The organism is Terriglobales bacterium, assembly GCA_035487355.1.
Taxonomy (GTDB): Bacteria; Acidobacteriota; Terriglobia; order Terriglobales; family Acidobacteriaceae; genus QIAW01.
Window position 1 is genome coordinate 57,672 of record DATHMF010000006.1, and the last position, 57,671, is coordinate 115,342.

Consider the following 57,671-nt stretch of genomic DNA (forward strand, 5'->3'; position numbering starts at 1 on the left):
TTTCGTGATGCATACGACAGCGAGCTCAAGGCCAGCGAACTTCCCGATGTGGTTTCCTTTGGATCGTGGATCGGCGGCGACCGCGACGGAAATCCGTACGTTACGCCCGACAGCACGCGCAGCAGTTTACAGATGTCCAGAAATCTCATTTTGGATCACTATATTCGCAAGTGTGAACAACTGTTCGAGCACTTGAGCCCTTCCACGCGCCAGGTGCCGGCATCGCGCGAGCTGCTGGAAAGGCTGGAAGTCTATGCGCAGCAGCTTCCGGAGATCCATTCGAATCTCTCTCGATTTTCCGGGAATGAAGCCTACCGGCAGATGCTGGCCTATATTGTGCAGCGTCTGCGCTGCAGCCGCGAGGAGCCTTGCCCCGCGAACGCTTACTCCGGGCCGGAAGAATTTGCGCTGGATTTGCGGCTCATGCGCGAGAGCCTGCAGGCGCATTCCGGCGAACGCCTGAATGAATTGGTGCTCGATCCGCTGTTGAGGCAGGTTTCCATCTTTGGCTTCCATCTGCAGAAGCTTGATATTCGCCAGCATGCGCGCGTGCATAGCAAAGCGGTTGAAGAGCTATCGGGAATGTTGCCCGGACAGGCGAAAACGACTCCCGATGTAGAAATTTCTCCGCCTACACAAAACGCTCTGGAAACTTTGCGCACGGTAGCTGAACTTAAGCACCATTCCCCAAAGGCGATTGAAGCCTATGTCATCAGCGGGGCCCGTAGTGAGGAAGATATATGGAACCTCATTCGGCTGGCGGGACTCTCCGGGCTTCATGTTGGGGCATCGGCCGGCGGAAAAAATCCGGGAGTAATGCCGGTGCCGTTGTTCGAATCCATCGAGGACCTGCGAAATTGTCCTCAGGTGTGCCGCAGGCTTTGGAACTCGGCAGAATATGCGCCGTTGCTGGAATCCTGGGGACATCGCCAGGAAATCATGCTGGGCTACTCCGATTCCAACAAAGATGGCGGCATGCTCACCAGTACATGGGAGCTCCATAAAACCCACCGCGAGCTGCACCAGGTTGCGGCTGAATGCGGCGTGAAGCTGCGCCTGTTCCACGGGCGCGGCGGCACCGTAGGACGCGGAGGCGGGCCTACTCACGCGGCCATCGTGGCGCAACCCCGGGGCGCATTCAGCGGTGAGATACGAATTACCGAACAGGGCGAGGTCATGAACTGGAAGTATTCTGACCCGGTGCTCTCGGAATGGAACCTTGAGCTGATGATCGCAGCCTCGCTTGAAGCCGTAGTTTCTTCTCACGATACCCAGCCCAATACGGAGAACGGCTGGGATTGGGCGATGGAAGCCATGTCGGAGCAGGCGTATACGTTCTATCGAAAAAATATCGCCGAGAACGCTGACATCATGCCCTATTTCGAGCAGGCCACCCCGGTGAATGAGCTGGAATTTGCCCGGATCGGATCGCGTCCCCCACGGCGCAGCCAAAGCCGGTCACTCGATGACCTGCGCGCTATCCCATGGGTCTTCGGATGGATGCAAAGCCGCCACGGCCTGCCGGCGTGGTTTGGTATCGGTCACGCTCTGGAGAATTTTGTGAGCGCAGACGCAAGCCGGGAAAAACTGCTGCAGGAGATGCTGCAAAAGTTTCCGCTTTTTTCGGTGCTCATACGCAACGTGGAAATTACCATGGCCAAAGCGGATTTGAGCATCGCCCGGCTCTACGCTGAGTTGGTGCCTGATGAGCAGCTTCGCCAGCGGGTCTTTGAGATGATCTCGAAAGAATTCGACCGCAGTCTGCAAATGGTGCTGCGCGTCACCGGGCAATCAGAGCTGCTGCAGGATAATCCGGTGCTGGCCCGCTCCATTCGCTTGCGCAACCCGTATGTCGATCCCATGAGCCTGATCCAAGTGGAATTGCTGCGCCGCAAACGCGCGGGCAACAACAGCACAGAGCTAAATTACGCTTTGGCCGCTACCATCAACGGAATTGCAGCCGGGCTGCACAATACTGGGTGAAACGAAAATCTTTACCACAAAGGACACAAAGGAAAAACCGCAAGGAACACAAAGAAAATACTTCAAATATCAGTTTTAGGTTCACTATTATTTAAACCTGACAATGAATACCAATCCTTCGTGCCCTTGCAGTTTCCTTTGTGTCCTTTGTGGTTAAAGATTTTGCTTTTGTCTGAATGCTAGACCAGCTTTACCGTAATCCCGGCCTCTCTTAAGGCTTGCAGGTCGGTCTTGCCGATCTGGTTGTCTGTAATGACGCGGCGAATAGCTGAGGTAGGCGCAATCAGGGACAAAGTGCGCTCTCCAAACTTGCTGGAATCACACACCACGATTGTTTCCCGCGCGATCTCCATCATGACGCGGTTCACTTTGGCTTCCAGCAAATCGGGAGTGGTAACTCCGAATTCAGGATCGAACCCATCCACAGCCAGAAAAAACAGATCGGCGCTTAACTTTCTGAGCGACTCTTCCGCCAAAGGGCCCACCAATGAAAAAGAATTTCTTCGCAGCGTGCCGCCGGTCAATATCACATCCGCGGGGCTGCCCGCCAGTTCGGCAGCAATATTGACGGCATTGGTAATGATCGTCAAGTCGCGCACGGTGTGTAAAGCCCGGGCAATTTCAGTCGAGGTCGGGCCGGCATCCAAAACCACTGATTGCCCCGCCTGCACCATCTGAGCGGCGGCACTGGCGATGCGCAGCTTTTCCTTGGAGTGGCGTTTCTCTTTTTCACCGCGGGCAGGATCAAACCATGCGCCCGTGCGCCGCAACAGCGCTCCACCGTGCGTACGATGCAAAAGTCCTTCGGTGTGCAGCTCTTCCAGGTCCTTGCGAATGGTGATAGGAGAAGTTTTCAGCTTTTCTGCCAGCTCTTTGACCAGCACCCGGCCCTCGTGCTGAATCATATTCAGGATTGCCCTACGCCGCTCTTCGCTCAGCAAAGCTCAACCTCGTGCGTCAGTTTGGTGTTGCAGCGTCTTTTTGCTTTTGTCTGCTACTCGAATGTTGCACAAGTCCGCCGTCTAGACAAGCCTTGATCGCACTTTGCTAATCCAGGATAATGGAATGAGCAACTTATTTGGATCACCGGGGTTAAAACTGCTGAGTGAATAATCCAGTACGATTACCCTTTATGCTCCGCACAAATCAGAAAAGAATCCTTTTTATTCTTGGCGCTATTCTTGCAGCCTGCCTGCTTTTGCCTTTGGCAAATAGCCAGAAATCCCCAACCCACTCAGACCGGGATTCCACTGCAGGCCCGCGCCCGGGCGATATTCGCACACTCAACCAAAAAGAACGCGAAGCAGTGCTGATACATGTCCGCACGGGAATTGAAGCAGGCTTCGAGCAGGTGGAGAGCGAAGCAAAAGACCCGAACAGCACCGTCGCACTCCGCGATGTCAGCTACGGTGCATTGGCTGCACTACAACTGGGCCGTGACCCCCATGAGACCGAAGACCTGTTGCACCGTGCCTTTGCCCGGCAAAATATGGACTCTTCCTCTGAGAAATATGGGACCCTGCCCTGGCAGTTGAACAACGACAACATCCATGATGCCAACTCCATCGAGTTTGGGACGCAATCCTGGGGGCCGATTTTGTTAGGACATGGCAAGCAGCTTTCTTCCGGCTTCAAGAAAGAGATGACGCTCCATATTCGCGCGGCCTTCGTGGCGCTGCAAAATCACAAGGTCTCCCTCAGCTATACCAACATTTATGTGATGAACACAGTCAACACGATTCTGCTGGCTGAAGCCGTCAACGACCACGATCAGCTTGAACGCGGCAACCACCAGTTAGACAACTGGATTGAATATACGAGCGCGAACGGAATCCACGAGTTTGACAGCCCAACATATTACTGCACGACGCTAAATTCCCTGGGATTAGGTTACAGATACGCTACGCAAGCCGAAACCAAAGCCAAATTCAAGGCTATCCTTGACTATTTTTGGAAAGATATCGCAGCAAATTATTTTGCTGGTGCACAACGGCTCTCGGGCGCGCACAGCCGTGACTACGACTTTCTTTATAGCACCGGGGCAATTGACCTCTATCTCGCGACGGAAGGACTGGTGGCTCCGCAGCCGTATAAGAAACTCGACATGGAAAAGGCGCTCGTCGTAGAAAACGAAACTGAAGACGGCTACCACCCGGCTGCTTCTGTTCTTGCCGCGGCAGCCGTGCCCGAGCGGGTTGTCGAGCAGACCTGGGATGAAGACCGTACACACGACCGCTACAACTACATCACACCGCAGTTTGCCATCGGCAGCGCCAATGGCGATTATGGCCCACAGGACAAGATGATTGAGGTTGAACTGGCCTCTGATAAAAATCTGCCCGGTATCAGCATCGTGCCGGATACGTATGACCAGCCCTACGGGTTACTCAAGACTAAAGACCGGAGCGGACACTCCAAACCCTACCATCCTCCTCTTCATCCTACGACCATTCAGCATAAGAACGTTCTCATGGCCCTGCTCGACCTGGATCCATCACGGGAGAAGGAGAGTGAAAGTTTTGCCACCAACATCCTGTTGCCAGTCCAGGCAGACCGGCTCATGTTGGATGATAAAAGTTTGCCTGCAGGTGAAATTTTCGAAAAGCCGGCACGGCTGAATTCTGTTATCGGTGTGCGGGAAGGGAATGCCTGCTTCGTGGCCCGCGCCTTTCATGCTGACGGCGCGGATGAACAAGAAGCGGCCTTCGTCGCCGAAGCTGACCAAGCAGGATTGCAGAAGGGCGTTGGACGCTACACAATTTACCATTATCGCGGCAAGTCGAGAGTCCTGACCGATAAACATGTCCGCGTTGGAGTGCTCTTGCTGGCTGATTCATGCACCAGCGATGACCGCCTGCGAGAACTTATGCAGGAGCTGCACGATGCGCGTGTGGAAGATAAAACTTCAGGCAAATCCGGATCACGGCTTTGGGATGTCAAAATCAAAATACGGGATGTGATTTTGGAGGCCAAGCGCGACTTGGACGCCCGCACCACGCTGCTTCGCAGCATCAACGGGCATGAGCCGCAAAATCCGAATCTTGCCGTCAACGGCAGGGTTGAAGACTTTTCCGGAGAACGCCAGCCTGTGTCGTCGGGGTTGAAGCAGCCTTAGCGCAGCGTATGCCGCACTGGCGGTATGGGCCGTGATTTCATGCGGTCTGCCCACAAAATCTTGTTGAGCAGCGCTGTATCCACAGCATCGGCATGAGAGAAATCCATCGCCATAGATTCCTTTGCGCCCGGAGCATTTGGTGGATTCACTTCAAACACGCGGCCATTTTTCAGGTTGCTCCTGTCCGCATCAAACGGCGGTTGGTTCCCTGCTCCCGAGAATAACGCAGCCATATTGGCGGCGTGCGCATCGTTATTGTTCATAGGAGGCGCTCCCAGCAGTGTCTCCATGGTGCGAACCATGTTCACCGTCGTATAGAAACTGTGATCAATAAAGGGCTGGCCTGCGTCGCTCGGCCGCGGCGAGTATTTGCTGATCACAAGAGCGATGCTGCGGTGGGCATCAACGTGGTCGGGGCCGTCTTGGGCGTCATCTTCCACGATAAAGATCGCGGTGTTATCCCAATATGGGCTGTGTGAGACCGCTTCCACCAACCGGCCAACCGCCAGATCATTATCTGCGATGGAAGCCGTCGGCTTCGGGTTATCGGGTTTTGTGCCTGCCGTGTGATCGTTGGGAAAACGCAAGAGAGTGAACTGTGGAAGCGCGTCTTTTCCTGTGCGTTTGCGTTGCTGAACAAAACGCTGAAATTCATTCAGGAATTCATCGGCCCGCAGTTGATCAGGGTATTTGATATTAAAGTCGGCAAAACGCGGATCGAAATGCCCACGAAGTTCAGGCTTGGTGGCAATGTCGCGGGAAAGAATGGGAATATCCCACGGCCACGGGCTGGGGCCGCCATGCGGCTCTCCCAGGTAGTTAGGCAGCGGTTCGCCTTTGTGAATCACGGGCTTGGGGCAGGTGTCGCCCTCTGCCAGCGGCGTGCCTTGCGTCGGAGACTGCACTGCAGCTTTGACATTGCACCACTTGGAAGCAACGAACTCGCCATAGTGCCGGTAACTGATGCCGTGCCGGGCAAAGTTGCCCCACAGATAACCGGTGCTGGGCTCATCCACATCAGAGATACCTTCTTCAAGAGGATACCCATTGGCCACAATCCCTTCGTAGTCATAGGTGCGCTCTAAGCTGCGGTAGCCGATCTCCCAGGTCTTTTCCGTGTATTCGGTGGTGATGGCAGCCGTGGACCAAACGTGTCCGTCGCCGGAGACTTCGCCGCTATCATAAAAATTATCCAGAACGCCGAATTGCCGTGCCAGCTTGTGCTCATTGGGGGTAATTTCCTGGCCGTACATGGTGAGTGAAGGATCGGCATCACCTGCACCAAGGTCGCCCAGGATCTGGTCGAATGTGCGGTTCTCCTTGATGATGTAAATAATGTGGCGGATGGGATTACCGCCGGCGGTGAACGCGATCTTATCTGCGTTGCCGCGCATCAGGTTACTCTCTATCACCTGGCCCGTAAGCTCAGCCAAATTAGATTGTGTCTCTGCGATGTTTACCCGCGCCAAAGAGCCATGCAACAAGGTGCCGATGTATGTACGGCGCGGATCTTTCGGACGCAAGCGTGAAGACATATTGTTCGGCCCCGTGCCTGTGCCCTTGCCGGTGGTGATGAACAATTCGCCATTGTGCACCGTCAAAGCGGTGGGATACCACTCGGTGGGAATGAAGCCGTCGGGTAGCAGTGGCGCACCACCCTGGGAAAGTTCCTTTAGATCAAAGACCGCAACTGCATCCAGGCTGGCGCAAGCGGCGTAGATAAACCTGCCATCTTTGCTTTGTGCCAGACCGATCGGATAACTGCCTCCATACTCCTGGCCGGGAAGTTTGGCAGCCAAGTACCCCACCACCCCTCCTCCTTCCCTTGTATCCAAGACTGCGATCCGATCGGAATTAGCCAAAGCGACATAAAGCCAGGGGCCAACCGACTCGGGAGCAAGAAGCATCGCCGTCGGATGTGAGCCAGGATCTGTCTTCTCCTTAGGTGGCAACAGCGGGATGAAGCGTACTTTTCCCGAAGCCAAATCAAGCTTGGCAACGCTTGAGGCATTCCACAAGCTGATGTAGCCCGTCTTCCCATCAGGCATTACGACTGCAGCGTAGGGATACTCGGCGGGAATCACATCGTGCTGGCTGAGGTCGAAGCGCTGCACTACCTTGCCGCTTTCTACGTCGAGCAACACGGCATCATCGGAAAGGTTGTCGGCTACCAGAAGCATTTCCTTCCCTTGCGATTCAACGACTGCCAGCCCGCTAGGATAAGCCGCTGCGACGTCGCTGGGATGCTCCGGGTCCTTCGCCGTAGGGCGCTTGCCGCCCTCAAAGGGCCGTGACGGAATCGGCAACACCTTCAGCGGCGTAATCTTCCCTTCGGCAAAACTATAGACTGCAATTCCATTCCCGGTATCATCCTTCTTCTTTTTTCCCTCAGGATCGGTAATGGAACCGAGCGACGCATAAAGCTTGCTGCCGTCTTTGCTGAATGCCAGACCTTCAAAATAACTCTGGTGCGCATGCAGTCCCAGGCGTGCATCGGGAAAATCCGTTATCTGATTATTTTGCAGGTCAAGCACCGCAATAGACTGCTGAAAGTTCGACTCTGCCGTGCCGTAGCCGGCGTTCAGTACCGCAAGAAAGTGCTGGTCGGGACTCAAAGCCACCGTGACCGGAAAGCTGTTTAGCTTTTGCGGTTGTCCAGGCACAGGCTCGATCAGTTGCTTGCTTGAAGACAGCCAGATTAGCTGGCGGGCGGGACCAAAAGCCAGCAGAGCGGGAAGAGTGGCCCAAAGTAGCGCCGCTACAACAAAAAGAAGACGTCGTGGTTTCATTTTTTGTTTATGCTCAGGGAAAGAATGGGTCATGGTTATTTTTGAAGGGCATACTAGATTATCAAAGGACAGGTCCGACTTCAGGCCTGCTTTTCATTCTTAATCTTCTCGTGTTAAAGCCTTATGAATTTTCTTTAACAAGGCTGTGGAAAACAATCAATATTGGTCTTCTCCGGCTTGCGTGCATCTAACCCGGTTATAATTGGCCAACCCTAACATCTGGTCCAAGAGGGGATTTGCAATGCTATTTGTGAAGAAGGGCATTCGGTTTCTGGGTTTCTTTTCATTCGTTTGGCTGCTGACAAGCTGTGGCACACTTACCAACACTCCCCGCTTTGCTATGGTGCTGGACAACCCAAGTACAACAAGTGGAAGCGCCAGCGCTGGAACAGTTTCTGTTTTCTCCGTGATTAAGAGCACGGGAGTGCTGTCACCCATAGGATCGTCAGTTCAAACCGGAAAAAACCCCACTGCTATAACTTCAGACCTGCACGGCCGGCTGCTCTATGTGGCGAATACCAGCGATGGAAGTGTTTCCGCTTATGGCATTAACCGCACTACGGGAAATATTTCCAGCTCGCCGAATTCGCCCTTTGCGACCGGCACCAATCCCATCAGCCTGGTTATTGACGCGAAGACACGTTTTCTATTTGTGGCCAATCAAGGATCCAATACAATCAGCACCTTCAAAATTAACCAGACAGACGCATCGTTGAAGCCAGTTTCCGGCGCGCCCTTCGGGGCATCGGGCTCCCCACTGAGCCTGGCCGTCGCTCCATCGGACAAGTTTTTATACGCAGCCTTAGGCACTTCGGGAATTGGGGTGTTCAGCATAAATTCCGCGGGTGCATTGACGCTGGTGAGCCAGCAGGCTCCCCCGGCTACGATCACTAGCGCCAGCAGCCTCGTCCTCAGCCCGAACGGCAAATTTCTCTACGTGGTTGATGGCGTTAAAACGGTCTCCGCATACACTGTGGACGCGGCCACCGGTAATCTCACCCTAATTGGCTCACCCTCTGTCACCGGGGCCCAGCCTGGTGCTGTTGTGGTAGATCCCCTGGGACGTTATGTTTATACGGCCAACCAGGGTTCCAGTGACATCTCGGCCTTTACGATCAATGCAGATGGCTCGCTCACAGAGATCAGTGGCTCCCCTTTTGTAACCGGGACCCAGCCGCTGGGGATCACGGTTGATCCCTCCAGCCGCTTTGTTTATACCGCGAATGATGCAGACCAGAGTGTATCGGTCTTTGCTATCAACGGAACCACCACCCCGGGCGCACTTGGTGCTGAGGAGGCATCCGCGACCGGGGCCCCTGCGCAATCGGTGACCATAACGCGGTAGGACAAAGGACGTTGTTTACCCTTTAATAATATTCTTCTCCTAAGTTTTGGCCCTGGAATAACCGGCATTGAGTCTCTCCTACCCCCACTTGCAGCAAGTGATTCTGAACTGCTGAAAGCAGCGTTATCATCCTGTATTTATTGAAGAATGTCGCTGTCGCAGTGGGGTACTTGCTGAGGTGGTCCGGCGTCGTCCGCAGTATTTACTACATAGATATCAGACGCGAACCGTTTTTGAGGAATGCTTTTAGCAATTTTTCAAAGAGCGTTCCAGGTCTCCGCAGCCAAAGCTGGACTCGCCGCCACCCCATCGCGCGGAAACACGACGCGCTCTGGGGACCCCGGTGTTGGAAGACCCAATATACTCGCGCTGCGCTGACGCTTATCCGGCGCTCGCTTCGCGGGGAGGGCCCGCATCCTGAGATGCCGGACACACTTCCAAGACGATCATAAGCCATGCTTTCCCGGTAGTCAGCGTTTTGATATCACAATGGGACCATGTGTAGTCCTCAGTCGTTAGTCCTCAGTCCTCAGGGACAGGGCGATTTTTTGAACGAGTGCCCAATATGTTCCGCGGCTATTGGACATGCAGTGGCACTGATGCCAGCAGCGCGCTGACCCCGTTCCACAGAATCTGTACTCCGATGCAAACCAGCAGAAACGAAGAAAGGCGCAGGATCACGCTCATCGCCGTCGCTCCCAGGAGTTGCGCCATCCGGTCGGCGAATGCATAGCACAGGAAAATGCTGAGTGCGATCACGAGCGATGCAATGAGCGCAGCCACGATGGCCATAACGTTAACCCCGGAGCGGTGGGCTGCGTTGGCGCCCAGCGTGACGGCTACTGAAATCGAACCTGGACCAACGGTCAGCGGCAGGGTCAAGGGATAAAACGCATGGCGGACCGCGTCCTGGGGTTGCATGCTTCGGTGCACTTCGCTGCGCTCTTCTTCGTCCCGCCGCTTCAGCATCGTCCACCCGGTTGAGATGACGATCAGCCCGCCGCCCACTTGAACGACCGGCAGTGAAATCCCAAAAAAGGCGAGGATGTGCGCTCCGATAAGGTAGGAGCCAATCAGCAGAAAAAAGCTGTTCACAGCAATGTACCGGGCCAGCGCTCTTCGCGCTCCGGGTGAATATTCTCGCGTCAGCGCCAGAAAGATCGGGCTCGCTCCCAGGGGATTCACGATGGGAAAGAGTGCGCTCAGAATCAGTAATAGGGTTTTTGCGGCTTCTAACACTTAATTTCGCTTCTTTCGATTCGGTTGGACAAGCACAGGGACTAAAACCCGAATTGTCATAGAGCACTAAACGCACGGCTCTTGACCAACTGCTGTTGCGCCCATCTCCAATCTTGGTCCCAATAGGCTGCGCTAATTAGCGCATCGTGAATCTGATCGGGGTTACCACTCGACAGGGCAGCAGCTATTTCCTCCCTGGTACGACGCCGAACTGGGACATAGTTTAATTCGCTCATTCCGAGTCCTCATCTTTGGTTTGATAATCTTTCCTCGTTGTATATGGATAGCTTCTGTCAGTCTAGTGGAATGCACTGAGCTTTGACTAGATTTACAGTCCTGCGCCTTCAAGGCTTTGTAACTCTAACAGTAGCTTCTGACGACTCTTGCTGAGTTGCTCGGTAGCCAGCTTTCCACCTTTTAGAGTCAGTTCCCCGGTTGAAACGAGTTTTTGAATCCTTGGGGACTCACCCTCGAGTCTCTTGAGCATTCGCTTCAGATACGCGATTCTCGTGTTCTTCGATTGCATAATATTGCTGATATTTAGAAGGGGTAAGCAGTTTGCTCCTGACCACTTAAAAAATCTGGGGCCGGACTTTCACAGTCCGGCCCCGGGATTTTGAATGAGACGGGTCTAGAAGTTTATGTGGGCCCCTAACTGCAGAATGCGGGGGGCGTAAGTATCAGTTACTTGCCCCAGATTTTGAGCTGCGGCATTGGTGCCAACCCGGCTGAATTCCGTGTGGTTGAAGATGTTGAAGGCATCCACACTGAATTTCAGATTGACGCGATCTCCATAGATAGGTGTAGTTTTAGTCAGCGACAGGTCCATGTTGGTGCGGCCCGGACCGCGCAGAAGGTTGCGCGCGGCAGTTCCATACCCACTCGCAACCGCGCTACTGAACGATTTGGGATCGAAGAACAGCAACCCATGGTGCGGGTCCAAATAGCGAACCGGCCCGACCAGATTCGCATTGACCAGATTTCCGTCGCCTTCTCCGGAAGGTCCTGGAGTGCCATTCAGCTCCGGCAGCCCGGCGGTAATCGTAAGCGGGAATCCGGTACGCCAGGTGATGTTTGGATATAAGCTCCAGCCTTTCACCAAGGCCTTCGGTCCGCGGTTGAAGGGCAGGTCCCATCCGCCGCTGAAGGTCAGCACGTGGCGCAAATCGTAATCAGACGATCCACGGAAGATATGGGGCAGGAAGAATGGAACCTGGCTGTTGTTGTTGCGGAACCCTGAGGCATCGTCAATGCTGTGCGCCCAAGTGTAGCCGAAGGTGTAGTATACACTGCCCAAAATGGGCACCGAGGTTGGGTGCTGTCGCAATGACACTTGCAACGCGTTGTAGTTGGCATTGGCGACGTTCATGAATTGCGGCAAGAAGCCGAGACTGCCGTCCACGTTGCCGGGAGTTTCGTTCAGAATGCGGATTTTTATGCCTCTGCTTAAAGCCGCGGGGTCAAAGGGATTGATATCTTTCAGCCCGGTCAATCCGTGGGACGAGCTTCCCACATAGGCGGCTTCGGCGACCAATTTCCCGGCCAACTGATGTTCTATGCTCAAGTTGTATTGATAGGTGTAGGGTGTGCGCAGATGTGGATCAACGAAGAATACACCACCACCACCGAAGGTGCCGACCGTGTTCGCGAAGTTCACGTTGTGATCCACGGGTTTCGAGGGAAACGGGTTCGTCGATCCAGTTGAGCCAAAAGGATCGGTTACAAAACCAAACGGCGCGGCAGTGCCGCTGGGATCTGAGTAACCGATGAAGGCGGTCGAAGCGAAAGGAAACTGGCCATTGAACTGGAAGTTATCTTCCGCTTTGAGCACGTCGTAGAACATACCTATTCCCCCGCGAATGCTGGTTTTCTGGTTATGGAACGGTTGCCAGGCAAAACCAAAGCGCGGAGCGAAATCGGTTTTGCGGGGATAGTTTGCTCCGGTGGGTGCTCCCTTATCTCCGGGGAAAAGTACTCCGACAGGAGCATTGGGGAACACCGTAGACTGAAGGCCCGGAACAATAGAGAACGTCCGGCCCTTGGTATCCAACTTGGGGGTACTGCCCTCGTAACGCAGCCCCAGGGTAAGTACCAGGTTTCGGGCCACGTGCCATTCATCCTGCCCGAATATGTAAGTGGCTTTGGTACGAATGTTGGAAGGAGCAGCGGGCGCCTGGAAAAAGGAATCTGGCACACCTACCAGGAAATTGGCGAATTCATCGCCTGCCGCAAATGGAACCTTTCCATCGAGGGACGACACGAAATCAAAGTTACCGTTCACAAAGAAATCAAATACCTGGTTATCCTGAAAAGCGGAGAAGCTGCCGCCAAACTTCAGAGTGTGAGCTCCATGCGTCCAGGAAAAGGTATCGGAGTAGGAGAAAGTGTTGTCAATAAGAGTGGACGGTCCCTGAGGACTGAAGCCAACCGACAGAGCTGGAAAGGTCAGAAGAGAGGGACCGGTTGGGTTGTCTGGCGTGATGTTGCTGCCAAAAGAACTGGGCGTGCCAAAGGTCTTTGGGGGCTTGGCCTGTAGCGTATCCCGGCGTTGGGCGGTCATGCGAAACTCGTTCAGCATGGTGGGCGTCAAAATGCGCGTGTATGCAAGATTCAGGAATTGCCGGTGCGCATTGCCACTACTGACAAACTGAGGGCTGCCGGGTTGGGCAGTAGCCCCGCTACCGGAGACGCCCGCCAGCAGACCCAGATTCGGATTCTGCGACCTTCCCAGGGTTACGGTAAAGTGGTCTTTACTCGTAGCTTCAAAGTCGAACTTACCTGTGATCTCATCACGGTCGTCCCGCACTGGATTCTGAAAAGATATTGCTCCCAGCGGGAGTGTGGAAGTTGGAATCAAGCCTGCCTTGATGTAAGCCTTCGCCACTGGATCAAACTTGGTAGGGTCGATTATCGTGGGATCGCCGGGGTTCACTCCCTGCTTGGTGGGATCTGGCTGGAAAAACGGATTGGCCTGCAGAAAAGCTGCCACGGATGCCTGATTGGGAGAAGCAGAGAAGTCTCCAGCAAGCTCGCTTGGAGTCAATGTGCTGCCATTTGCAGGAGTAATCTGAATCTCGCGCTGTCCCTGATAGGCAACGAAGAAAAAGAGCTTGTCTTTCTTGATTGGCCCGCCCAAGGTGGCGCCGTACTGATTGCGCTTGAGAATGGGCCTTGGCTGCCCTAAGGCCTTATTGATAAACCTATTGGCGTTGTAAGCGTCATTGCGGTTGTATTCGAAGGCGGTGCCGTGAAATGCGTTTGTTCCGGACTTGGTTACGACTGTGACAATGCCGCCGCTGCTGCGTCCGTATTCAGCGGTAAAGTTGCTGGTAAGAACTTTAAATTCTTCGATCGCGTCGGGGTTGGGATTGTAGACAACCCCGTTATCCAGAAGATCATTATTGATTCCGCCGTCGAGCAGAAACGTATTCGAATCGTTGCGTCCGCCGTCTATGCTGAACCGGGTGTTTGCACTGGCGGCGCCAGCGTTCCCCGGGTTATCGGCGGGAGCGACACCAGGCTGCAATAGCACCAGGTCGAGGGCGTTGCGGCCATTCAGAGGCGCATTACCGATTTCCTGCTCTAACACTGTCGAACCCATGGTGGGCGTGATGGTCTCTACCGTTGATGCAGCACCTTCGATCGTCACCGTCTGCGTTTCGCTGCCGACTTGCATGTTGACGTCAATTTTGGCGGACTGGTTGATCTCAAGCTTGATCGGATTCGTGGTGACGGGACTAAAGCCCTTATGATCGACAGCAATTCTGTAGCTCCCAATGGGGAGCGCTGCGATCTGATATGCGCCGCCGCTATCTGAGGTAACAGCACGGGAAATGTGTGTCGCCGTATTCGTAGCTACAACATGCGCCCCGGACAATACTGCGCCTGTCTGGTCGTAGATCGTACCGATGATGCGACCGGTTGCCTCCTGCGCTGAGAGCGCGGTCGAAAACACTACCAGCAACAGAAACCTAAAAAAAATCTTAAGCAAACTACGTTCAAGTCTCGTACCCATCTTTGTGCCCCTCCAGGGATTTTTTACAGCAGATGTTGGGACGCAATTGTGCACGCCAGCATCCACTCTTAGAGCCAGCTAAGTTGTACAAAAACCTAGGACGAGGACATTGAGAATACTGGAAATCGTATGCATTCATTCCAAAATTGGTATTCAATCAGGCGAATGTCACGATATCCACCGGATAGCGCGCGTCTACCCACGCCTGAAAGCCACCTGCCAGGGGACGCACGCGGGTAAAGCCCAGCTTCTTGAGTTGCAGCGCCACACGGGCGCTGGAGGCTTCGCCTGGTCAAGTGCAGTAGAGAATCAGATCGCGGTCTTTGGGAATTTGCGGTGAATGAGCGGCGATCTCCTCGGGCTTGATGCGGAGCGCACCCGGGAGAGTGCGCGGGTCGTGCAAAAAATCCAGAGCATGGCGCAGGTCTACAATCGCCAGCGCTTCCCCTTGCTCGAGCATCTGCTGGAGTTCGGCGGGTGAGACGCGGGCCATGCGCAGCTCATGCAGCAGGCGCTGCCGGTTTATATACTTCCAAACAATATTGCCCACAACCGCTGCCATGCCCAGCCCCAGCAGCCAAAGCACAACCGCCTGAGCCAGTTGTGTGCCAGACATTTGCTGTGCCGGTATGTAGCCCACCAGCCCCACCGAAAGAGCCCACAAGATCGAACCCGCCACACTGAAGACGACAAAACGCCAGAGCTGCATGCGCAGGGTTCCGGCCAAAGGAGGCACGACGCGTCCTATTCCGGGAACAAATTTGCAGTAGAGCAGCGAATACTCGGCGTGCTTTTCCATAACGCGCTTTGATCCGCTTACACAGGAATCGGGCGACAGTGAGAGGCGGCAGAGCAGACGCAGTGCCTGGGTGCCGCGACGCCGTCCCAGCTCGTACCAGAGCAGGTCTCCCAGCAGAAACGCCACCACTGTGACGGTCACGGCCCAGATCAGACTCATGCGGCCGGAGCCGGCCAGAGCTCCTGCGGTAATCATGAAGGGCATCAGCAGCAGGGGGAAACCAATGCGTTCTCCCAGCGCAAAGAGAAAGATGATCATGTATCCGTGCCGCAGCAAAAGTTGGTAGGCTTCATTCATATCAGCTACGCTCAGTGATTTGACAAACCATCGGGGTGTTTGGGTTCAACTTTAGTTTGGGGTTGGCTGGGCCCGGGAGACGATACCCAGACTCCATAGGCAATCGTGCGCAATATCAAGTCTACCTTCCGCATCAAGGAATTTTCCCGATGCCGCCGCCAGCGCCCCTGCATTCCAGGATTTCGTGCAACGATCGCTGCGAGCGGCACAGGACGCACTCTGGGGAGAATTCCCTGGGGCAGTATTTCTTCTGCAGGCATTTTAGGGGTGTTTCGACTGCGCGTCCATCCGTATCGAGGCTACAGATTTTCTCCAGGCGCTCCGCTCAACATGACAGTAAGGACGCTTTGGCAGGTACCTGAAAACCGTCGGGAAAAGAAAAGAATTCAGGACATGGTGAGACAGCCGGGGACGGCTGTGCCACACGAGCTTTTCTCGAGGGAATCTCTGCGTTTTCTACGAGCTACCGATCAGGATTCCGGTCAGGAAGACCAGCACGCCGCCCAGCACGACTTGAAATGCTGCGGAGAGAAACGGAGTATCCATGTAGCGGTGACGGATGTAGCTGATCGCTGCCAATTCAACGGCGACTACAATGACAGCGCAGGTCATGGCGACACGGAAGTCGTGTATGAGGAACGGAAGGGTGTGACCGATGCCTCCGGCTGCGGTCATCAGTCCGGTTACGGAGCCGCGCAGCATGGGCCGGCCGCGGCCGGTGAGCGAGCCGTCATCGGAGAGTGCCTCGGCGAACGCCATGGAAATGCCCGCCCCCACCGAAGCTGCCAGCCCTACAAGAAAAGCGGTCCAACTGCTCTTGGTGGCGAACGCTGCGGCAAAGACCGGGGCCAGGGTCGAGACCGAACCATCCATCAAACCCGCGAGGCCCGGTTGTACGATCTGGAGAACGAACAGACGGCGTTGAGCATCTTCTTCTTTCTTGTGCACTTGAGGTGTGATCGCTGCCTGCAGAGTGCCCGCCGTCGCGTAATGTTTGCGCTCGACCTCAGCCAGGTCGCCTAACAGCTTGCGAATGCCGGCATCGGTTACCTGCCGCATAGCCTTTTCGTAAAAACGCCGGGTCTCAAGCTCCATGAGCTCAACCTGTTTTCGGACCTCGTTGATGGACAAGGGACGCGAGAGCCAGACGGGGCGCCGCTGCACGAGCCCCTTGACGTCTTCCCGCCGAATCAGAGGGATATGCTCGCCGAAGCGGGCGCGATAGGTCTCAATCAGGCTGGCGCGGTGCTGCGATTCCTCTTCGCGCATTTCATCGAACAGCTTGCCGGTGTCAGGATAGGTTTCGCGCAGACCGTCAGCGAAATCGGCGTAGATGCGACTATCCTCCTCTTCCAGGAAAATAGCCAGGGCCAGAATTTCACGCTCAGAAAGTTCGCGGAATTTTTTTGCCATCCGTTTTTCCCCTGGCTTTTACCTTACTGGAATTTCAGCTTGCTTGCCAGCCAGATGCTAGACCTATTTAGTTTTTCTGTACGTAAAGAACAGCATCGCCCATACAAGAAAAACGCAAGATCCTTCGCGCCAAAAAACGGCGCTCAGGATGACAAGATGCAAACGGAATGGCGAAATAGGACGAACAGTAATAGTTAAAACGGCATAATTGTCGTTATGTCTTGAAAATGGCGCTTATCTCCTTCGGGCTTGCGGCTTCAGATGCGAAGGTAAAGGTGCCGTGCTCTTGCATCTCGCGTGCGGCGCGAAGAAAAGCGCCAAGCGCGGTGCGGCAGAGCGCGCTGCCCACGCTGACGCGCTTGACACCAATTGCCGCGAGGTCAGCCAGACTCAGTTGAACGCCTTGCAGCCCCATTAGCACATTCACCGGGCGGTCCAAGGAGCTGACGACTGCGGCGATGTCGTCCCTGGTGGCCAACCCCGGCGCATACAGGACGTCGGCGCCCGCTTCCTGATAGGCCTGCAGCCGCTTGATCGTGTCTTTGAGATCTGGCCGACCGTGCAGGTAGTTTTCCGCACGTGCGGTCAAGGTGAAAGGAAAGGGGAGGGCACGCGCCGACGCTGCCGCCGCGCGAACTCGCTCAATCGCATGTTCCACTTCATAGATCGGATGGTCGGGGCGCCCGGTTGCATCTTCGACTGAGCCCCCGACAACTCCCGCGGCCGCCGCAAGTTTGATGGTCTCGGCAACGATTTCAGGCGCGTCTCCAAAGCCGTTCTCAAGATCTGCGCTGACAGGCAGGGGAGTGGCTGACGCGATCGCCGACGCATTCGCCAGCGTCTCCTCACGGTCAAGCGTGTTATCCCGCCGCCCGAGAGAGAAGGCGTAACCCATGCTGGTCGTGGCCAACGCCTCGAAGCCCAGGTGTGCCAGCAGACGTGCAGTGCCCACGTCCCACGGATTGGGGATGATGAATGCGCGGTCACGCTCATGAAGGGCGCGAAAAGCCCGTCCCTTTTCAGCTTGAGTTGCCATTGCGGCGCTGGTTGTTGTCATTGTATCCTCCTTGTTTTAGCTTAGCTTCAAAATGGACAATTAGGAAAGGCGTTGCGGCTTATGGTTCGGCAGCCACATCAAGTCACCGTTGTTTTGGGCAGTTGTACAGTTTGAGATATCCACTCACGAAATGTGCGAGCAATATGCCCACACGACAGCCGGCGGGCAGCCGGCGCTACTTCACCGCTGTTTTTGGCGTCCAACGATTACACTATTTATCATGACTACTCTGATTATTTCTGCTGCCGTCGTCATTGGCTTAACCGTTTCTTCTGCGCCGGCATCCGGTGTGGAGTTCGGCCCGTACAATCCTTTCTTTGCGCCCAGTTCCCTGCCGTTTCAGGCGCCAGCGTTCGACAAGATCAAAGACGAGGATTACCAACCGGCGATTGAAGCTGGCATGGCGGAGCAACGCAAGGAAGTACAGACGATTGCGGATAATCCGGCTTCGCCGACCTTTGAGAACACCATTGTCGCGATGGAAAAAAGCGGCCAGTTGTTGACGCGGGTGCAGCGGGTTTTCTCCGCCGTCACCGGTGCGAACACCAATCCTGCACTGCAGAAGGTAAAGGCGACCGAAGCGCCGAAACTGGCGGCCCACCGGGACGCAATCTATCTTGACGCAAAACTGTTTCAGCGCGTGGCAACGATTTATAAGAAACGCAATTCGCTGAAGCTCGATCCGGAATCGTTGCGCCTAGTTGAGTTTTACTATGATGAGTTCGTCCATGCAGGGGCCAACCTCACGGAAGCCGACAAGACCGAACTGAAAAAGCTGAACGAGGAGCTGGCAACGCTTTCCAATGCCTTCAGCACGAAGCTGCTGGCGGCCACGAAAGAAGGCGCGTATGTGACCAAGGACAAAGGCGCGCTGGCGGGCCTGACCGACGCGCAAGTGAACGCTGCTGCCGAGGCGGCGAAGAATCGCAAGGTGGAAGGGTTCCTTCTTCCCTTGCAGAACACCACGCAGCAGCCTGATCTCGTCTCACTCAGCAATCGCGCCAGCCGCCAGGCGCTCTTCGCGAACTCCTGGGAGCGCGCGGCACGCGGCGATGCGAACGACACGCGTGACACCGTCGCACGCATGGCACAACTACGCGCCCAGAAGGCCAAGCTGCTGGGGTATCCAAACTTTGCGGCATGGCAGTTGGAAGACCAGATGGCAAAGACGCCGGAAGCGGCGTTGAAGTTCATGGACGCGCTGGTTCCCGCGTCCACGGCGAAAGCGGCCGGCGAAGCACAAGACATCCAAGCCTTGATTGACGCACAAAGTGGCGGGTTCAAGCTGCAGCCGTGGGACTGGGAGTTCTACGCCGAGCAGGTCCGCAAAGCCAAATACGATCTCGACGAGGAGCAGGTCAAACCCTATTTCGAGCTGGACAACGTACTTCAGAACGGCGTTTTCTACGCGGCGAACCAGCTTTATGGACTGACATTCAAGGAACGGAAAGATCTTCCCGTGTATGCCCCTGGCGTTCGCGTGTTCGAGGTATTTGACGCCAATGGCAGCACGCTGGCGCTGTTTTACTGCGACTACTTCAAGCGTGACAACAAGCAAGGTGGCGCCTGGATGAACAGCTTTGTCGGACAGTCCAGACTGCTCGGTACGCTGCCGGTCGTCAGTAACGTTGCCAATTTTCCCGCGCCTGCTCCAGGTGAGCCAGCCCTCCTTACCCCCGATGACGTCAGGACGATGTTCCACGAATTTGGTCACGCGCTGCACGGCATGTTTGCTAATACTGAATACCCCAGTCTTTCCGGCACCTCGGTAGCGCGCGACTTTGTAGAGTTTCCTTCGCAGTTCAACGAGCATTGGGCGACTTATCCGGCGGTTTTCCAGCATTACGCCAAACATTACAAGACCGGCGCACCTATGCCGGCGGAGTTGGTCGCCAAGATAAAGAAATCCGCTACCTTCAACAAGGGCTACGAGACCACCGAGTTGCTGGCAGCGGCAGAGCTGGACATGAAGTGGCACACCCTTCCGGCAAGCGATGCACCTCAGAATCCGGATAAGTTCGAAACCGAAGCGTTACAACAAACCCACTTGTCGCTCAGCTACACCCCGCCGCGTTACCGTTCCAGCTACTTCAGCCACATCTGGGCCGGTGGATACGCCGCCGCTTATTACGCCTACCTGTGGACAGAGATGCTTGATGACGATGCTTTTCAATGGTTCGAGGAACACGGCGGGCTAACCCGCGCCAATGGTGACCGGTTCCGCCAAATGGTGCTATCACGCGGCAACACGGAAGACCTTGGAAAGATGTACGCGGCATGGCGCGGAGCGCCCCCTAGCATTGAACCCATGCTGAAGTATCGTGGTCTCGAGCCGGCTAAAGCTGCCAAGTAGACGCCGAATCTGCCCCACGCCGCGGACTTCACCTCGCTGACCAGTCAGGTGCTTGACTCTTTTTTACGGCTTCTTGTCTGCAGGAGGCTGGACTATATCCAACTCCGCATCGCCATGGTGGTAACAGTCTTTGACGCCGTCGCGAGAGAGAAGCTCGCCCACTTGCCCTTTCGGGACTGATCCACAGCGCAGCATTTCTTCGAAGCCCGGCTCGTTCCAAATAGCGACGAGGCTGATGTTTTCCTTGCCGGTGTTTTTCAAGCTGATCCAAGTCTCGGCGGGAATGAATACCAACCCGCCCGCCTGCACGTCGTACTGTTTGTCTCCCAGCCACACGTGGGCGCTGCCTGTCTGGATCAGAAGGATCTCATCCTCCCCATGGTGTTTGTGCTTCGGGATAGCCGCACCGGGAGGGACCTCCTCGGTAAAGAGCAGTAGATGCTTCGAGCCATTGGTCTTCGGACCAATCTTTAGCAAGAAATCACTACTGGGCGAGGATACTCCCTCGCGCGGACGGCGAGTGCGAAGTTCGCCTTCGTTCTTTTGCAAAACAACAGCTTTAGCGCTCCCGTCAGGAGCGGGCGTTTGCGTGGCGACGCAGTGGGTACACAGCAGAACAGCAACGAGCAGCTTGAGCGCATTGGACATCGGTTGACTCTCCCCAAGCCGCCGATTATAACGGGAACTTTGAAGGAAGAGGTCAGAGTTGCGAAGATTTCGGGTGAGTTGTCGGCAACCCGGGAACTGGCCCACTACCCCGTACTTCCAGCGTCTTGACAGAGCACGAGTTTCCCAATTAAAATTTGATCTTTAATTTCTAAGTGCGCATGACGGCAAATCAATACAGCGCGTTGAACGACCGCGGGATGGCCATGGCCATGTGGATGTCCCTTTCCATTCCTATTGGAAGGGGACGGCTTTGCGGTCTACACGCCCTGTGCATGAAAACATTACGATTGAACGCGTAATTCGCGCATAGAGTTTCCGAAGCCGGCCCCAACCTTACAAATCCTGGGGCCGGTTTTTTATTTGTATTCGCAGCGGCGCCAGATCGAAGGGCCTTAATTTAAATGGAGGCAAGAGTAACAATGTCCCGCAAGAAACAGGATCTGGATTTCACAACCCAACTCGTCCACGAAGGTGAGCGGTTGCCCACGCCAACCGGCCAGCCGGTCGCAACGCCGATCTACGCGACCGCGACGTTTACTTACCCTTCCATGGATGAGATGGATAAGGTCTTTGCCGGTGAAACCCAGGGATACGTCTACACCCGTTATGGGAATCCGACGGTTGCTGCGCTGGAGAAATCAATTCAGAAGCTCGAAGATGGCGCATTCGCCTGTGCCTACGCCTCGGGCATGGCCGCGCTGCATGCCGCCATTTTTGCCTGTCAACTCTCTCCCGGATCAACTGTACTGGCTTCGCAAGATCTTTACGGCGCAACCCTCGACCTGCTGTTCAACGTGTTTGGTTCTTTTGGCATCAATACGGTGACTGCTGATTTCAATAAGCTGGATGAGTTGCGCGAAATTGCCCGCAAGGCGAAGCCGCGTGTCCTGGTTGCAGAAACTATTTCGAATCCTCTGCTCAAGGTTTGCGACATCGCGGCCTGCGCTGAGATTGCGCACGCAGCCGGGGCCAAGCTGATTGTTGATAACACCTTTGCCTCTCCTTATCTGTGCCAGCCTCTCAAACAGGGTGCGGATTTTTCAGTGCACAGCGCCACTAAATATCTGAGCGGCCACTGCGACGTCATGGGCGGCCTCGTAGTTGCCCGCGACGAAGCCGACAAGCTCGCGCTCATAGGAATCATGAAGCTGGTGGGTGGAGTGCTAGGCCCATGGGACGCACATGAGATTTTGCGTGGCGTGAAGACGCTGGCGGTGCGTCTTGACCGGCAGTGTAGCAATGCAAGCTACATCGCCGGCGAACTCAAAAACCATCCCAACATCTCCAAAGTTCACTATCCCGGATTAATTGCTCACAAAGACGAAACTGTCTATCGCACCCTGCGTCAGGATGTTGCCGGCGCACTGCTCTCGATTGAACTCAATCCGAATACGCGCGAGGCGGCCTTTCAGTTTATGGATTCACTTCAGCTCTGCGTACGCTCCACCAGCCTGGGAGACGTGTTCACAGGCGTGCTGCATCCGGCGACGGCTTCGCACCGTGAGATGGCGCCCGCGCGGCGGCAGCAGCTTGGCATCAGCGATGGCCTGGTGCGCATTGCGATCGGAATCGAAAGCGCGCAAGACATTCTTGCAGATATCCATCAGGCATTGGCGGCCGTGGAGAAACACCTCGGCGCGGCTCACGCGGTTGGAGCAAAAAGGAAATGATCCGTATGCGGGAGCAGCATATCAACCAAATTCGCGGCCTGGGTGAAAAGGAGTATCCGTATGAATGCTGCGGGCTCTTGCTCGGACATTTCGAGGATGATGAGCGCAAGCGACTGGTTGAACTCTTCCCTATTTCCAATGCCCGCGAGGAAGAGGCCCGGCGCAAGCGCTTTTTGATTGAACCAGCCGAGCTATTGCGCGGTGAACGCTATGCGCGTGAACATCAACTGGATGTCATCGGCTTCTATCATTCGCATCCGGAAGATTCCGGCGTTCCCTCGCAATATGATCTCGACCATGCCTGGCCGGTCTATTCCTATGTGATTGTTTCCGTGCTTAGCGGCAAGGCGGTCAATCTTTTTTCCTGGGAGATGCAGGAAGACCGCTCGAAGTTCAATGCGGAAGAAGTTGTGAAAGAGAATTAATTATGTCCATCAGCAAAGGAGAGGAGATGAGCACGCTGCCCAAACCTACCGTAGAAGACAGCTATACGATGGCTCATTTTCCGCTGGCGTCGGGGGAGGCTTTGCGGCCCCTGACGTTGCGTTACGCGCTCTACGGAAAGCTGAATCAGGCGCGCGATAACGCCATCCTGGTGTGCCATGCACTCTCCGGCTCAGCGCAGGTCGCCGACTGGTGGCCCGGTGTAGTTGGCCCGGGCTGTTCGATTGATACGGAACGCTATTGCATTATCGGCGTGAACGTCATCGGATCATGTTACGGCTCGACCGGTCCCTCTTCCCTGAACCCGGAAACCGGCAAACCTTATGGCGGCAATTTTCCCCTGATTACGATCCGCGATATGGTTCGGGCACAGGCTCAGTTGCTGCGCGAGCAGTTGGGCGTTGAACATCTTCATACCGTCATTGGCGGTTCGCTGGGCGGCATGCAGGCATTGCAATGGGCAGCGGACTACCCTGAATCGGTCCAGCGGTGCATTGCCATCGGCGCTACGCCTCTTTCTGCCATGGGGCTGGCTCTCAATCACTTGCAGCGGTATGCGATTCAATCTGACCCGAACTGGAAGCAGGGCGAATACGCGGCAGATGGCGGTCCGGCTGCAGGATTGAGTCTGGCCCGCGCCATCGCTATGTGCTCCTACAAATCAGCGCAGTTATTTGACGAGCGCTTTGCGCGGCGTCCTAACGAGCGCGGAGGCGAGGACCCACACCGCTCTCTGGCTGAACGCTTTGACGTGGCCGGATACCTGGACTATCAGGGAAAAATATTCGTTGACCGCTTTGACGCCAATACGTATCTGGCACTCTCCAAGGCGATGGATACCTTCGATTTCGCCATAGGATACAGCTCTGAAGAGGCCTCATTCCGGCGCATTCGCGCCCGCGTGTTGCTGGTGGGCATCTCCTCAGACTGGTTATTTCCTCCTAAGGATGTGTGCGACCTTTCCCGCCGCATGCTTTCGGCTGGAGTCAGTACCCGGTATCTTGAACTCTCTTCTGGGCACGGTCATGACGCATTTCTCGCGGAGCCCGACGCCGTAAGGGCGATCATCGGCCCCGAGATCGAAACACCGATTGGGCAACGCAGCGTGCCTACTCCTGAATTTTTGCGGATAATTTCTCAGCTCAGAGGCTCCTCTGAGTGCACTTAGCCGGGGAACTTGTATCATTGCAGGATGGCCGATTTCCACTGATAATTCCCTATTGTCATAATTCAAAATGGGATTGCGCTGGAAGGCCGATTGCAATTAGAGTGTGCATTTCCCTTTACCCAAACCATGGATAGCGACTCTACCAACGAAAAAATGGCGGCCCCGGCCTCTGCTCCAGCCGGCAGTGAAAAGCGCGCCGATAAGTACCAGCGCATTTTGGAGGCTGCGGTTGAGGTCATTGCCGAACATGGCTTTTTTAATGCGCGGGTCTCCGACATCGCCCAGCGCGCCGGAGTGGCCGATGGCACGATTTATCTGTATTTCAAAAGCAAAGACCAGATCCTGATGGCCGCCATCTCCAACGCCTTCGGGGCGTTCCTTGAGCTGGCGCGCACTGAGGTCAAGAGCGCGGCAGACCCGCGTGACCGGCTGCGGCGGCTGGCTTTGTTGCATCTAACATCGTTGGGATCGAACCGGAACCTGGCCATTGTCTTTCAGACCGAGCTGCGCCAAAGTGCGCGCTTCCTGGCGCAGTTTTCGCAGCACCAGTTAAAGCAGTATTTTGACCTGATCCGCGAAGTGGTGCGCGAAGGACAGGAAAAGGGGGTCTTCCGCGGCGACCTCTCCGATAAAATCGTGGCCAATTGCTTTTTCGGTTCGCTTGACGAGATGGTAACTTCCTGGTTGCTCAGTGAACGGGACTATTCACTACCCGGCGCCGCCGATGCTGTGGTAGATGTTATCTTGGGTGGAGTGGAAACCCGGCATTCTTCATGAAGCTCGAAACGCTCAACGACATATTTTTCAACTCTGTGGCGCGCAACCTGCCTCGTGTCATGACCTTTAAACAAGGCGGGCAATGGATCAATATCTCATCCCAGGAGTTGTACCGCCAGGTGGCAGGTGTAGCGCGCTCGTTGCAGGCCTGGGGGCTGGGTAAAGGCGACCACGTTGCCATCCTGAGTGAGAACCGCCCGGAGTGGCCGATTGCTGATTTCGCCTGCCTGCTGCTGGGCATCGTGGATGTCCCGATTTATGCCACGCTGCCCGCCGATCAGATTGTTTATCTCTTAAACAATTCAGAGGCGCGTGCGATTTTTGTCTCCACCAAGGAGCAGCTACAGAAGGTCCTGCAAATTCGCGCGCAGACCAGGATTGAAAAAATCGTGTTGATGGAAGACAGCGAACATAGCGAAGCTATTCCGTTTCGCAGCTTGATCGCCAACGCGCCGCCGGAAAGAGACCCAGCCCTTGACGCTATCGGCGAGGCCATCAAGCCCGATGATCTGGCGACCATCATTTATACATCCGGGACTACCGGCACGCCCAAAGGCGCCATGCTCACGCACGGCAATATCGCTTCGAATATCAGCTTTTCTCTGCGTGACTTCGGGTCGAACCCGTGCGACCTTTCCATCTCTTATCTTCCTCTTTCACACATCACCGCGCGCCATCTCGACTACTACTGCTTATACAGTGGAGTAACGCTGGCGTATTGTCCCCATCTCGAAGATTTGCCGCAGACCCTGATGGAAACGCGTCCAACCATTTTGGTCAGCGTTCCGCGCGTGTATGAGAAGGTCTATAACAAAGTCATGCAGGAAACCAGGAGTGGAATCAAGCGCTCGATCTATGAATGGGCGATACGGGTGGGACGGGCACATCGTGATGAAATTCTGGCTGGCCGAATCCCTTCCTCCTGGGAGTGGAAAGTGGCGAACGTGTTGTTATTCTCGAAAATCTATAAAGGCTTCGGCGGGCAGACACGCGCATTCATCTCCGGAGGCGCGCCGCTGGGAATAGATCTGGCCACATGGTTTGCCGATATGGGAATCGTAATTCTTCAGGGATACGGCCTCACGGAAACTTCTCCTGTGATTGCGATCAATACACCTCAAGCCAACCGCCTGGGCACAGTGGGCAAGAGGTTGCCCAACGTGGAAATCAAGATCGCCGAAGATGGTGAGTTGCTGGTGCGCGGCCCCAACGTCTTTCACGGTTATTGGAAGCTGCCGGAAGAATCACAAAATGCTTTTGTGGATGGCTGGTTCAAGACCGGCGACATTGCGGCTTTGGATTCCGATGGCTTCCTCAGCATCACCGACCGGAAGAAAGACCTGATTAAAACCTCCGGAGGCAAATTCATTGCTCCGCAACCGCTGGAAAACCAGCTCAAGTCGAACCCCCTGGTCTCGCAGGCCGCCATCATTGGCGACCGCCGCAAGTTTCCCGCTGTCATCATCGCGCCCCAATTCCCTGTGCTGGAAGATTGGGCGCGGGAAAATAATGTTTCTTTCTCTTCGCACGCCCAGCTCATCACCAACCCTAAAGTACAGGAGCTCTACCAGGGCATTATCGAAGGACTCAATGCAAAGTTGGCCCAATTTGAAAAACTAAAGAAAGTTTTACTGGTGCCCGATGAGTTTTCCATCGCCACCGGCGAGTTGACTCCCAGCATGAAGCTTAAACGCCGCTTCGTGGAACAAAAATACAAGGCGCAAATTGATGACCTCTACACCAAATCAGATGCCGGAGTGACGGTTTAGGCGGGCGCACAACGAGCGCTAGACATCTGCTCATTATGAAAATGCTGTAAAGGTCACCACGTGGTAAGCGGGCCGCCTTATCCTGCATGATAAAATCACTCTTTTACCATGTCTTCTTCTATCAAGATCGACTCCCTGGCTGCGGCCCTGCAACAGAAAATTGAGAGTCGCACTGCGCGCATTGGAATCATTGGACTCGGCTACGTAGGCTTGCCACTGGCCCTCTTGTTCAGCGATGAGCGCTTCCCGGTCACCGGTTTTGACGTTGACAACTTGAAGGTCAAGGCCCTCAACCAGGGTGAGTCGTACATCTATCACATTCCTGCCACCCAGATTCAATCGGCCCAGACCCGCGGCTTTCGCGCCACCGATCAGTATTCACACCTGGCAGAGATGGACGCCATCATCATCTGCGTCCCAACTCCGTTGAACGAGTACCGCGAACCGGACCTCAGTTACATCCAGGCCACGGCGGATGCTATTGCGCCGCACCTGCGCGCCGGACAACTTGTCGTCCTCGAAAGCACAACGTATCCGGGAACGACGGAAGAAATTCTGGTAGCTACGCTGGAAAAGAAAAATCAACGCGGGCTCAAAGCCGCGCGCGCGGATGCACCTCTCGAGGACCGCTTCTTTGCGGCGTTCTCGCCCGAGCGTGAAGATCCAGGAAACCAGAGCGTGGCCCGGCGTGATATCCCCAAGGTCGTGGGAGGGCTGGAGCAAAACGCCAGCGAATTAACTGCGCTTCTTTATAAGACAATCTTCAACCGCACGGTGAAGGTCTCTTCGCCGGCAGCGGCTGAGATGACCAAGCTGCTGGAGAACATCTACCGCTGCGTGAACATCGCCCTGGTCAATGAACTCAAGCTGCTGTGCCTGCGCATGGGCATCGATATCTGGGAGGTCATTGAGGCTGCCGCCACGAAGCCTTTTGGATTTCAGCCCTTCTATCCCGGACCGGGCCTGGGAGGGCACTGTATTCCCATAGATCCGTTTTATCTTTCCTGGAAGGCCAAAGAGTATGACTTTCAAACCCGCTTCATCGAGCTGGCGGGCGAAATCAATACCATCATGCCCTACCACGTGGTAAGCGCCGTAAGCACCGCGCTTAACCGCGAAAAGAAAGCGCTGAATGGCTCGCGCATCCTGGTCCTGGGCGTGGCTTACAAGAAAGATGTGGACGACCTCCGCGAATCCCCTGCCCTGACCATTATTGAGCTGCTGCGTGCGCAGGGCGCTGAAGTGAGCTACCACGACCCATACTTTCCCTCCATTGGCAAAGGCCGGCACTATGATCTGCAGATGCAGTGCGCCCCCCTTCGCGACCTCGGCCAATACGATTGCGTCCTTGTGGTAACCGACCACTCCGACTACGATTACCCTGGCATCGTGAATGAGGCCAAGCTCGTGGTGGATAGCCGTAACGCAACGCGTGGAATCATTTCATCCAAGATCGTGCGCTGCTAAGCAAACTGCTGCTCTCCCCGGCCATCCGCTACAATCCTTTTGCTGGATGTAATCCTGATGCAGAAGACCACAACTCCTCGCGCAATCAAACCGCCGTTGATCCAATATGTGTTGCTGGCGATCATTTGTGTAATGGCAGTGCTTTATCACGTGCGCCTCGCCCAAGACATCCTGCACGGAGAGAGAGTTAACGTTCCCTTCCTGCTTCCTCAGGCCGCCAGCGCTGCCCTGGCCTATGCGGCGCCGGGCGCAGTTGGGTTGCACAGCGGCGACATTCTGGTGGCCATCAACGGACGTCCTTATACAGGAACCGCAGTCTTGGTCGAAGAATCCGCCAAGACACAACCCGGAACTTCACTGGCAATAACGGTCCGATCACCGGGGCCGGGCGCTCCCGGAGAACGTACCGTGCAAGTTCCTGTCACCTGGGGCAAGCCCCGCGCTGCCTTCTTGGGGATCGACGTGGTGGTTGGCTTTGTTATGCCCATCTTCTGTCTTCTGCTGGGAATCTGGGTGGCGGCGGCGCGGCCCAGAGACCCGCTGGCCTGGCTCCTGTTGGCACTCATGCTTAGCCTCCCCCAGGTCTTCGAACTAGCTACAATCGCCGGTTGGGGGCCGGGGATCCGTGAGTTGGCCATGGCCTATCATGCCGTACTGGCAGGCGCCTGGCCGATTTTCATGTATCTCTTTGGACTGTATTTTCCCGAGCCCTTTCCTCCTGCTCCTCGCTGGAGTTTCAGGAACCTGGTCTGGAAGATTTGGCTCTGGATTGGAGTGGTTCCACTCGCGATTTTCGGCTTGGCGGGCGGGACCATCGTCCGAATCGGTGAAATGACCAACTACCAGCTGGTTGCCCCCATCTACCACCTGGCGCTTCCCATCGGTCCATACCTGCAGGTGATGGCCTACATTCTGGTCACCATTTTTTTCGTCGCCATCGGCGCGAAATCCAGCCTGGCGATTTCCGCCGACGCCAAGCGCCGCTTGCGGCTGCTATATCTTGGCAGCGCGCTGGCCATGACTCCTGCGTTGTTGGCTACGATCATAACCGTCATTGAAAAAAAAGCGCAATCTGACATCTTCTCGGGTTGGTTGCTGGTTTTTATCGTCACCATGCTGGCTCTGTTCCCTTTGACCCTGGCCTACGTGATCGTGGTGCAGCGCGCCATGGATGTGCGCATGGTGCTGCGCCAGGGCTTGCAGTATGCGCTGGCGAAAACCGGATTGCGGGTGTTACAGATGGCAGGTACGCTGATGATCGCCATCGTTATCTACCTGATCACCAGGAAAAACCAGAACCAGACGATGACGAGCATTGCGCTGTCAGTTATCGCGTTCTTTGCAATTCGCCGGATTCGACGTGTCGGGGAAAAATTGCGCTTATGGCTCGATCGCCGTTTTTTCCGTGAGGCCTATAACGCTGAACAGATATTGACAGAGTTGAGTGAACAGGTTCGCAGCATGCTGGAGCCACGTTCGCTGCTGGAAAAAGTGGCCACCCAGATCGCCGAGACTTTGCACGTACGCAACATCGCGGTCTTGTTGAGCGGCAGCGAAATTTACCAGCCCGCCTATGCCCTGGGATTTCCCTCCATTCCCCAGGTTGCCTTTCTCGCCTCGACCGCCACGGTCAAGCACATGCGCGAAAACCGGGAGCCGGCGCGCATCTACCTGGAAGACCATAGCTCCTGGATCTACAGTGAACCGCAGGCAACCGAAGAGGAACGTGGCAAGCTGGCTGAGCTGGGCTCGGAATTGCTGCTCCCCCTCCTGGTTCGCGACAAACTTCTCGGATTCATCAGCCTGGGACCTAAACGCTCTGAAGAACCGTATTCCGGCAACGACGTGCGTTTGCTCAAGTCGGTCGCGGCGCAGACCGGGCTGGCGCTTGAAAATGCGAACCTGATGCAGACCATTGCCGACGAGGTAGCACAGCGCGAGCGCATGAATCGCGAGGTGGAAATTGCCCGCGAGGTGCAAGAGCGGCTCTTCCCGCAGAAACTTCCGGCCATCAAAGGACTCGATTATGCCGGCCACTGCCGTCCCGCGCTGGGAGTCGGCGGAGACTATTACGATTTTCTCTCGCTTCCCGAAGGGCACCTCGGCGTAGCCATCGGCGACGTTTCTGGAAAAGGCATTGCCGCTGCCCTGATGATGGCCAGCTTGCAAGCCTCTTTGCGCGGCGAAGCCGCGCGCGCGCCCAAAGACCTGGCCGCCGTGATTGCCAATATCAACCGGCTTGTCTATGAGACTTCTTCGGCGCATCGCTATGCCACATTCTTCTATGGCCAATACGATCCGGTGACTCACCGGTTTGACTACGTCAATGCCGGCCACAATCCCCCCCTGCTTTTGCGCTCCTGGAACGAAAAATGGGAGATATCACGTCTGGACGTGGGCGGCACCGTGGTGGGCCTGCTGGAAAGCTTCCCCTACCAGCAAGGTCAGGTAACACTCGCCCCTGATGACGTTCTGGTTGCTTTTACCGATGGAATCAGCGAAGCGATGAACAGCAACGAAGAAGAATGGGGCGAAAAGAATCTCATTGCGACCATCGAGTGCAACTCCAACTCGAAGCTGCCGGCTGCAGAGCTGCTGAAATGCATCCTGCAAGCTGCTGATGCTTTCGTTGCCGGGGCCCAGCAACATGACGATATGACGCTCGTAGTCCTGCGCGTTCTTCGATGATCAAACTGGGATGAGGATTGCTGCCCTTTTGGAATGGCAAAGCAAGTTGCTGCGCAAAGATTTTAGAAAATCTGCGTTATCCGCATTGATCCGCGGTGGAAATCCCCTCTACAGCGAGTTCATGCTCGCCAAGAATTCACCGTTCGAACGGGTCTTGTTCAGTTTCTCGATGAGCAATTCCATAGCTTCCACGGGCGAGAGCGGATTGAGGACCCTGCGCAACACCCAAATCCGTTGCAGGTCTTCTTTGGAAATAATGAGCTCTTCCTTGCGTGTGCCTGAGCGTTGAATATCAATGGCCGGGAATACGCGCTTGTCGGAGAGTTTGCGGTCCAAAATGACTTCCATGTTGCCGGTGCCCTTGAACTCTTCAAAGATCACGTCATCCATGCGTGAACCGGTTTCAATCAGGGCGGTGGCGATGATAGTCAGCGATCCGCCCTCTTCGATGTTGCGGGCGGCGCCGAAGAAGCGCTTGGGGCGCTGCAGCGCGTTGGAGTCCACGCCGCCGGAGAGAACCTTACCCGAAGGCGGAACAATGGTGTTGTAGGCGCGGGCCAGGCGGGTGATCGAATCGAGTAGGATCACGACATCGCGTTTGTGCTCCACCAGGCGCTTGGCTTTTTCAATCACCATCTCAGCTACCTGCACGTGCCGGGCAGCCGGCTCGTCGAAGGTGGAGGATATGACCTCGCCCTTCACCGAGCGCTGCATGTCCGTGACTTCTTCCGGACGCTCGTCAATCAGCAGCACGATCAGCACAATCTCCGGGTGGTTGGCCGTAATGGAGTTGGCAATGTTCTGCAGGATCATGGTCTTGCCGGCGCGTGGAGGCGAAACAATGAGTCCACGTTGCCCCTTGCCGGCGGGCACAAGCAGGTCCATGACGCGGGCGGTGAAGTTGTCTTTCACCGTCTCCTGCTTGATGCGCTCCTGCGGATAGAGCGGCGTCAGGTTATCGAACAGGATCTTGTTGCGCGCCTCATCGGGCGATTCGAAATTGACCGCCTCGATCTTGACCAGGGCAAAATATTTTTCCCCTTCGTGCGGCGGCCTCACTTGGCCGCTGACGGTGTCGCCGGTCTTGAGGTCGAACTTGCGGATCTGCGAGGGAGAGACGTAGATATCGTCTGGACCGGGCAGATAGTTGTAGTCCGGCGAGCGCAGAAATCCGTAGCCATCGGGCAGAATTTCCAGCACGCCCTCGGCAAAAATGTGGCCTTCTTTTTCGCTCTGTGCCTGGAGGATCTTGAAGATGAGGTCTTGCTTGCGCATACCGCTGGCGCCGGGTAAATCGAGGGAGCGCGCGATACGGGTCAGCTCTGTAATATTTTTTTCTTTCAGTTCCGCTATTGTCATGTTCACCTACGGGGATTGTTTTTGATTTTCAATGAAGGGAGGTAAGGGTTCTTGGGTTTTACTTTATGGCGCCGCCCGTTCCGGGGAGTTAAATTTTAACCTGGATTGAAATGGTTCCCTGGGAACGGGCTAACGGCCTAATTTGCGTGAAGGAGTATTATGCAGCCTGTCGCTGTGATCGCGCAAGTTTATTTTGCAGCAAGCCGGAGACATTCATGACCCTCTCGGGAGAGCTGGCCTTGGAAAAACGTACCAGCACATCGTTCATGGTCTCCTGAATACGGCTGTTCGGCTTGTGAAACTTACGTGTCGCCTGGGCAGCCAGTTGACAGAGTGTATAACGGTTTCTTACCGGGCGCAGTGCGCCAAAAATCAGATCCGATCGCATTTATTCCTCTCCTATCTCTTAAACTAATTCGTTGTAATAAACTAAATTCGTTGTAAGCAGCTTTTTGTAAATTTTTGTTGCAATTTGTTTAATAATAAAGACGGCGGGACAAGTATGCGCGTGACTCCATTCCCGGCTTCCTTAAAATTTATGAAATTACCAGCAGAATAGATGCAAAACTCAGCTTGCAAGTTGCATTATCTTAAAAGACGCATTTTTAAAGACGGCATTTCTTAAAGACGCTTCAGTTCGCCAAAGGTTTGCAGGCAGATCCAAGCCTAGGTCAAAAAAAGCTACTGCTTGCTGCTAAGGTAATAATTACCAGGGGTCCAGTCAAGGTTTTTTTACTCGCGGAGCATGACTTGATGAGCACCTGTTAACTTAAGTTCTACAATTTCTATGACTTAGACGGATTTCGGCCCCCTTGTCAACGAAAGGAACTCATGAAAAAGCTCGCTTTTTTAGCCGTTTTACTGGTAACAAGCTCTGTACTGTTCGCCGCGGATAACAAGGCCAAAATCGAGGTCGAAAAGAAGGCTTTAATCCAGGCGGAGACCGATTTTGAGACCGCCCGCGCCCAAAGAGGACTGGAAGGCTGGCTCTCATTCTTTGCCGAAGATACGGCGAATATTATCCCCGGAAAGCCTATAACGTTCAGCAAAGCGGATATGCGCGAGCAACTGAACAAGACCTGGAACCCTGACATCACCTTGAAATGGCAGCCCGTCAAAGTGGATGTGGCCGCCTCTGGCGATCTAGCCTATACCATCGGTACCTGGCAACTCACCGGCAAAAACCGCAAAGGTGAAGCTATTTCCCTGACAGGCAAATACGTAACGGTATGGAAAAAACAGGCGGACGGCACCTGGAAAGTCGCAGCCGACATAGGAAATGAAGATTAACCGTCTGACTTGTTCATGGGATGAAACTATGAAAAGTTTGTATCCGGAGTGAAATCTGCGGCATCTCTAACTGGTGTGGGAAAAGGTGATTTCGGAATTGCCCACCCCCGCAGCACGGTTGCTAAACTCAAGGGTTTTCTAAACCATTGATAAACATTGGGAAATTCATTGACAAAGCCACCTGATGCTGTAAAAATTGGAACTTCATGTTAGGCACCTGCCAGATCGCTATGTGTTGTTGTCACGGCTGCAGCATTTGTTGCTGTGGTTGTACAAGCGCATCCCGTCTGGCGAGCCTGATGATCTGAACTAAATAGTTTTATAAATACCAGGATCAGAACCCACTCACCAGATACAGTGAGTGGGTTTTTACTTTTACGACAGAAATTCATGGGTAAAGCCATGAAAGAGACTAAGGCGCAGAAAGCATCAAGATGTCATTGTTTCCACTATTTTTGAAACTGCAAGGCCAACCGGTTCTCGTGATCGGTGGCGGTGAGATTGCCGAAGGCAAGATTGGCAGCCTTTTGCTCACCGGCGCGTCGGTGCACGTAGTTGCGCACGAGGCGACGCCCGCAATCCGTAGCTGGGCACAGGAAAAAAGAATCCAGTGGCATCAGCGCAACTTTGCGCACGAGGATGTTAAGGGCAAACAGTTGATCATTGCCGCCACTTCTTCGGCTGACGTCAATCATGCGGTGTATGGCGAAGCGCGCCACCACGGAGTGCTTTGCAATGTAGTAGATGATCCCGCTTACTGCGACTTTTATTTTCCAGCAGTGGTGCGGCGTGGCGATCTGCAGATCGCCATCTCGACCGGCGGCCAGAGTCCTGCTCTGGCGCAGCAACTGCGCCAGCACCTGGAAAATCAGTTCGGCCCGGAATATGCAGAGCTTGTCAGCGAGCTGGGGCAGCAGCGACGTTTGGTTTTGGCCACTCAGCCCGCCGGCGATGCACGCAAAAAACTTTTGCATGAACTGGCGCAACAGGGTCTTGAGTTGGCGTCCTCGGGAAATGAACAAACAACAGTCATCCGTGAAGAAAACCAAATAAGCAGCGGCCGCAAAAATGTTTATCTGGTGGGAGCTGGTCCCGGTGATCCGGAACTGCTGACCGTGAAGGCGCACAAGCTGCTGCGCTCTGCAGACGTGATTCTGCATGACGAACTGGTTTCAGAGGAGATTCTGCAACTGGCCCGTCCCGATGCCACTCTGATCAATGTGGGCAAGCGGCACGGCGAAAAACGGGTGACGCAAGAACAGATTCATACCTTGCTGCTTCATTTTGGCTCACAGAAATTGATTGTGGTGCGCTTGAAGGGCGGCGATCCACTGATCTTTGGGCGCGCTGCCGAAGAGATGCAGGCTCTGGAAGCCGCAGGCATTGACTTTGAAATTGTTCCAGGAATCACGGCCGCCTTAGCGGCGGCGGCAGCGGCGCAGGTTTCATTGACCGATCGCCGCACCGCCTCCACCGTGGTCTTTACTACCTCTCATCATTGCGCCGGGAAAGAGAATACCGACTGGCTCAAGATGGCGCGCCACGACGCAACCCTCGCCATCTATATGCCGGGTTCTGATTATGAAAGCCTCGCACAGGAGTTGGAGGCCGCCGGGTTTCCCGGAGAAACTCCGTGTCTGATCGTCTCCGGTGCTGCCACGCACGCGCAGCAAGCGCGCCGGACAACCCTCTCGCACCTGGCCGCTCTGTCTCCATTACCCGCGCCTTCGCTGGTGCTGGTAGGCGAGGCCCTGGCGCACAGGCGTCAGGAAACTAGCGCAGATTTAGAAGATATCTCTTCCGCTCAAGCCGTCGAAGCGGAGGAAGAAACATTTCGGGCCGAGTCGGGAGACTAATGACACCATGAACGAACATACCTTGTTGATTCAAGCCTTAGCGGAAGGTTGGAGCGCAGAAGAAGCGCTGGAGTGGGCCTCTGAAAAATTTCCCTACAACGACGTGGCTATCGCATCCAGCCTCGGTATGGAAGACATGGTATTGATCGACATGGCCTCGCGGCTGAAAAAGCCCATTCCTGTCTTCACGCTGGATACCGATTTCCTCTTTCCTGAAACTTACCAGCTTATCGAGACGGTGGAGAAGAAATACGGCCTGGTAGTAGAAAGACTGCGACCCGAGCTCACGCCTGAAGAGCAAGCACACGTGCATGGAGAAGCCCTTTGGGGCCGCCAGCCAGATCAGTGTTGCCACATCCGCAAAGTCGAGCCGCTGACAAAGAAGCTGTCTGGGCTGAGCGCCTGGGTCACGGGCATTCGGCGCAAACAATCCCCTTCCCGCGCTGGAACCCGCAAGGTGGAGTGGGATGCAAAGTTCAACCTGATCAAAGTCAATCCTTTGGCGGAGTGGAGCACGCGCGATGTGTGGGAATATCTGCAAAAACACAATGTTCCCTACAATCCGCTGCATGACAAGAACTATCCCAGCATTGGCTGCACGCATTGCACTCGTCCTATTCAGCCGGGCCAGCCTGAGCGGGCGGGCCGCTGGAGTGGATTCACAAAAACAGAATGCGGACTGCATGGTTAGAGGAGGCAAAACGATGACAATCATTAAACCCATACTCGAATTTGGCTTGCTCAATGCAATCGTGCTCGTCTCCGGCCTGCTGGTTCTGGTGGCCGCCGCCGTTGCCGAGTGGCGCATGCCGCAGCAATAAGTGAAATGCAGTAACACGTAAAATCAGGATCGAAGGGAATCAATGCAATACAACCTCAGTTATCTGCGCACGCTGGAAGCCGAGAGCATCCACATTATGCGCGAGGTCGCCTCTGAGTTTCAGCGGCCGGTGATGCTGTACTCCATCGGCAAGGATTCCTCCGTGATGCTGCGGCTGGCGCAAAAAGCCTTTCATCCCGAACCCATTCCCTTCCCGCTGCTGCACATTGATACCAGCTACAAATTCAAGGAGATGATTGAATTCCGCGATGCCCAGGCGCAAAAGCTCGGAGTGAAGCTGATTGTACACACCAACCAGCGCGCACTCGATGAAGGCGCAACTCCCTTCCGTCTGGGGACGCAGCGCTGTTGCGAGTTGCTGAAGACCACCGCCCTGCTCGATGCCCTTCGTGCCGGTGGCTTCGACGCTGCATTTGGCGGGGCACGGCGTGACGAAGAACGCTCCCGTGCCAAAGAAAGGGTTTATTCCTTCCGCGATGAGAACGGACAGTGGGAGCCCAGAAGCCAGCGTCCTGAGTTGTGGAATCTGTTTAACAGCCGGGTAAAGCCGGGTGAGAGCATCCGCGTCTTCCCCTTGTCGAACTGGACTGAACTCGATATCTGGCTCTATATCCACTTGGAAAAAATTCCCGTCGTGCCGTTGTACTTCGCAAAGGAGCGCGAGATGCTGGTGCGCGGTGCCTCGCTGGTTCCGGTCGAGCAGCCTTTTATTCCGCGTCTGGCGAACGAGCATCCCCAGTTTGTGCGCTGCCGCATGAGGTCGCTGGGTTGCAGTCCCTGCACCGGCGCCATACGTTCGGAAGCTGATACCGTGCCGAAAATCATGGAAGAGCTGGTTTCGTTCCGCCGCTCCGAGCGCGAGAACCGCGCCATTGATCATGACCTGGATGGCTCGATGGAAATCAAAAAACGGGCAGGATACTTTTGATGCCCACCCTACCTTTACAAGAAACCGACCTCACCACGCTCGAGAGTTTTTTTCAGCAGGAGCTGGATAAAGACCTGCTGCGCCTGGTGACCGCGGGAAGTGTAGATGACGGCAAATCTACCTTGATTGGCAGGCTTCTGTACGACTCGCAGAGCGTTTATGAGGACCAGTTGCATGCCGTCCATCGCGCCTCGCAAACCCGCAACAACGGAAACCTCGATCTCTCGTTGCTGACCGACGGGCTGCGCGCAGAACGCGAGCAAGGCATCACCATTGATGTCGCCTATCGTTACTTCACCACGCACAAGCGGAAGTTCATTCTTGCCGATACCCCCGGACACGTGCAGTACACGCGCAACATGGCCACCGGCGCCTCGAACGCAGACCTGGCCATCGTTCTGCTCGATGCCCGCCGCGGCATTCAGGAACAATCGCGCCGCCACGCTTACATCGCTTCCCTGCTTGGGATCACACACCTGGTGGTTGCGGTCAACAAAATGGACCAGGTTTCTTACAAAGAAGATGTATTCCAGCAAATCCAGCGCGAGTTCTCTGAATTTCTCGATCAACTTTCATTCCACGAGATTTATTGGCTCCCCATGAGCGCGTTGGAGGGCGACAACGTGGTTGAGCGCGGCCAAAACATGCCCTGGTTCGACGGCCGGCCCTTGCTCGAATATCTCGAGAACGTTAAGGTTCCCAGTGCAAAGACCAGATCGCCATTCCGCTTTGCAGTGCAGCGTGTGGTGAGGCCTCATCAGGATTTTCGCGGCTACAGCGGAGAAATTTCTTCCGGCGTAATCCATGTGGGCAGCCCGGTCAAAGTGCTTCCCGCCGGCCCCGTGACCATCGTAAAAAGCATCCACACGTATGAGGGCGAGCAGAACTTCGCCTTCGCGCCCATGTCGGTCACGCTTAGCCTGCAGGATGAAATTGATATCAGCCGAGGCGATCTTATCTGCTCGGCAGAGGCGCCACCGCTGGTTTCGCGCTCTTTCGTCGCCACCGTGATTTGGTTCGATGAGCGTCCGCTTCAGCTCTCACGTAAATACCTGCTGAAGCACATGACTCAATTTACCCGGGCTGAAGTTAAAGCCCTGCAACATCGAGTCAACATCCAGAGCTTTTCTCCGGAACCGTGCGAAAGCCTGAAGATGAACGAAATCGGTGTGGCCGAGATCGAAGCCTCGCAGGAAATTTTCTTTGATCCGTATCGCGAAAACCGCTATGCGGGAAGCGCGATCTTGATTGATCCCGAGACCAACTTCACCGTGGGCGCGCTCATTATGCTGGGAGCCTCCGGCAAACAGCAAATTGCGCATCCTACGCAGGAGAAAGGCAAGTGGGCCCCTCTCACCGCCGACGAGCGTGTCTCCCGCTTCGGACACCGGCCTGCAGTGCTAGCCCTGGCGGGCAGGGAGAAGCTGGTTCAGCACCTGGAGCGCAGGCTCTTTGAGCAGGGCGCGCAGGTTGCGATCTTAAAGCGTTGGAACGAAGATGCCGCCGCTGTTCTGCGAGAAGCGGGAGTCATTGTCCTCGCGCTGGATGCCGCCGCCAAAGCGACAGTCTCTCTGCCGCCTTTGCCCCAGGAAGATGAACAGGCGGTGGACAAGGTTCTCGATGTATTGCTGGCCGCAAATGTTCTGCTGCGGATTTAGTTTTTGAATGATTGAGTGTCGGGTCATTATATTGGTCGCTGCATTGGTGATGTCCCAATCCAAGCCTAATGTGATGCAAGGCCAATCCCCCAACCCCTGTCATCCTGAGCGGAGTCCGCGCGACGTAGGAGCGCGGACGGAGTCGAAGGACCCCGATAATTTATCGCTCACCATGCAGCGTCAAGGCATTCCCACGAGTACGTTCACATCTTCCCGATGCTGACCGAAGCAGTGCATGCCATCAGCTGCAGTTGGATTTGACTGAATGAATTCCAGCTATAGGAAATCATTAATGCAACTGTCAATAGCCTCTAGCTGTTTCTGAGTTTGCAGTCAGCACTTTGAATTCAGTCCCAGAGATGGGCTCAACGCGGCTCAAATCGTAAATCGTAATTCGTAAATCGAAAACTCACGGCGTTACCCGCTCAACTTTATACTTCTTGTCCTGTAGAATCTTGACCACGCCTTTATCCCCGATAAGGTGTCCGGAGCCGACCACCACAAAACATTGCTCCTTGCCCTTCAGGTAATCTTCCACCCGTTCGGCCATGCGAACATTACGGTCTTCAATCAATCTCTTATAAAACGTTCTAGGCTCAAATTGTGTCTCGAGCATAGTTCGCATTTTGCCGTCATCCCCGGCAACGTAGGCTGCCAGTACGTTCTGCGTCCACTCCTTCACCGAATTCACGTCTTTGAGGGACGAAGCCAAAAACTGCTCCTGTTCCTGCTCCGAGGAAGAAGAAAAGATTGAAATCTGGAAGTCGGCCGTCTCCAGCTCATCAATGCGCTGCGCCGCGCTAACTTCATTCAGAAAGTGCTCGTCAACTCCCAGGTGGAAGTCCTCGCCCGCCTGTTGGAAGGCGATAACTGCGCTGGTCAGGGCCGCAAGCCAGGGCTTAAGGTTTTCTAATGTCTCCCGTGGTACGCCGTGTTTGTTGCAGAAATCGTCCAAAGCATCGGAGGTCGGCTTGGAGATGTGTTTGGAAAGCGAGTCCCCCTCGCCATAGACTCCCAGCTCTTGGGTCAGTTTGTCGCTCTTGGCAGAATCAATATTCTTGACATTGACCTCCACCACCAAAACTTTGGAGGCCGCGAAAGCCGATTCCATGGCGTCCGGCAAGGGATAGAGTTCGGGAGTGGCCACGTGCACAGACCCAACCAGGTACACAGTCGTAGTCGGGGAGGTGACCTTCCACATGAGGAAGCGCCGCGAGCCGGCTTGCGCTGGCTTTGCTCCGCCCGTTGCTGCACCCTGAGCGTGCGCCTGGCACGCCACCAAAGCCATCAACAATGTGAAAAGACAAACTGATTTCCTGCGGAGCTTTTGCAGCATGTGGGTTTTCATAGGCACTGGGGTATTCCAACAAATTATAGACGTTCGTAGCGCATGGCTGTATGCTTCGAAAAATGTGCTTCTTGCGGAAAAACTCTTGATGGATATGAAGACGTCTCAGGGTATGACCCGTTCCACGTGATAGTTCCTGGCTTCAAGCAGCTTAACCACACCTTGATTGCCCACCAGGTGCCCGGCGCCGACCACAACGAAGCACTGCTCTTTTCCCTTGAGGTAATTCTCAACGTGCTCCGCCATACGGAGGTTGCGATCTTCGATTAGTTTCTTATAAAACGACTTCGGCTCAGATTCCTGTTGCAACATCTCTTCAATTTTTCCGGTATCTCCGGCGATGTAGGCCTCCTGCAGCTTCTGGATAGACTCCTTGCTGTTTTCCGCCTGCTTAAGTGTGGAAGCTAATAATTCCTGCTGCTCCTGCTCGGAAGCGGAAGCGAAAACCGACAACTGGAATTCGACGCTTTCCAGCTCTTCAATGCGCTGTGGCGGTTTTACCTCGTCCAGAAAGTGCAGATCAATCCCCAGCTTGTGGGTTTCTTCACCTTGCTCGACCGAGAGGGCGGTTACGGTCATTGCCACAAGCCATGGCTTGAACAACTCCATCGCCTCCCGCGGCATACCATTCTTACTGCAAAACTCGTCCAAAGCGTCGGAAGTCTGCTTGGAGATGTGTTTGGAAAGCGAATCACCGTCCTCATACATTCCTTGTCCTTGTGCGAGTTCGAGAGTACTGGATGAATCGACATTCTTAATGTTGATCTCTACTGCCAGCACTTTCGAGGCAGCGAACGCGGATTCCATCGCCGCAGGCAGTGGATACAAGTCAGGCGTGCCCACGTGAACCGACCCCAACAGGTATACGGTCGTGGTTGAGGATGTGACCTTCCACATGAGGAAACGTCGCGGGCTCGATTGTTCGGTGGCTGGATTCGCGGCTGCGAGGGCATATCCCTGGCACGCCACCAAAGCCATCAGGAACGTGAAGAAACGAACCGACTTCCTGCGAAACCATTCCAGCATGTGCGTTTTCATAGAGGTGTAAGTGCTCACACAAATTATAGACGTTCTGCGCGCAGGCCAGTTTCGCCGTAAGCGATTTGCTATGGCTTGTTAAGTCTTGCCGTATCTCGTTCTTGCCCATGCCCCAGCGCCGTTAGGCGCGGCATGAGTTAGTCCAGCCGTGGAAGCGCTGGGTAAGAGTAGAGAAACAAGGCAAGCCCTGGAAGGGCGGCACATTGAATCCACGTGAATCCGCTAGCTTTTCTTTGTGTCCTTTGTGTGTATCCTTCGTGCCCTTTGTGGTTAAGTTTTTTATCCCCCTGCCGCTCTATGTCGTCCTTTGCCGTCGAACGCCTCAGCAGCAAACCAACCCCAGCATGGCATACTGCCGCCGTAGGAGAAGAACATCATGCATAAGCTCATTTTCTGTCTGCTACTGGCGATTGCTCCTGTAGCTTTCAGCCAGGAAAGTTCCACAGTGCAGCCGTCATCCCCACCTGCCACGTCCTCGACTTCTTCACCTCCATCTCCTGCACCTCTATCCAAGAAAGACCTGATGGCGAGAGACAAGATTTTTTTCGTAACTTCCGACACGTTTTATGTCAAGAAAGAGGAACTTGAGAAAGGATTGTTGAATCGCGAAGAATTTGAAAAGTGGGGCCTTCTGGTTACGCACAATCAGCGTGATGCCGACGCAATTCTTTACGTGAGGCGCGCGGCCTTTCAAAACAATTTTCCTTATACCGTTACCGATCGCCAAACCGGAATTGTCATCATGGGCGGAGAGGTCAATTCATTGTTCGGCACGGTGCCGGGCAAGATTGCCGGGGACATCGTGAACAAGTTAAGGCCCATCTACGAACCCAAACCCAATACCGCTAAACCCTCGACGCCATAGCCGAAGCATCCTCCAGGTTTCTACGCCGAGTGGTCCCATTGTGGTATCAAACTCTTAACTCCTGAGAAAACGCAGGTTATCATTGTCCCTGGAAGTGTATCCAGCATCCCAGGATGCAGAGCTAAGATTAGAAAAAAGCCCTATAAGTTCTTTGAAAATTTAAGCCGGATGCGGATCGTAATGTCCGCTTAACAGCCTCTCAGGTCACGGCTCCGCCTCGTTCAGTGTTTACGGATATATAACCAATTCGCTTATATCCAACACAAGCTGCTGGTCGTTGAATCCCCTCTGTAAAAAATTGAAAGTCAAAGAGTTAGAGCTGCGGACACTATTTGAGCAAGTGGAGTGGGGGCGCCTGGTTTTATAAGGGGCCGAAGATAACTAGAAGATAACTAAAGGGCGAAGGACTCCTTCTACCCAAAACGTCCCTTGTCGAGTGTCGTGTACTGAAATCGCCTCCCCTTGCCAGCAAGGGGAGGGGGGCGCCTGAAATTCCAGTCGCGTCCATTCGCGGCGAGCTTTCTGGGAACTGTTTCCCTACGCTCTGGTGGGTTAGCATTTACGGATACGATTTTGCTTGTCAGTTCACCAAGCTAATAAGGATAATTCTGGCCTCGGCCGGAGGTTCCCCCTGACCAGACCGACCAAATCGAAACTTTTTGCATTTGATCTCCGCACTACCACGTCTATCTTCATTGCCTTGTTCGGCTTACTATGGTTGCTGATAGAGCGGAACGTACTTATCGCAATCGACACTGCATGGGTATTTACTTTGCTGATTTTTGCTTATATGGCGTGTTGCGTCCTGGTCATACGGAACCGGAGAAAAAAACGATGAAACCCAGGCTGCTTGCGCGTAGCGTTCTTATCATGTTGCTGATGTTTTCGCCCGTCGGGACACAGGCACAGGAGCCTTCAGCTTTGAAGGCATTTCCGAATACGATGGCCGGTTTTATAAAGGCATGCCTTGACCTCAATGGATTAAAAACGCAATTCATCCATAAACTTGCCAAAGATCAAATACTCGACGTGCTCCATGGAGTGCATTCCGATCTGGAATCGCTGCGGTCTGAGAAACTGCGGCTGAAGAAGAGAATTCAACAACACGAAATTCAACAGTCTGAAATCAATAGCGAGATCACAAATATCGAGGTGACGGTGCGCCAGCTTGAATCTAAATTGGTCAGATTTGGGAATGAAATTGAAGTGGTATCAAGCCCGGAGGCCTCCCGCTTTCGGTCCGACGCCGATGACTATCTCAACTCCAAGATGGACGATCTGGAACATCTCCGCCAGTTTAACAATCCACAAAACCCGCAAGATACGGTCCAGGCATTAAATCGCATTGATGCTTCCCTGACTGAGCTGGAGCAGGCAAGCAAGGCTACAGAGTGCATCATCAAGTTAGTGCAGGATAATAAGCGGTGTAAAGATTCTACTTTCAAGCCATAAGACACTTACCTGGAATACTCCTTTCAATTTCGCTGCAAAACAAAAAAGCCCTCGCTGATGCGAGGGCTTCGGTTTGCAACAATTTCTGAAGCTGTTTCTAATACGGAGCGGTGAAGACGGCATTCTGCATAGTAATGTAGAGGTTCCCGTTCACAGAAGGATCAGCGGCAATTCCATGAACAATACTCAGACGGCCCGGCAACGGGCCACCAGGATTTCCGGTTGGCACGGTTGGGGTGCCAATGATCGTGACCACCACGCCTGCAGGTGAAATCCTGCGGATGGTGTAATTGTTGACATCGGCGACATAGATGTTGCCGGAAGGATCTACGGCCACAGCACCGGGGTTATTGAACCTTGCTGCACCGCCTGTACCATCGGTGCTGCCGCGCAGACCAGCGGCACCTGCCAGGGTACTCACCACCCCTGCAGGCGTGGTGATCTTGCGTATCGTGTGGTTGCCGCTATCGCCGACATAAAGGTTCCCGGAGGCATCTATGGCCAGGCCCGTGGGGAAGTTGAAATGAGCCGGGCTGTCACCTTTGCCGGGCGCACCAGCAACTCCCGCCAGCGTGCTCACTACACCCGCAGGCGTGATCATACGAATGGTGTCATTGTTGGTATCGGTGACGTAGACGTTTCCTGAACTATCCACGGCGATGCCTTGCGGTCCGTCGAAGAGAGCGCCGGGGCTGTCATTGCTGCCATTCGTGCCAGGAGTGCCAGCCAGGATGGTCAGCACGCCTGCTGGTGTGATCTCGTCTATCGTGTCATTGTTGGTGTCGGCTACGTAGACGTTTCCTGCGGTGTCCACGGCCACACTATACGGTCCGTTGAACTGCGCGGGCAGACCGGTGCTGTTGTCTATCAGGGTGGTCACTACGGCAGCAGGTATAGTCGCTTTGCGGACGATGTTGTTGTTGGTATCCGCCACAAAAAGGTTCTGCGCAGTATCCACGGCCAGGCCACGAGGTAAGCTGAAACTCGCAGAGGCACCTGTGCCATCTGAATTTCCAGGAACGGATGGCACACCTGCAAAAACAGACAGAGTGCCGGCCAGAACTCGCACCTGGGCGGTGGCGCTCTTTCCGTCAACATTGGTCACCGTAAGTGTGAAGGTGGTGCTGGCACTTAGATTCCCCGAAGGTAGCGGAGTTCCGCTGACGATCGTCCCAACACCGTGGTCAACCGTTGCGGTTCCGCCACCCGCTCCCGGGTCGAAGACTGCCGTGAGCATGACGCTGCCATTCGGACCAACGCTGGGACGGTCTGAGCTGAAGCTGGTGATCGTCGGTACAACAAGCACCGAGAATGTGACCGTAGTCTGAGCTGTAGCCGTGGCCGTAAACGAACCTACGGTATTGTTGGCCGTGAGTGTGTATGTGGTCGTAGTGGTGGGACTCACGCTTACGCTGGGTTTCGTAGTGACATCGCCAATTCCGTTGTCAATACTCAGGCTCGTTGCCCCGCTTACAGCCCAGCTCAGAGTGCTGCTCTGTCCGTTGCTGATTGTCGAAGGAGTAGCAGCGAAATTCGTGATGACGGGCGTGGGCACCACGGTGACGGTCACCAAGGCAATGACAGCCGCAGTAGAAGGACCATTCCCCGTGGCGTTAGTGGCTACAAGCTGATAGGTCGTGGTCGCCGAAGGGCTGACCGTGACGCTATTGGTGCCGGTGACATCTCCAACGCCGTTGTTGATGGTGAGGCCCGTAGCTCCAGTTACTGACCAGCTCAAGGTGGTGCTCTGCCGGTCGCTGATGACCGGAGGGTTGGCGGTGAAACTGTTGATGACTGGTTTGTCTACCACGGTCACCGATATTGTGGCGGTAGTGCTCTTCCCAGCCTGGTTGGTAGCTGTGAGAGTGTAGGTAGTCGTCGCCGTGGGAGTGACTGCGACAGAGGTGGAACTCAAGGGCACAGTATTGGAGCCTGTAAGCGTTCCGTTTCCGTAGCTGATGTTCATGCTCGTCACCCCACTCACAGACCAGCTCAAGACGCTGCTCTGCCCGCTGGTAATGGTTGCAGGAGTAGCAGTGAAACTCGCGATGCTGGGGTCCTGCATGAGACTACTTCCGGTGGGGTTTCCGGCTGTTCCACAGCCCAGGCTCATGGCCAGCAGCAACGCTGAAAAAACAGCGCATACCGCTCGAGTGATCAAAAAAGGTAGACTGCGAACCGGTCTGGCCGGAAGAGAACATGAATTCATGACGGATCTGGATTTCATTAATTGCTCCGGGGGAAAAGTATGTGGCTCAGGGTGTCGCTGACTGCGCGAAATCGTAGGGATACTGTCAATTAGAACTGTAGCTTCAAACCAAATTGCAGCGTACGAGGACGGTGGGCCTCCACTGGATGAAGAAATCCGTTACCAGCAAGGCAGCCGGGCGCGCCGGCGGAGAAGGTCGTTGTGTCGTAGCAACTAATTGTGTTGCTTGCGGTATTACCCTTGATCGGGTCGTAAGTGATGAACTGCGTCTGGTTGAAGATGTTGAAGGCCTCGGCCCGGAACTGCAATGTGCGCTGCTCGCCGCCGATGTTGAAGTTCTTGAGCAGGGACATGTCGAAGTTGGTACGGCCCGGGTTGTTCAGAAAGTTGCGGCCGGCATTGCCCTGGGTCAGGCCTCGGGGAGCTACAAACATGCAGGGGTTGGCCAGCAGCGGACCGACGGTCCCCTTACTGCTGTTCGCGGTGTTGCAGTTAGAGCCGCTCGCGAGGTCGGGATACGAATCAGCACCCAAACCGAGAGCAAAGCCAGCGTTGTCGAGCTGCGAAATGCCCGTGCTGCTGGCCCCGTTGACAACGCTGAATGGCGTACCCGACTGGTAAGTAGTAATGCCTTGGACTGCCCAGCCGTCTAGCAGAGTACGAGTCAGCTTCGACGGACCACCGTACGGTGGCAGATCCGGAGCGGAGGGGCAGTCCTGGCAGTGCGCGTAAGACCGCAGATGTTCTACCAATCGCAGCATCGGCAATTGGTAGAGATAAGTGATGTTCAGCAGATGGCGCTGATCAAAGTCGGAGCTGGCGCGGTTCGCAGCCAGGTCGAAGGCATCAACGAAGTTGGATTCGAAACGATCGGAGGCTGAATCCAGCGAGTGCCCGTAGGTATAGGAGATGCCCAGATCCAACGGTCCGTGGTTGTGGCGCAGGGTGAACTGCATGGAATGATAAACGGAGCTGGCAACGTTTTCGATCGCGGTGATACCGCCAATGCCCTGATACGGACGCAGCAAATTGAGGGAGAAATTGATGCTGTTGAATCCGGGCGGGGCCGGAGTGCCATCACAGGCGGCGATCAAAGCCAGTACGGCGATGGGATTGTCTTTGTAGTAGAGCTTGGAACCGTTGGAGAGCGTGAAAAAGCCCAAGGGGTCGTAAGGATTGCTAAGAGGAATTTGATTGGAAGCACAGAGATGGCTGGTGAGGGGCTCGCCTGGGCCGAAGGGATTATTTGCGTCAGAAACCGGTCTAAGTTGATTGCGTTGCATGGCGACCGCCAGATGGGTTCCCTTGCTGCCCACGTAAGAGACGGTTATCGCTGTGTCTTTAGCGATTTCCTGTTGCACGCCAAAACTCCATTGCTGCACGTATGGCCACACTGTCTTGGCCGGGATGGAAATCACATTCAGTGGATACGCATAGGGGACCTCAGCCTTAGGATTGCCAGTGTAATACCCTATCTGCTGATAACTTAGAGGGTTGTCTTCCTGCATGCTCAGAACCTGCGGCGGGTTCCCCATCAGCGATCCTGCGTTGGCCTCGCTGCCCGTGCCGTGTTCAAAGAACACACCGTAACCGCCACGGATGGAGATCTTTCCCTGGCCAGTGGGGTCCCAGGCGAAGCCGATACGCGGAGCTGGATTGAAGACATGCGAGCTTTGGCAACTGGCGGGAACGCCGTTCTTGCCGCATGCCACCAGACCGTTGGTCATGACCGCATTGAGATTATTAACATCGAGAGGAAGAGGAGACGGTGCAAGGGGATTTGTGACGTTCTTTAAATATCCATGCTGGTAGTCAACGACGAGGTTGGCTTTGGCCATCAATGTAGGGTCGTAAGCGCTGGCTTGCCAGTTATACAAGGCGCCGCCTTCGGGCTGCCAGTTGCCGAACAGGCTGACCCTCATGCCCAAATTGACAACCAGACGGGGGGTGACATGCCAGTCGTCTTGCACGTAGGGCTCAATGATCCAGTAGCGGACCCTGTAGCTGCTTTGGGCGCTATCCTGCTGGTAAGACAGAATCTGGCCTCCTGACGGCAAGAGCGTAGCCGAGCCAAAGTTGTAAAGAAAGTCTGCAAAGGCATTATCGCTGGTGTGAATGCTGCCAATGTTTTTAAAGGTCAGCACTCCCTGCGTGTCGCCGCTATTGGCCCCGTTGGCCGCGTTGATCTCATGGCGCCGGGCCTTGATGTACTGCACTCCGACTTGCAGGGTGTGTTTGCCGATGACCTTGTTGATACTGTCGAGAAACTCTATCGTGCCGCGCCGGTGAGACCAGGGCATGTAGGCAGTATCCACGGTAAGCCCGGTCCCGCCATAAATGGCATTGTTTCCGCCGATGACAATCGCAGGAAGCTTCCCTCCAAATCCGTTGTTAAACAGACGTCCCATGGGGAACTGCAGGGCATCAAGCGGCGAACGGTCCAAGGAAACACCGGCGCCGGGCTGATCGGCAAGATTGATGTTCTGCACAGTGATGCCGAAGGAAAATGTATTCAGGAAGGTCGGAGAAATCATCGTGGTCACATGTACAGACCCACTCGTACCGGGACCGATGAAGCGATTGAGCACGGAGGGAAAGCTGTTGGGCTGATTTTCCCATTGCGGGACGGCGGTGGAGGTCTCCCAGTGGTCGTGTATGCCGGTCAAAGACAGCTGGGTTTTGGAGCCGAAGTTGTGATCAATTCGCAGCAGATCTTCCCGCCAGGAGGTGCTGGGTGAAACTGCCGTGACATAGCAATGCTGCTGATTGTCATCAGGGTTTGCCTTGAAGTTACAACCCACGGCCGAATTCGCTCGCGGGACCAGGCCGGCTTTCAGAAGCGTTGAGGCAACCGGATCAATGAGAAACCGGTTATCTGTAAAAGTTCGCCGCTGGTTTGAAGTCCCCTGCGAAGGACAGTCGGGAAATTTTGAGCGATCAAAATCCACAGTTTCGCCAGCGTTCACAATAGCAGGACACACGTCGCTGAAATCGGCAACGCTGCTGTAGCTCTGGGTCACAGGGTTCCAGCCACGCTCGGCATCGGAAGGAACCGCCTGGTTGAATTCGTAGGGGCTCTTCTCCTGGCGAAATTCTTCGGAGACAAAGAAGAACGTCTTGTTCTTATTGGTGTTGTACACATGCGGGATGAAAAGAGGCCCACCTACTGTGAAGCCATAATCATTTCTGCGGTACAGTGGGGCCTTGCCGGGCGCATCGAAATAATTGCGCGAGTTGAATGCCTCGTTGCGCAGAAACTCATAGGCGTTTCCATGAAACCGCGGACCGCCAGACTTGGGGGTAACCAGGGTTGTACCAGAGGCGCTGCGTCCGTATTCCGCGCCGTAATTAGAGGTCAGGACCTTCAATTCCTGGATGGCATCCAAACTGGGGTAGACAAGCAGGGTGCTATGCCCGTGGCTGGCGGCAATATCAGTGTTCAACACATCGGTGCCATCCACACTGAAAGTGTTGTATTCGGTGCGGCCGCCATTGACACTGTATTTGGCGCTCCCTACTACACCCACCTTGGCTTCATCCTGCCCGGTCTGGTTGCTCACCCCAGGAGCTAGAGCGATCAAGGTTGAGAAGTTGCGACCGTTCAAGGCAATCGACACGATTTGCTTCTGAGTCAGCGTACCCGAGACCTCGGCGTTCTCGGTTTCCACCTGCGTGGCCCGCTGACCTTCGACGTTCACCTCGGTCGAGCTACCGGCGGCCTGCAGCGGGGCGTCAAGAGAGACACTTTCCCCAGAGGTCATGTTAAGCCCTTCGGTCTTGAACTCCGCGAAGCCCTTGGCTGTGACCGAGACGTTGTACTGGCCGGGAGCTAATCCGGTAATCCGGTACTTACCTTCGCCGTTTGTGACAGCGGTCTTGGATTCGCCGGCGGCGTTCCGCACGGTTACAGTGGCCCCTACCACTACCGCGCCGGAGGCGTCAGTAACAGTCCCTTCCAAAGCGGTCGTGCCGCTCGAGACGGCAGCGGTTGCCGTTTCGTTCTGGGAACTCGGACTGGAGGCGTTCTGTGCCTGACACAAGGTGGCAAGCAGGACGAATATGAGCAATGCAATTGAAATGTTTCGCATTAGTTTCCTTTTTTGGGAGGTTATCTTCTGGACATTGCGATGGCTGGAATCCGGACACTACTGAGTGCGTTTCGTTAAGCCCAATCTCTACTGGGCGGGCTTGGTTCGCGCCGCTGCTTCCTTGGATTCGGGCTTGGTATCTTTTTGGGACTGGAGTTCGGTGGCAATCCACACGAACAGGTTGCCGTCGGCAACCGCGCTGTGGAACTGCAGCATATTGTGATACTCGATGACCTTTGCCGTCGAAGGCGCGGCGGCCTTAAGCTTGCCTACAGCGTCGGTGGGCTCACCATTTGGCTCCACGAACTGGATGCGGATGCTGCGGGATTTCAGTTCCGGCAGAAAGCGAACCGGTTCCAGGGGCTCCAACTGTTTGAGAAAATCTGGCTTCAAATAATCTGCACGAGCCTCCTTCTGTAGTACGTCGGTCTTGGCCAGCCAGTCGGGCCAGTCTCCCCAAGGATCAAGCAGGTCGAGCGCCTTGAGGCGGGGGTCTGCGGCAGCAGCGAGAATGGCAATGGCGCCGCCGGAGCCTTGTCCGAAGATGCCAACCCGGCTTATATCAAGGTCGCCCCTGGAATCAAGATAGTTCAGGACCATTTGTACGTCATGCACGGTCGAGGCCAGCGCTTCAGGAAGCTCGCTGACGAACCACTGCCTGGGTGGGTGATGTTCAGCGCGGTGTCCGGTAAACGCCGACACAAAACCTATGGCCGCGGCACCGTTCTGGGTCACACGCTGGCAATAGCCGTCATTCTTGAAGCGGTCAGTCTCGCTGGGGAAACCATAGAGATAGAGCACGACCGGCGGATTCTTCACGCCAATCGGGCGAATCACGTATAAATCAATAGGATCGTTCGGCCGCCAGCGCACCTGCCACAGCTCCCGAATAAATGTCTTGGTGTGTTCTCTGCTGCCTAGCAGAGGTGGCTCGGCATGCAAGTCACTGCCTACCAAGGATAGAGACGAGAAATCCTCTTTCGCGCGAAGCACGGTCACTTCACCCGAGGGTGTCACTCCAAGCCGCGTCCCGGTTGGCAGGTCGATCTGAGGCGTCGGTTCCATGGACTCCGCAGGCGTGACTGGAGGCGCCGATTGTGCGGGTGTGGATCCCGCGGGCTTTTGCTCCTGGCTGCCAGCAAGAAATACCGAGAGAAATGGCAACAATACAACCGCGATATAAATCCTGTAAGACAGAAGGCGAATCAACAAAAGTTCTCCTTGAGTAATGAAATGCAGGGCTGATTCACGAATTCTTTCGAGGAACCAGTTCTAAACTCTGACTCACACATGGACCGAAGCAAGAATGCAGCTTGCCCCCAACCTTCGGGAGCAAGCTGCTTTTCGTTTAGCGGTTCAAGGTAACGTTGCGACTACTGCTTCAGGCTGACCTGCTGGTTCCCGCCGGTGTCGGCGATGAAATCCTGCTCAGACTGAATGGTCAGAACCGCACCACCCATATCGCCGCCGGTCTCAGGTACGCCCGCCTTGAAGCCGTTGTTCGGGCCGAAGGCGATGCCGTTGTCGCGCACGGCCTGACCGTAGTGCGAACGGAATACCTGCATCAAAGGCGCAGGCACCAGGTCAGTGAAGATGCCGGTAGACGGATTGGAAGCCGCCTGGGCATAGCTGACCATCGCCGCAGCGATGCTGGTCGAATCGGAAGCATCGTACATCAACCGATAGTAGCTCCAGACGGGATAAGTGCCGTTGACGATGTTGGGGAAGCTCAGGAGCGGGCAGCTCGGTGAGCAGGCTGGAGGGATACCAATGCCATTGGGATTATCGCTGGCGGCGGCGTAGAGCGGTTCGATGCCGTCAACCGAAAGGTATTTGATGTTAGCTTTGCCTGCAAAGGTGCTGAAACCCCAGAAAGCATAGCCGAGGCCATCCGCATTGTTGTTCACCGCGGTCACGCACTCGCCGGTGCCGACGCAACGGCCACGGGTAGCGTGGTGAGCAAGCGAATCAACGTTGGGATAGATGTGCCACAGTGGGTTGCCGCTTTCCACGGTGCAGGGTTTAACGGTGCAAGAGGTATCGGCGGGATTGATATTGGTGTCCTGTCCGTTGACAAAGCCAGGGGAAAAATACAATTCACCGGCAAGCTCCTGGGAGGCTGGAACGTTCCACTCCATGGTGTTGTAGGTGCCGGAAAGAGGCTCACGGATGTAGGTGTGGAGTGCGAAATCGCTAAGAGTGTTGTCTCTGGAAGCAAACAGGTCGCGGGTGCGGCTGAGATTCCCAGTGAGGGCCTTGGCGAGCATGAAGCGGTTGATGTTCTTGAGATTGGGATCGCCGAGGTGGCCAGCGGTACTCAGCGACTTGTTAACGATGACCATAACCGGGGCGGCGCCGGTGGAGAGTTCGACATAGTGGCGAACCGCGCCGAGAGTGATGGGATCAACGTCGCCCGGGTCAATCGCAAAATCAACCGGGTTGGCCTTTGCGCCGCTTTGCGAGCTCTGGATCGAGGTGCCGATAGGAGACGGACCGTAACCCTGGCCGGTGATGCTGCGGCCTGGGGCTTGGGCGCCGTAGGCGCTCTGAACGCGCATGCTGGCGAACTTGGCGTCTTCGGGCCGGATGTCGGTCGCGGCGGCGTTAAACGTCGCGCCGTTCGCGAATGACTGGATCTGGGCAGGAAGAGGTTCACCGGCGCCGAGTAGCGGAACGATATTGGCATCGGCCACGCCGACCAGGCTGGCGGGCAGCACCAGCGTGCCACTGGCCTGGTAGCCACGGACGCCTACGATAGAGTCGGTGGCAAGATAGAAGCAAACAGAGCCACCCGGGTTACCGGCGGCGGCGGCATCGTTCCAGACAATCCAGATATTGCCGTCTTCATTCACAATGCTGCTACCGGCGCGGGTATCGGAGAGGCTGATGTGGACGGTGCTGCTGCTCTTTTGGGTCCAGTGGTGAGTACCGCACAGAGGTCCGCCGGCAAAGATGGTAGCGCCGGCGGCGAGACCGAAGGTGTTGAACTGCGCGGATGAGCCCAGGGCATAGAACGTCAGCGCCGGGGGAGTTACCGCTTGGGCTTGGTTGACGAACAGCAGTGCCGCTGCAAGCGACAAAGCCGCAAGATATGATTTCAGGTTCTTCATTTCGCAAACTCCTTGGAGGTGCTGGCTATGTTGTGCCAGACCGGGTTGCGGGTGGATAATACAGAACGGATGTGTGCATCTGTTCTGCGCCTCTAGAAATCCAAATGCGCTGGCCATCCGACTAAAGAGAGCTAGTGCGCATGGATGGTGGTGGTGGTTATGGGCGAATGTGCACATCCGCCCGCTTCTTACTCAAAGCCTGCATTGGGTGCCGCACTTGAATATAGGCGGTAGACAACTCTCCTACATTAACGTGCGTTAAAATGACCGTTAATTTTTCTTGAGCGACATGCTCTGTCATCGCTCCCTTTAAGAAATCGAGACTAACTGAACTCGTCATGGGAGAACCTAGAGGCCCATTAGGACAGAATTTCGCGTCCAGTGAAAGCACCCGTGAATGTCTTCCAGGCTGTGATGGCCTTCCGGGCCAGTGACAGCCGTGCCTTCGCTCTGTAAAGAAGCACCGCCACATGCCATCACGGTTTACTGATGAATTGCTGCTAACTGAGCGCTCACTGTGCGAACGATCTCATTGGCTCGACGCATTGTCTTGAGCCTGGCCCGGACCTCGGCGACTTGAGAGGCGAGTTGGGCGATCTGCACCTGCTGCGCCCTAATCTGCTGCTGTTGTTGGTTGATCAGAACCTGTTGTTCTTTCGTCGCCTCGATGAGCAGGGCCGTAAGGCGGCCGTAATCCACGCCTGCGGCCTGCTTGCCGTCGCTGGCCCAACTGACGACCTCGGGAACAACTTCGCCGACCTCTTCTGCAATAACACCAACCTCGTGTTTGCCGCTGGTGGTGAGATCGTAGGAGACACCACGGAGCTGCTGAACCTTAGCCAGCGCACCATGAAGTGTGTGAATGTTGGTCTTCCAGCGGCGCGAGCTGTATGTGTCCCATCCATCGCTGATGGCGTGGCCGGCGCCCTGGGCGATGGTGAAGACGTTCGCCGGCATTGTGGTACCGATGCCGACGTTGACCGCGTTCACTCCGGTCCCGCCAAGCACCAAAGAGTTGCTCTGCGACACGAGAGCATTGGCTCCAACCGCCGTGGAGTTGAACAACTGGGTCGGAGTCCCTGACCCGGCCTGGTAGCCTATCCAGGTATTATTGTTGCCAGAGACATTCTGGTTCTCCGGTATTGCGGTGTATCCGGCCTGGTAGCCGATCGCAACGTTATTGCTGCCCGTCGTCATGAGGGCAACAGACTCGAAACCAACAGAGACGTTATTACTGCCAGTCGTGACACCGCAGAAGCTCCCTTGGCCGAGGGCGGTGTTGTAACTGCCTGAATAGCCTACAGCACCGCTGATTGTTATGCAGTTGCCACCCCACATCGCATCCTGGCCGAGCGACGTATTGAAGCTTCCAGTGCTGTCTTCGTTCTGAGAATCCATACCGACCGCCGTATTATAGTTACCCATGCTGTGCAGCAGCGTAAGCTGACCGACTGCAGTATTATCGTTCCCGCTGACATCCATCTGCAGTGCTTGCTTACCCACTGCTGTGTTCCCGACTCCTGTCGTGATATATGCTCCGGCCAGGCTCCCCACCGCCGTATTGAAGCTGCCCGTGGTAACAGAGACCAATGCGTCCTCGCCTACGGCGGTATCGTCGGTCGCACTGGTGAGGGCATTGAGCGCCGCATGGCCGACGGCAGTATCGCTGTTGCCGGAAATACTGGCAGGATCCATGGTAGCCGTGCCAACCGCTAAGTTGCCCGTCCCGGCCACACTGAGTGGTACATTGGTGATCTTCGACCAATCAAGTGTCAACAACCAGACTGGGTTGAGGTAGGTTTGAGTGGAATCCACCGCATTCGTAACTTGGGCTGCGGTGTAGTCTCCTGCGATGGCAGAGACAGCACCGGTTCTGCCAAACACACTGGTAACCTGGGCGTGGCACAATGAAGCAACAAAAACGAGTAGACCCACAAACACCCTTCGCATGCCTGCGCTCCTTGTGAATTGACAACTGGATGGAACTTGGAGGATCCGGTGTTCAAACCGATCCCGATGAAACGGGCCGCCAAAGGAGAGCTATTCGCTCTCTCATCTTCGACTTCTTTAGCTATTGGATATCCGGGTGATCAGGGCTGAAAGTACAGTTACGGCGAACAATCAAGATTTCGAAGTGAGACGGGGCAAAAAATGGCACCCAGCCCCGACATTCAATCTGAAAATGCTCTAATGCAAGCGGCTTTTGTTCGCTATCGTCTCCGTACCGTTCGCAATCATCTCCGCATTTTCTGCAATTACGAAATATAGTGCGATACCGTAAGTCTGTTTGCCCGGCACGCCGATGATCTCATAGGGGGTCCCGTCATAGAAGTAGTACCGATCCCGGAATCGCCGGGCATCGGGGCTCGGGTCAAGGGCCAGTCTCACCAACGCCTGTTCAATGACCGCAAGGTCTGGATTGGCAAAGGCAAGCAGGCCCCACGCCATGATGCTTCCTGGGGTCAAACAGCGACGGTTGGGATTGTGCATGTCGCAATACGCTGACGGGGGATATCCGAACTCGGGACTGATGGAGCCAACTCGGTTCCAGCCGTCACTCCCGTCAAAATAATTGTGAAACAGAGGACGAGAGAGGTCGCCATTAAACACCCGATAGGCGTACTGGTTCGCAACAAGATGCAGATCACGGTACTGGGGAAATTCCGAGCCTGTCGCCTTACGGTTTTCGTAGAGTGCACGCAAAAAGACGGGAAGGCGAGAGGCATGACTGATATCCCAACTTGCATTTTTCTGAACGCGTTTTTCGGCCAGGGTGGGAAACTTCTCCCCGGTGACAGCGCTATAGTCGTATTCGGAATGCGCGGTATAGTCGCCGTTGAAGTAGCAGACGCTGCCAACCTGCTCTCCCTTGAAGTTTTTTGTCTCGGGGTAGTTGGTCCGCTTGCTCTGAAAGAAGCGGATACCCGTCTGTAAAGCCAAGTGCAACATCGCAACTTGATTGGCATCGAGGAAAACAAGCGCGGGATCGTTAGCGTGTGCACCAAGCATCTCAGCGGCGGAGGCGAGCAGCCAAAGATCTATGTCAGCCATTGCCGTGTCCCATGGGGCTTCACCTTTGAGACCGCGCATGGCAAGATTCCACAGCTCGATGCGCGCCACGGGCGGGCCACCACCGAGCGCCGGAAGGCGCTGCTCGACCAGGTAACGATTCAATTGATCTATAACGATGAACTTTGTGTACTCGGTAGCGAAGGTCCTCATCGCCTGAGTCCGCTTTCCGTCGGGCAACAGTGATATCAGCCGCAACAGTTTCGCTGCCGGATAAAGCCACTGCACGTTGTAAAGTTCTACGTCACCCGTCTTATCCTGAAATGGCACCGCAAAAGTGCGGTCAGAGGGATTGACGCCCGCCATTCGCTCCCGAGTCAGAGGCAAAATGTCTGGTCTTTTCAAGAGAGTGCCCATTGTTTCGGTGCGCGTCAACATCAGCAGGTAATACTGGGCGACATCATCCATAGTCTGTAAATCGTCGCAGGCGTGGGCGGAATCTACCCCAGGAAGCAAGTACAGCTCCGCGTAATACATGGATTGCCCGTTCAGGTGGCTATTAGGAATAATTCCCCACCGGTGGCCGCTCTCATCCCATCGGACCCCGGAAAAAGCCACACCCGTCATCAGGCGGCCGGTTTCCTCCCAAGTATGTCGCAGGGTTTTGCAGTTCGCCTCTGGCTCGGTGAATGTGCCGAACACCAAACGGAAATCTTGAACAGAAGGCCCACCGTCAAGACGCACGTGGTAGTTGATGCCCGGTATCAGCCCCACGTCATTTGCATGAAACTCCGACTTGGAACCGCTGAAGCTGCGGGTCACAACTGGGGTCTGGAATCCAGATGCGTCATCAATTTCCAATTTGTGATGGCCAGATTTGGGTATGCTGACTTGAATGAGGTCTGTACCTTTTTGTTGGACGATCTGAAAATCAGACGTAGCCCATAACGGGAATACGTAGACCGCCAGCGTTATTGCAGCCAGCAGATATTTTGTAGGGTTGCCTGCCATAAACGATCAAGCAAACTTCGACTGTTGTGCCCGGTTGGCGTGGGCGTGCTGCTCTAATAACGCCGGGGTCAAAGGCACAACTTCAGGCCGTGTCTTCGACTCCGACTCCCACTGATACGCGGGAATGATCTGTTTGACTTTCGCGCGAACCAGATCACCGAACCGGCCGTGAGCGACCATTTCAAGTTCATACAGACGGCGGCGAAGATCGGACCAACTGGGCAGAACGGTTTCTGCGCACATGACTTTCGGCAGCAGCGTGGGCAGACGCACTTCCGAATCGTAGAACAACTCCTCGTGCAGCTTTTCGCCCGGACGCATTCCGGTGTAGACAATATGAATGTCACTTTCCTTCTTGCCTGACATGCGAATCAGGGTCTTGGCAAGATCGAGAATGCGTACGGGCTCTCCCATATCGAGAACGAGAATATTGCCGTGCTCGCCCACCGTGAACGCCTGCAATACCAGCGACACTGCCTCCGGGATGGTCATGAAGTAGCGGGTCATCTCCGGGTGTGTCACTGTAATGCACCGGCGCGTGCGAATCTGTTC

The 57,671-nt window shown here is 55.1% G+C and carries 37 protein-coding genes (2 of these 37 cut by a window edge); 18 read left to right on the top strand and 19 right to left on the bottom strand.

Annotation, left to right across the window (positions count from 1 at the left end):
* Window positions 1-1,983: the 3' portion of a phosphoenolpyruvate carboxylase gene (locus VK738_00900; protein HTD21189.1), read on the top strand. It extends 765 nt beyond the left edge of the window; 1,983 of the gene's 2,748 nt are visible here — the last part of the coding sequence; its start codon lies beyond the left edge, outside the window; the stop codon is at window positions 1,981-1,983.
* Between the two features lie 179 nt (window positions 1,984-2,162).
* On the opposite strand, the gene VK738_00905 is transcribed toward VK738_00900, so the two are convergent.
* Complete coding sequence (locus tag VK738_00905) at window positions 2,163-2,924, bottom strand: DeoR/GlpR family DNA-binding transcription regulator (protein ID HTD21190.1); 762 nt, start codon at window positions 2,922-2,924, stop codon at window positions 2,163-2,165.
* 191 nt (window positions 2,925-3,115) lie between these two features.
* Between VK738_00905 and VK738_00910 the strand changes: the two genes are divergently transcribed.
* Window positions 3,116-5,098 carry a hypothetical protein gene (locus VK738_00910; protein ID HTD21191.1) on the top strand — a complete coding sequence of 661 codons (1,983 nt, stop codon included), beginning with the start codon at window positions 3,116-3,118 and terminating at the stop codon, window positions 5,096-5,098.
* Here the strand turns inward: VK738_00910 and VK738_00915 are convergent.
* Complete coding sequence (locus VK738_00915) at window positions 5,095-7,887, bottom strand: hypothetical protein (GenBank protein HTD21192.1); 2,793 nt, start codon at window positions 7,885-7,887, stop codon at window positions 5,095-5,097. The two genes, VK738_00910 and VK738_00915, sit on opposite strands and share 4 nt — an antisense overlap.
* Before the next feature lie 241 nt (window positions 7,888-8,128).
* Here VK738_00915 and VK738_00920 point away from each other — a divergent pair, with 241 nt between their 5' ends.
* A complete protein-coding gene (locus VK738_00920; GenBank protein HTD21193.1) occupies window positions 8,129-9,232 on the top strand; it encodes a beta-propeller fold lactonase family protein in 1,104 nt (367 codons plus the stop codon).
* Between the two features lie 576 nt (window positions 9,233-9,808).
* On the opposite strand, the gene VK738_00925 is transcribed toward VK738_00920, so the two are convergent.
* The 5 genes from VK738_00925 to VK738_00945 all read right to left on the bottom strand — a co-directional run bounded on the left by VK738_00925 (window position 9,809) and on the right by VK738_00945 (window position 18,052).
* Entirely contained in the window at window positions 9,809-10,471 is a 663-nt protein-coding gene (locus VK738_00925) for a MarC family protein (protein HTD21194.1), read from the bottom strand.
* Window positions 10,472-11,102: 631 nt separating this feature from the next.
* Window positions 11,103-14,486: a carboxypeptidase regulatory-like domain-containing protein gene (locus VK738_00930; protein HTD21195.1), complete on the bottom strand. Its 3,384-nt coding sequence runs from the start codon at window positions 14,484-14,486 to the stop codon at window positions 11,103-11,105.
* A gap of 292 nt (window positions 14,487-14,778) precedes the next feature.
* Window positions 14,779-15,582, bottom strand: coding sequence for a VTT domain-containing protein (locus VK738_00935; GenBank protein ID HTD21196.1), 804 nt, complete (start codon window positions 15,580-15,582; stop codon window positions 14,779-14,781).
* A 456-nt stretch (window positions 15,583-16,038) separates the two neighbouring features.
* A complete protein-coding gene (locus VK738_00940) occupies window positions 16,039-16,995 on the bottom strand; it encodes a ferritin family protein (GenBank protein HTD21197.1) in 957 nt (318 codons plus the stop codon).
* A 214-nt stretch (window positions 16,996-17,209) separates the two neighbouring features.
* Window positions 17,210-18,052: an isocitrate lyase/phosphoenolpyruvate mutase family protein gene (locus tag VK738_00945; GenBank protein HTD21198.1), complete on the bottom strand. Its 843-nt coding sequence runs from the start codon at window positions 18,050-18,052 to the stop codon at window positions 17,210-17,212.
* Between the two features lie 220 nt (window positions 18,053-18,272).
* Here VK738_00945 and dcp point away from each other — a divergent pair, with 220 nt between their 5' ends.
* Entirely contained in the window at window positions 18,273-20,405 is a 2,133-nt protein-coding gene (gene dcp, locus VK738_00950) for a peptidyl-dipeptidase Dcp (protein HTD21199.1), read from the top strand.
* 63 nt (window positions 20,406-20,468) lie between these two features.
* On the opposite strand, the gene VK738_00955 is transcribed toward dcp, so the two are convergent.
* Window positions 20,469-21,053 (bottom strand): cupin domain-containing protein, encoded by a 585-nt coding sequence (locus VK738_00955; GenBank protein HTD21200.1) that lies wholly within the window; start codon window positions 21,051-21,053, stop codon window positions 20,469-20,471.
* Between the two features lie 440 nt (window positions 21,054-21,493).
* Here VK738_00955 and VK738_00960 point away from each other — a divergent pair, with 440 nt between their 5' ends.
* The 7 genes from VK738_00960 to VK738_00990 all read left to right on the top strand — a co-directional run bounded on the left by VK738_00960 (window position 21,494) and on the right by VK738_00990 (window position 31,057).
* On the top strand, window positions 21,494-22,744 hold the full coding sequence (locus VK738_00960) for a PLP-dependent aspartate aminotransferase family protein (protein HTD21201.1): 1,251 nt from the start codon (window positions 21,494-21,496) through the stop codon (window positions 22,742-22,744).
* Window positions 22,741-23,169, top strand: coding sequence for a M67 family metallopeptidase (locus tag VK738_00965; GenBank protein ID HTD21202.1), 429 nt, complete (start codon window positions 22,741-22,743; stop codon window positions 23,167-23,169). The genes VK738_00960 and VK738_00965 overlap by 4 nt, the downstream gene beginning before the upstream one ends.
* A gap of 2 nt (window positions 23,170-23,171) precedes the next feature.
* On the top strand, window positions 23,172-24,356 hold the full coding sequence (locus VK738_00970) for a homoserine O-acetyltransferase (protein ID HTD21203.1): 1,185 nt from the start codon (window positions 23,172-23,174) through the stop codon (window positions 24,354-24,356).
* Window positions 24,357-24,446: 90 nt separating this feature from the next.
* Complete coding sequence (locus VK738_00975; protein ID HTD21204.1) at window positions 24,447-25,133, top strand: TetR/AcrR family transcriptional regulator; 687 nt, start codon at window positions 24,447-24,449, stop codon at window positions 25,131-25,133.
* The gene (locus tag VK738_00980) at window positions 25,130-26,902 is read left to right on the top strand and encodes a long-chain fatty acid--CoA ligase (GenBank protein ID HTD21205.1); all 1,773 of its coding nucleotides are present in this window, start codon (window positions 25,130-25,132) and stop codon (window positions 26,900-26,902) included. The genes VK738_00975 and VK738_00980 overlap by 4 nt, the downstream gene beginning before the upstream one ends.
* A gap of 108 nt (window positions 26,903-27,010) precedes the next feature.
* On the top strand, window positions 27,011-28,369 hold the full coding sequence (locus VK738_00985) for a nucleotide sugar dehydrogenase (protein HTD21206.1): 1,359 nt from the start codon (window positions 27,011-27,013) through the stop codon (window positions 28,367-28,369).
* A 57-nt stretch (window positions 28,370-28,426) separates the two neighbouring features.
* Window positions 28,427-31,057 (top strand): SpoIIE family protein phosphatase, encoded by a 2,631-nt coding sequence (locus VK738_00990; GenBank protein ID HTD21207.1) that lies wholly within the window; start codon window positions 28,427-28,429, stop codon window positions 31,055-31,057.
* Window positions 31,058-31,165: 108 nt separating this feature from the next.
* Here VK738_00990 and rho read toward each other — a convergent pair whose 3' ends face one another.
* On the bottom strand, window positions 31,166-32,416 hold the full coding sequence (gene rho, locus VK738_00995; protein HTD21208.1) for a transcription termination factor Rho: 1,251 nt from the start codon (window positions 32,414-32,416) through the stop codon (window positions 31,166-31,168).
* Window positions 32,417-32,573: 157 nt separating this feature from the next.
* Window positions 32,574-32,804, bottom strand: coding sequence for a hypothetical protein (locus VK738_01000; GenBank protein ID HTD21209.1), 231 nt, complete (start codon window positions 32,802-32,804; stop codon window positions 32,574-32,576).
* Window positions 32,805-33,247: 443 nt separating this feature from the next.
* Between VK738_01000 and VK738_01005 the strand changes: the two genes are divergently transcribed.
* The 5 genes from VK738_01005 to cysN all read left to right on the top strand — a co-directional run bounded on the left by VK738_01005 (window position 33,248) and on the right by cysN (window position 38,989).
* Window positions 33,248-33,706 (top strand): DUF4440 domain-containing protein, encoded by a 459-nt coding sequence (locus tag VK738_01005; protein HTD21210.1) that lies wholly within the window; start codon window positions 33,248-33,250, stop codon window positions 33,704-33,706.
* Between the two features lie 434 nt (window positions 33,707-34,140).
* Complete coding sequence (gene cysG / locus VK738_01010) at window positions 34,141-35,562, top strand: siroheme synthase CysG (GenBank protein ID HTD21211.1); 1,422 nt, start codon at window positions 34,141-34,143, stop codon at window positions 35,560-35,562.
* Between the two features lie 7 nt (window positions 35,563-35,569).
* Window positions 35,570-36,253 (top strand): phosphoadenylyl-sulfate reductase, encoded by a 684-nt coding sequence (locus VK738_01015; GenBank protein ID HTD21212.1) that lies wholly within the window; start codon window positions 35,570-35,572, stop codon window positions 36,251-36,253.
* Window positions 36,254-36,425: 172 nt separating this feature from the next.
* Window positions 36,426-37,331 (top strand): sulfate adenylyltransferase subunit CysD, encoded by a 906-nt coding sequence (gene cysD / locus VK738_01020; protein ID HTD21213.1) that lies wholly within the window; start codon window positions 36,426-36,428, stop codon window positions 37,329-37,331.
* Window positions 37,331-38,989, top strand: coding sequence for a sulfate adenylyltransferase subunit CysN (gene cysN, locus VK738_01025; protein ID HTD21214.1), 1,659 nt, complete (start codon window positions 37,331-37,333; stop codon window positions 38,987-38,989). Before cysD ends, cysN begins: the two co-directional genes overlap by 1 nt.
* A 409-nt stretch (window positions 38,990-39,398) precedes the next feature.
* Here cysN and VK738_01030 read toward each other — a convergent pair whose 3' ends face one another.
* The gene (locus tag VK738_01030) at window positions 39,399-40,325 is read right to left on the bottom strand and encodes a TraB/GumN family protein (GenBank protein ID HTD21215.1); all 927 of its coding nucleotides are present in this window, start codon (window positions 40,323-40,325) and stop codon (window positions 39,399-39,401) included.
* Between the two features lie 117 nt (window positions 40,326-40,442).
* Window positions 40,443-41,375 (bottom strand): TraB/GumN family protein, encoded by a 933-nt coding sequence (locus tag VK738_01035; GenBank protein ID HTD21216.1) that lies wholly within the window; start codon window positions 41,373-41,375, stop codon window positions 40,443-40,445.
* 376 nt (window positions 41,376-41,751) lie between these two features.
* Here VK738_01035 and VK738_01040 point away from each other — a divergent pair, with 376 nt between their 5' ends.
* Window positions 41,752-42,240, top strand: a complete 489-nt coding sequence (locus tag VK738_01040) for a hypothetical protein (protein HTD21217.1) — start codon at window positions 41,752-41,754, stop codon at window positions 42,238-42,240.
* Between the two features lie 759 nt (window positions 42,241-42,999).
* Window positions 43,000-43,692 (top strand): hypothetical protein, encoded by a 693-nt coding sequence (locus VK738_01045; protein ID HTD21218.1) that lies wholly within the window; start codon window positions 43,000-43,002, stop codon window positions 43,690-43,692.
* A gap of 97 nt (window positions 43,693-43,789) precedes the next feature.
* On the opposite strand, the gene VK738_01050 is transcribed toward VK738_01045, so the two are convergent.
* The 7 genes from VK738_01050 to VK738_01080 form a co-directional block, all read right to left on the bottom strand.
* Complete coding sequence (locus tag VK738_01050; protein ID HTD21219.1) at window positions 43,790-45,853, bottom strand: hypothetical protein; 2,064 nt, start codon at window positions 45,851-45,853, stop codon at window positions 43,790-43,792.
* A 137-nt stretch (window positions 45,854-45,990) separates the two neighbouring features.
* Window positions 45,991-49,989 (bottom strand): carboxypeptidase regulatory-like domain-containing protein, encoded by a 3,999-nt coding sequence (locus VK738_01055; protein ID HTD21220.1) that lies wholly within the window; start codon window positions 49,987-49,989, stop codon window positions 45,991-45,993.
* Between the two features lie 87 nt (window positions 49,990-50,076).
* Complete coding sequence (locus VK738_01060) at window positions 50,077-51,201, bottom strand: hypothetical protein (GenBank protein ID HTD21221.1); 1,125 nt, start codon at window positions 51,199-51,201, stop codon at window positions 50,077-50,079.
* Between the two features lie 161 nt (window positions 51,202-51,362).
* A complete protein-coding gene (locus VK738_01065; GenBank protein HTD21222.1) occupies window positions 51,363-53,099 on the bottom strand; it encodes a hypothetical protein in 1,737 nt (578 codons plus the stop codon).
* A 483-nt stretch (window positions 53,100-53,582) separates the two neighbouring features.
* Complete coding sequence (locus tag VK738_01070) at window positions 53,583-55,049, bottom strand: tail fiber domain-containing protein (protein HTD21223.1); 1,467 nt, start codon at window positions 55,047-55,049, stop codon at window positions 53,583-53,585.
* Window positions 55,050-55,286: 237 nt separating this feature from the next.
* Complete coding sequence (locus VK738_01075; GenBank protein HTD21224.1) at window positions 55,287-57,119, bottom strand: hypothetical protein; 1,833 nt, start codon at window positions 57,117-57,119, stop codon at window positions 55,287-55,289.
* A gap of 6 nt (window positions 57,120-57,125) precedes the next feature.
* Window positions 57,126-57,671: the 3' end of a nucleoside-diphosphate sugar epimerase/dehydratase gene (locus VK738_01080; GenBank protein ID HTD21225.1), read on the bottom strand. Its footprint extends 1,353 nt past the window's final position; the window shows 546 of its 1,899 coding nt (coding positions 1,354-1,899); the start codon falls outside the window, past its right edge; the stop codon is at window positions 57,126-57,128.

What these genes read in the sequence shown, in the direction of transcription:
- VK738_00910 (HTD21191.1), top strand. Translation starts at nt 3,116, where the DNA reads ATGCTCCGCACAAATCAGAAAAGAATCCTTTTTATTCTTGGCGCTATT.
- VK738_00915 (HTD21192.1), bottom strand. Translation starts at nt 7,887, where the DNA reads ATGAAACCACGACGTCTTCTTTTTGTTGTAGCGGCGCTACTTTGGGCC.
- VK738_00920 (HTD21193.1), top strand. Translation starts at nt 8,129, where the DNA reads ATGCTATTTGTGAAGAAGGGCATTCGGTTTCTGGGTTTCTTTTCATTC.
- VK738_00930 (HTD21195.1), bottom strand. Translation starts at nt 14,486, where the DNA reads ATGGGTACGAGACTTGAACGTAGTTTGCTTAAGATTTTTTTTAGGTTT.
- VK738_00935 (HTD21196.1), bottom strand. Translation starts at nt 15,582, where the DNA reads ATGAATGAAGCCTACCAACTTTTGCTGCGGCACGGATACATGATCATC.
- VK738_00940 (HTD21197.1), bottom strand. Translation starts at nt 16,995, where the DNA reads ATGGCAAAAAAATTCCGCGAACTTTCTGAGCGTGAAATTCTGGCCCTG.
- VK738_00945 (HTD21198.1), bottom strand. Translation starts at nt 18,052, where the DNA reads ATGACAACAACCAGCGCCGCAATGGCAACTCAAGCTGAAAAGGGACGG.
- dcp (HTD21199.1), top strand. Translation starts at nt 18,273, where the DNA reads ATGACTACTCTGATTATTTCTGCTGCCGTCGTCATTGGCTTAACCGTT.
- VK738_00955 (HTD21200.1), bottom strand. Translation starts at nt 21,053, where the DNA reads ATGTCCAATGCGCTCAAGCTGCTCGTTGCTGTTCTGCTGTGTACCCAC.
- VK738_00960 (HTD21201.1), top strand. Translation starts at nt 21,494, where the DNA reads ATGTCCCGCAAGAAACAGGATCTGGATTTCACAACCCAACTCGTCCAC.
- VK738_00965 (HTD21202.1), top strand. Translation starts at nt 22,741, where the DNA reads ATGATCCGTATGCGGGAGCAGCATATCAACCAAATTCGCGGCCTGGGT.
- VK738_00970 (HTD21203.1), top strand. Translation starts at nt 23,172, where the DNA reads ATGTCCATCAGCAAAGGAGAGGAGATGAGCACGCTGCCCAAACCTACC.
- VK738_00980 (HTD21205.1), top strand. Translation starts at nt 25,130, where the DNA reads ATGAAGCTCGAAACGCTCAACGACATATTTTTCAACTCTGTGGCGCGC.
- VK738_00985 (HTD21206.1), top strand. Translation starts at nt 27,011, where the DNA reads ATGTCTTCTTCTATCAAGATCGACTCCCTGGCTGCGGCCCTGCAACAG.
- VK738_00990 (HTD21207.1), top strand. Translation starts at nt 28,427, where the DNA reads ATGCAGAAGACCACAACTCCTCGCGCAATCAAACCGCCGTTGATCCAA.
- rho (HTD21208.1), bottom strand. Translation starts at nt 32,416, where the DNA reads ATGACAATAGCGGAACTGAAAGAAAAAAATATTACAGAGCTGACCCGT.
- VK738_01000 (HTD21209.1), bottom strand. Translation starts at nt 32,804, where the DNA reads ATGCGATCGGATCTGATTTTTGGCGCACTGCGCCCGGTAAGAAACCGT.
- VK738_01005 (HTD21210.1), top strand. Translation starts at nt 33,248, where the DNA reads ATGAAAAAGCTCGCTTTTTTAGCCGTTTTACTGGTAACAAGCTCTGTA.
- cysG (HTD21211.1), top strand. Translation starts at nt 34,141, where the DNA reads ATGTCATTGTTTCCACTATTTTTGAAACTGCAAGGCCAACCGGTTCTC.
- VK738_01015 (HTD21212.1), top strand. Translation starts at nt 35,570, where the DNA reads ATGAACGAACATACCTTGTTGATTCAAGCCTTAGCGGAAGGTTGGAGC.
- cysD (HTD21213.1), top strand. Translation starts at nt 36,426, where the DNA reads ATGCAATACAACCTCAGTTATCTGCGCACGCTGGAAGCCGAGAGCATC.
- cysN (HTD21214.1), top strand. Translation starts at nt 37,331, where the DNA reads ATGCCCACCCTACCTTTACAAGAAACCGACCTCACCACGCTCGAGAGT.
- VK738_01030 (HTD21215.1), bottom strand. Translation starts at nt 40,325, where the DNA reads ATGCTGCAAAAGCTCCGCAGGAAATCAGTTTGTCTTTTCACATTGTTG.
- VK738_01035 (HTD21216.1), bottom strand. Translation starts at nt 41,375, where the DNA reads ATGAAAACGCACATGCTGGAATGGTTTCGCAGGAAGTCGGTTCGTTTC.
- VK738_01040 (HTD21217.1), top strand. Translation starts at nt 41,752, where the DNA reads ATGCATAAGCTCATTTTCTGTCTGCTACTGGCGATTGCTCCTGTAGCT.
- VK738_01045 (HTD21218.1), top strand. Translation starts at nt 43,000, where the DNA reads ATGGGTATTTACTTTGCTGATTTTTGCTTATATGGCGTGTTGCGTCCT.
- VK738_01055 (HTD21220.1), bottom strand. Translation starts at nt 49,989, where the DNA reads ATGCGAAACATTTCAATTGCATTGCTCATATTCGTCCTGCTTGCCACC.
- VK738_01065 (HTD21222.1), bottom strand. Translation starts at nt 53,099, where the DNA reads ATGAAGAACCTGAAATCATATCTTGCGGCTTTGTCGCTTGCAGCGGCA.
- VK738_01070 (HTD21223.1), bottom strand. Translation starts at nt 55,049, where the DNA reads ATGCGAAGGGTGTTTGTGGGTCTACTCGTTTTTGTTGCTTCATTGTGC.
- VK738_01075 (HTD21224.1), bottom strand. Translation starts at nt 57,119, where the DNA reads ATGGCAGGCAACCCTACAAAATATCTGCTGGCTGCAATAACGCTGGCG.